General features: G+C 31.8%; 53 protein-coding genes and 1 other RNA gene (2 of these 54 running past the window's edge). 24 read left to right on the top strand and 30 right to left on the bottom strand.

Annotated features, from left to right (window positions below; translation table 11 throughout):
• The 6 genes from ACE193_RS23520 to ACE193_RS23495 form a co-directional block, all read right to left on the bottom strand.
• Positions 1–526, bottom strand: partial view of a transposase gene (locus ACE193_RS23520; RefSeq protein WP_375560627.1) — the 5' portion only. 311 nt of this gene lie to the left of the window's left edge; the window shows 526 of its 837 coding nt (coding positions 1–526); it begins with the start codon at positions 524–526; its stop codon lies beyond the left edge, outside the window.
• A 147-nt stretch (positions 527–673) separates the two neighbouring features.
• Positions 674–1,393: a hypothetical protein gene (locus tag ACE193_RS23515; protein ID WP_375560626.1), complete on the bottom strand. Its 720-nt coding sequence runs from the start codon at positions 1,391–1,393 to the stop codon at positions 674–676.
• Positions 1,394–1,409: 16 nt separating this feature from the next.
• Positions 1,410–2,303 (bottom strand): hypothetical protein, encoded by an 894-nt coding sequence (locus ACE193_RS23510; RefSeq protein ID WP_375560625.1) that lies wholly within the window; start codon positions 2,301–2,303, stop codon positions 1,410–1,412.
• 15 nt (positions 2,304–2,318) lie between these two features.
• Complete coding sequence (gene rfbD / locus ACE193_RS23505; protein ID WP_375560624.1) at positions 2,319–3,191, bottom strand: dTDP-4-dehydrorhamnose reductase; 873 nt, start codon at positions 3,189–3,191, stop codon at positions 2,319–2,321.
• Positions 3,192–3,276: 85 nt separating this feature from the next.
• Positions 3,277–4,827, bottom strand: a complete 1,551-nt coding sequence (gene purH, locus ACE193_RS23500; RefSeq protein ID WP_375560623.1) for a bifunctional phosphoribosylaminoimidazolecarboxamide formyltransferase/IMP cyclohydrolase — start codon at positions 4,825–4,827, stop codon at positions 3,277–3,279.
• Between the two features lie 194 nt (positions 4,828–5,021).
• Positions 5,022–5,447, bottom strand: a complete 426-nt coding sequence (locus tag ACE193_RS23495) for a 6-pyruvoyl tetrahydropterin synthase family protein (protein WP_375560622.1) — start codon at positions 5,445–5,447, stop codon at positions 5,022–5,024.
• A 299-nt stretch (positions 5,448–5,746) separates the two neighbouring features.
• Here ACE193_RS23495 and ACE193_RS23490 point away from each other — a divergent pair, with 299 nt between their 5' ends.
• A complete protein-coding gene (locus ACE193_RS23490) occupies positions 5,747–5,914 on the top strand; it encodes a hypothetical protein (protein WP_375560621.1) in 168 nt (55 codons plus the stop codon).
• Here ACE193_RS23490 and ACE193_RS23485 read toward each other — a convergent pair.
• A complete protein-coding gene (locus tag ACE193_RS23485; RefSeq protein ID WP_375560620.1) occupies positions 5,901–6,713 on the bottom strand; it encodes an IS5 family transposase in 813 nt (270 codons plus the stop codon). The genes ACE193_RS23490 and ACE193_RS23485 overlap by 14 nt on opposite strands.
• Before the next feature lie 80 nt (positions 6,714–6,793).
• On the opposite strand from ACE193_RS23485, the gene ACE193_RS23480 reads away from it, so the two are divergent.
• Positions 6,794–7,321 (top strand): Uma2 family endonuclease, encoded by a 528-nt coding sequence (locus tag ACE193_RS23480; protein ID WP_375560619.1) that lies wholly within the window; start codon positions 6,794–6,796, stop codon positions 7,319–7,321.
• Between the two features lie 131 nt (positions 7,322–7,452).
• Here the strand turns inward: ACE193_RS23480 and ACE193_RS23475 are convergent, their stop codons facing one another.
• The 5 genes from ACE193_RS23475 to ACE193_RS23455 form a co-directional block, all read right to left on the bottom strand.
• The gene (locus ACE193_RS23475; RefSeq protein WP_375558619.1) at positions 7,453–7,893 is read right to left on the bottom strand and encodes a transposase family protein; all 441 of its coding nucleotides are present in this window, start codon (positions 7,891–7,893) and stop codon (positions 7,453–7,455) included.
• The gene (locus ACE193_RS23470) at positions 7,847–8,389 is read right to left on the bottom strand and encodes a transposase family protein (RefSeq protein ID WP_375558620.1); all 543 of its coding nucleotides are present in this window, start codon (positions 8,387–8,389) and stop codon (positions 7,847–7,849) included. Before ACE193_RS23470 ends, ACE193_RS23475 begins: the two co-directional genes overlap by 47 nt.
• 43 nt (positions 8,390–8,432) lie before the next feature.
• Positions 8,433–9,557, bottom strand: a complete 1,125-nt coding sequence (locus ACE193_RS23465; RefSeq protein ID WP_375560618.1) for a phage integrase SAM-like domain-containing protein — start codon at positions 9,555–9,557, stop codon at positions 8,433–8,435.
• A gap of 198 nt (positions 9,558–9,755) precedes the next feature.
• Positions 9,756–10,153, bottom strand: a transfer-messenger RNA (tmRNA) gene (gene ssrA / locus ACE193_RS23460).
• 188 nt (positions 10,154–10,341) lie between these two features.
• Entirely contained in the window at positions 10,342–10,695 is a 354-nt protein-coding gene (locus tag ACE193_RS23455; RefSeq protein WP_375560617.1) for a hypothetical protein, read from the bottom strand.
• A 185-nt stretch (positions 10,696–10,880) separates the two neighbouring features.
• Here ACE193_RS23455 and ACE193_RS23450 point away from each other — a divergent pair, with 185 nt between their 5' ends.
• Positions 10,881–12,071 carry a sensor histidine kinase gene (locus ACE193_RS23450; protein WP_375560616.1) on the top strand — a complete coding sequence of 397 codons (1,191 nt, stop codon included), beginning with the start codon at positions 10,881–10,883 and terminating at the stop codon, positions 12,069–12,071.
• Positions 12,072–12,159: 88 nt separating this feature from the next.
• On the opposite strand, the gene ACE193_RS23445 is transcribed toward ACE193_RS23450, so the two are convergent.
• From ACE193_RS23445 to ACE193_RS23430, 4 genes are all read right to left on the bottom strand, one after another.
• Positions 12,160–15,666, bottom strand: a complete 3,507-nt coding sequence (locus tag ACE193_RS23445; protein WP_375560615.1) for a GMC oxidoreductase — start codon at positions 15,664–15,666, stop codon at positions 12,160–12,162.
• Positions 15,667–16,041: 375 nt separating this feature from the next.
• Positions 16,042–16,737 (bottom strand): TetR/AcrR family transcriptional regulator, encoded by a 696-nt coding sequence (locus tag ACE193_RS23440; protein ID WP_375560614.1) that lies wholly within the window; start codon positions 16,735–16,737, stop codon positions 16,042–16,044.
• A gap of 119 nt (positions 16,738–16,856) precedes the next feature.
• Entirely contained in the window at positions 16,857–17,510 is a 654-nt protein-coding gene (gene can, locus ACE193_RS23435; RefSeq protein ID WP_375560613.1) for a carbonate dehydratase, read from the bottom strand.
• Positions 17,511–17,541: 31 nt separating this feature from the next.
• Positions 17,542–19,308, bottom strand: coding sequence for a SulP family inorganic anion transporter (locus tag ACE193_RS23430; RefSeq protein WP_375560612.1), 1,767 nt, complete (start codon positions 19,306–19,308; stop codon positions 17,542–17,544).
• Between the two features lie 313 nt (positions 19,309–19,621).
• Between ACE193_RS23430 and ACE193_RS23425 the strand changes: the two genes are divergently transcribed.
• The 3 genes from ACE193_RS23425 (at position 19,622) to ACE193_RS23415 (ending at position 23,608) form a co-directional block, all read left to right on the top strand.
• Entirely contained in the window at positions 19,622–22,177 is a 2,556-nt protein-coding gene (locus ACE193_RS23425) for a YfhO family protein (protein ID WP_375560611.1), read from the top strand.
• Positions 22,178–22,621: 444 nt separating this feature from the next.
• Entirely contained in the window at positions 22,622–23,173 is a 552-nt protein-coding gene (locus tag ACE193_RS23420; protein WP_375560610.1) for a hypothetical protein, read from the top strand.
• A 12-nt stretch (positions 23,174–23,185) separates the two neighbouring features.
• Positions 23,186–23,608 (top strand): hypothetical protein, encoded by a 423-nt coding sequence (locus ACE193_RS23415; RefSeq protein ID WP_375560609.1) that lies wholly within the window; start codon positions 23,186–23,188, stop codon positions 23,606–23,608.
• A 103-nt stretch (positions 23,609–23,711) separates the two neighbouring features.
• On the opposite strand, the gene ACE193_RS23410 is transcribed toward ACE193_RS23415, so the two are convergent.
• Positions 23,712–24,725: an IS110 family transposase gene (locus tag ACE193_RS23410; protein WP_375559131.1), complete on the bottom strand. Its 1,014-nt coding sequence runs from the start codon at positions 24,723–24,725 to the stop codon at positions 23,712–23,714.
• 548 nt (positions 24,726–25,273) lie between these two features.
• Between ACE193_RS23410 and ACE193_RS23405 the strand changes: the two genes are divergently transcribed.
• The 14 genes from ACE193_RS23405 (at position 25,274) to ACE193_RS23340 (ending at position 38,141) form a co-directional block, all read left to right on the top strand.
• Entirely contained in the window at positions 25,274–26,689 is a 1,416-nt protein-coding gene (locus ACE193_RS23405) for an amidase (RefSeq protein ID WP_375560608.1), read from the top strand.
• 226 nt (positions 26,690–26,915) lie between these two features.
• On the top strand, positions 26,916–27,113 hold the full coding sequence (locus ACE193_RS23400) for a hypothetical protein (RefSeq protein ID WP_375560607.1): 198 nt from the start codon (positions 26,916–26,918) through the stop codon (positions 27,111–27,113).
• Between the two features lie 73 nt (positions 27,114–27,186).
• On the top strand, positions 27,187–28,164 hold the full coding sequence (gene gwsG / locus ACE193_RS23395; protein WP_375560606.1) for a grasp-with-spasm system ATP-grasp peptide maturase: 978 nt from the start codon (positions 27,187–27,189) through the stop codon (positions 28,162–28,164).
• A gap of 12 nt (positions 28,165–28,176) precedes the next feature.
• Positions 28,177–28,419, top strand: a complete 243-nt coding sequence (locus ACE193_RS23390; protein WP_375560605.1) for a hypothetical protein — start codon at positions 28,177–28,179, stop codon at positions 28,417–28,419.
• 38 nt (positions 28,420–28,457) lie between these two features.
• Positions 28,458–28,697, top strand: coding sequence for a hypothetical protein (locus ACE193_RS23385; RefSeq protein WP_375560604.1), 240 nt, complete (start codon positions 28,458–28,460; stop codon positions 28,695–28,697).
• A complete protein-coding gene (gwsS, locus tag ACE193_RS23380) occupies positions 28,687–29,466 on the top strand; it encodes a grasp-with-spasm system SPASM domain peptide maturase (protein WP_375560603.1) in 780 nt (259 codons plus the stop codon). Before ACE193_RS23385 ends, gwsS begins: the two co-directional genes overlap by 11 nt.
• Positions 29,467–29,580: 114 nt before the next feature.
• A complete protein-coding gene (locus ACE193_RS23375; RefSeq protein WP_375560602.1) occupies positions 29,581–31,503 on the top strand; it encodes a GAF domain-containing protein in 1,923 nt (640 codons plus the stop codon).
• Between the two features lie 217 nt (positions 31,504–31,720).
• Positions 31,721–33,658 (top strand): LTA synthase family protein, encoded by a 1,938-nt coding sequence (locus tag ACE193_RS23370; RefSeq protein WP_375560601.1) that lies wholly within the window; start codon positions 31,721–31,723, stop codon positions 33,656–33,658.
• 144 nt (positions 33,659–33,802) lie between these two features.
• Positions 33,803–34,468 carry a uridine kinase gene (gene udk, locus ACE193_RS23365; protein WP_375560600.1) on the top strand — a complete coding sequence of 222 codons (666 nt, stop codon included), beginning with the start codon at positions 33,803–33,805 and terminating at the stop codon, positions 34,466–34,468.
• Positions 34,469–34,499: 31 nt separating this feature from the next.
• Positions 34,500–35,192 (top strand): potassium channel family protein, encoded by a 693-nt coding sequence (locus ACE193_RS23360; RefSeq protein WP_375560599.1) that lies wholly within the window; start codon positions 34,500–34,502, stop codon positions 35,190–35,192.
• Between the two features lie 118 nt (positions 35,193–35,310).
• Positions 35,311–35,847, top strand: a complete 537-nt coding sequence (locus tag ACE193_RS23355; protein WP_375560598.1) for a hypothetical protein — start codon at positions 35,311–35,313, stop codon at positions 35,845–35,847.
• 23 nt (positions 35,848–35,870) lie between these two features.
• Positions 35,871–37,100 carry a bifunctional 3,4-dihydroxy-2-butanone-4-phosphate synthase/GTP cyclohydrolase II gene (locus ACE193_RS23350; RefSeq protein WP_375560597.1) on the top strand — a complete coding sequence of 410 codons (1,230 nt, stop codon included), beginning with the start codon at positions 35,871–35,873 and terminating at the stop codon, positions 37,098–37,100.
• Between the two features lie 4 nt (positions 37,101–37,104).
• Positions 37,105–37,473, top strand: coding sequence for a hypothetical protein (locus ACE193_RS23345; RefSeq protein WP_375560596.1), 369 nt, complete (start codon positions 37,105–37,107; stop codon positions 37,471–37,473).
• A gap of 269 nt (positions 37,474–37,742) precedes the next feature.
• Positions 37,743–38,141 (top strand): hypothetical protein, encoded by a 399-nt coding sequence (locus ACE193_RS23340; protein ID WP_375560595.1) that lies wholly within the window; start codon positions 37,743–37,745, stop codon positions 38,139–38,141.
• A gap of 465 nt (positions 38,142–38,606) precedes the next feature.
• On the opposite strand, the gene ACE193_RS23335 is transcribed toward ACE193_RS23340, so the two are convergent.
• The 10 genes from ACE193_RS23335 to ACE193_RS23290 all read right to left on the bottom strand — a co-directional run bounded on the left by ACE193_RS23335 (position 38,607) and on the right by ACE193_RS23290 (position 48,818).
• Positions 38,607–39,689: a M20 family metallo-hydrolase gene (locus tag ACE193_RS23335; RefSeq protein WP_375560594.1), complete on the bottom strand. Its 1,083-nt coding sequence runs from the start codon at positions 39,687–39,689 to the stop codon at positions 38,607–38,609.
• 78 nt (positions 39,690–39,767) lie between these two features.
• Positions 39,768–40,547, bottom strand: a complete 780-nt coding sequence (gene argB, locus ACE193_RS23330) for an acetylglutamate kinase (RefSeq protein ID WP_375560593.1) — start codon at positions 40,545–40,547, stop codon at positions 39,768–39,770.
• A gap of 144 nt (positions 40,548–40,691) precedes the next feature.
• Positions 40,692–41,690, bottom strand: a complete 999-nt coding sequence (locus ACE193_RS23325) for an N-acetylornithine carbamoyltransferase (RefSeq protein WP_375560592.1) — start codon at positions 41,688–41,690, stop codon at positions 40,692–40,694.
• A gap of 61 nt (positions 41,691–41,751) precedes the next feature.
• Positions 41,752–42,882, bottom strand: a complete 1,131-nt coding sequence (locus tag ACE193_RS23320; protein ID WP_375560591.1) for an aspartate aminotransferase family protein — start codon at positions 42,880–42,882, stop codon at positions 41,752–41,754.
• A 120-nt stretch (positions 42,883–43,002) separates the two neighbouring features.
• Positions 43,003–44,070, bottom strand: coding sequence for an N-acetyl-gamma-glutamyl-phosphate reductase (gene argC / locus ACE193_RS23315; RefSeq protein ID WP_375560590.1), 1,068 nt, complete (start codon positions 44,068–44,070; stop codon positions 43,003–43,005).
• On the bottom strand, positions 44,060–45,307 hold the full coding sequence (locus ACE193_RS23310) for an argininosuccinate synthase (protein ID WP_375560589.1): 1,248 nt from the start codon (positions 45,305–45,307) through the stop codon (positions 44,060–44,062). Before ACE193_RS23310 ends, argC begins: the two co-directional genes overlap by 11 nt.
• Before the next feature lie 21 nt (positions 45,308–45,328).
• Positions 45,329–46,024, bottom strand: coding sequence for a GNAT family N-acetyltransferase (locus ACE193_RS23305; RefSeq protein WP_375560588.1), 696 nt, complete (start codon positions 46,022–46,024; stop codon positions 45,329–45,331).
• A 491-nt stretch (positions 46,025–46,515) separates the two neighbouring features.
• The gene (sucC, locus tag ACE193_RS23300; RefSeq protein ID WP_375560587.1) at positions 46,516–47,730 is read right to left on the bottom strand and encodes an ADP-forming succinate--CoA ligase subunit beta; all 1,215 of its coding nucleotides are present in this window, start codon (positions 47,728–47,730) and stop codon (positions 46,516–46,518) included.
• Positions 47,731–47,871: 141 nt separating this feature from the next.
• Positions 47,872–48,420 carry a histidine triad nucleotide-binding protein gene (locus ACE193_RS23295; protein ID WP_375560586.1) on the bottom strand — a complete coding sequence of 183 codons (549 nt, stop codon included), beginning with the start codon at positions 48,418–48,420 and terminating at the stop codon, positions 47,872–47,874.
• A 47-nt stretch (positions 48,421–48,467) separates the two neighbouring features.
• The gene (locus ACE193_RS23290; RefSeq protein ID WP_375560585.1) at positions 48,468–48,818 is read right to left on the bottom strand and encodes a 4Fe-4S binding protein; all 351 of its coding nucleotides are present in this window, start codon (positions 48,816–48,818) and stop codon (positions 48,468–48,470) included.
• Positions 48,819–49,058: 240 nt separating this feature from the next.
• On the opposite strand from ACE193_RS23290, the gene ACE193_RS23285 reads away from it, so the two are divergent.
• Positions 49,059–49,631, top strand: coding sequence for a GNAT family N-acetyltransferase (locus ACE193_RS23285; protein WP_375560584.1), 573 nt, complete (start codon positions 49,059–49,061; stop codon positions 49,629–49,631).
• A gap of 31 nt (positions 49,632–49,662) precedes the next feature.
• Here the strand turns inward: ACE193_RS23285 and ACE193_RS23280 are convergent, their stop codons facing one another.
• Both ACE193_RS23280 and ACE193_RS23275 read right to left on the bottom strand, forming a co-directional pair.
• Positions 49,663–50,082, bottom strand: coding sequence for a copper-binding protein (locus tag ACE193_RS23280; protein ID WP_375560583.1), 420 nt, complete (start codon positions 50,080–50,082; stop codon positions 49,663–49,665).
• 133 nt (positions 50,083–50,215) lie between these two features.
• Positions 50,216–51,139 carry a 5'-methylthioadenosine/adenosylhomocysteine nucleosidase gene (locus tag ACE193_RS23275; protein ID WP_375560582.1) on the bottom strand — a complete coding sequence of 308 codons (924 nt, stop codon included), beginning with the start codon at positions 51,137–51,139 and terminating at the stop codon, positions 50,216–50,218.
• Between the two features lie 334 nt (positions 51,140–51,473).
• On the opposite strand from ACE193_RS23275, the gene ACE193_RS23270 reads away from it, so the two are divergent.
• The 3 genes from ACE193_RS23270 to ACE193_RS23260 all read left to right on the top strand — a co-directional run bounded on the left by ACE193_RS23270 (position 51,474) and on the right by ACE193_RS23260 (position 57,159).
• Positions 51,474–52,211, top strand: a complete 738-nt coding sequence (locus ACE193_RS23270; RefSeq protein WP_375560581.1) for a sulfite exporter TauE/SafE family protein — start codon at positions 51,474–51,476, stop codon at positions 52,209–52,211.
• A 257-nt stretch (positions 52,212–52,468) separates the two neighbouring features.
• Positions 52,469–56,170 (top strand): Eco57I restriction-modification methylase domain-containing protein, encoded by a 3,702-nt coding sequence (locus ACE193_RS23265; RefSeq protein ID WP_375560580.1) that lies wholly within the window; start codon positions 52,469–52,471, stop codon positions 56,168–56,170.
• A gap of 476 nt (positions 56,171–56,646) precedes the next feature.
• Positions 56,647–57,159: a hypothetical protein gene (locus tag ACE193_RS23260; RefSeq protein ID WP_375560579.1), complete on the top strand. Its 513-nt coding sequence runs from the start codon at positions 56,647–56,649 to the stop codon at positions 57,157–57,159.
• Positions 57,160–57,359: 200 nt separating this feature from the next.
• Here ACE193_RS23260 and ACE193_RS23255 read toward each other — a convergent pair whose 3' ends face one another.
• A protein-coding gene (locus ACE193_RS23255) for an AEC family transporter (RefSeq protein WP_375560578.1) crosses the window boundary here: on the bottom strand, positions 57,360–57,671 show its final stretch. 636 nt of this gene lie beyond the right edge of the window; 312 of the gene's 948 nt are visible here — the last part of the coding sequence; its start codon lies off the right edge, out of view; its stop codon occupies positions 57,360–57,362.

The following is a 57,671-nucleotide window of genomic DNA, read 5'->3' as shown; positions in this document are numbered from 1 at the left end:
TAGTGTTTTCTTCCTTTTTAATAGCTTCTCTAACGGCTGTCAAATCGTGAACAGATGCAGGTGTTATTTTGATATAGACAGTCATTGGTAATGTGCCTTTTCTACGGTCTGCTAAAAGATGTAATTTAACGCCTTGATACCATACACTTTTACTTGCACAATACGATTTATCGCATATATGAGTAGCTACCTTGTTTTTTCTTTTACCAGAACAAGTTATGATAGGCATTGAATCTCCTAAAATAATACGCAATTCTTGCTGTGTGCTTGGAGGCAAACTATCAAAAATATGAATAATAAAATGCTCATAAGCTCCCGTTAAATTGTTCAGACGATTGCAAAAAGTTGGGTAGCTTGGCAAAGTAGGAAACCAAGCTAACCAATGATTTTTGATGTAGTCATAGACTTGTTTTTTTTCGTGTTTCTGTTCATAAATTTGAGCAAATAAATGCATTGTAATCAGTTCTTCATCAGTAATATTTCCTTTATTACCGTTGTTACTGAAACGTTGAATATTATATTGCAAAGTCGAGTTGTATAATTCACAGACTTTGTAGTAAAGCGAAATTAGTTTTAGTTCATGCATAAAATCTAAAACGGCTAAACTGCTTAGTCTGTTTTTTTAGTTTATAACTAATTGAAAATCAAGAAATTAAAAAAAACAAATCTATCTTTAATTTAACTCCTTATTCGCATTATAGGTTATTTTACAATAATTTTTGTCTAAAATCTTTCTTTCCTCATAAAAATACATCTCTTTTATATAAGGTATGGGTAGGACATATTCTTTTCTACCATAAGGGAGAGAAAATCCTATTGAATCTCTAGTAATATAAAACACATTGCGTGTAAATTTTTTATGAGTAGTTTTAAGCCTTGAACCAAAGTAAAATTCATGAGCTGCATAAGAAGCCATCATAAACATCATAAAACCAAAAGCATAAGGCATTATATCAAGAGGTCTCATTACTATTTGTAGAATCACTCCTATAACAAAGACACTAAAGAAGGTCAAGATAAATGGTAACTTATTAAAATAGCTCTGAAAAGGAGAGATAGTTGTGTATTTAGTAAACCAAGGACTATCTTTGACTAATGAAGGAATGCCTATGTTTTCTTGTGTGGTTGTGGGTTTATGATAGAATAAAATTTTACTTTCTACTTCCAAATGTAAAGTGTTATACATTGGAAAATCAACCAATGTTTCAGACTGCTCACAATGCTGTTTTCTCAAATACTCCCATGTATCACGTAAAAAAACAGATTTACAACTCGCACAAAAAACCACCTCATCGCCCTCCAAAATAAAATCGCCTGTAATGGGGTCTTTTCTATTTTGAGCTAGGAAATTTTGGTGTTCTTTAAAATTTGAGCTTATTTTGTGGATGTGCATTTTTTGAACAATATCTTTACTTGATAGAAATAGTTATTCTATTCTTTGTTGAATTTACAAAATCTATGGCACTTTTATAACGCTCATTACTATTTATCTTTAAATGAATGGGAATAGAAAACAGGGAACTAAACTTGTCTAAAGCATTTAAAAACTCTATATCTGTTCCTTGCTTGAAAAAATCATTTATATGAAATTTTATTTTTGCTCCGTCTATATCGTGTATTATACAATGACTTACTGAAAAAATAGTTTTAGCAAAATTAAATTCTAATGATTGAATATGATTAGCATTCAATGTAGATTCTTTCATACCATAACTACTACTAAATCCAATTCCTTTTGTAGAAAAAAAGAATACATTATTTTTAAAATTTTTGTGAATGCTTTCTAATTTTTTGCCATACTTTACATTATGCCAACCACTAGACATAAGTGCAATAAAAGAAAGTATCATTCCTCCATAAAAAGCGAATGAATTTGTTATATAAGCCATCACTCCTCCAATTACAAATAATGAAAGAGAAATTAAGTAAATAGGTGCGCCATTAAAAAAGTAATGATACTCTGAAAGTTCTCTTTTTGTGATTTTCCATTCAGGATAAAGGTTAGGAATATAACTTTGACCTTTATCATATGTATATAAATGGGTGTAAAAAAAAATATCCTCTTTACTCACTAAATCTAATATCACAGAACTCAAAGGAAAATCAATCAGAGTTTCACTCTGCTCACAATGCTGATTTCCCAAATACTCCCACGTATCACGTAAAAAAACAGATTTACAACTTGCACAAAAAACCACCTCATCGCCTTCTAAAATAGAATCTCCTGTAATAGGGTCTTTTCTATTTTGGGCTAGGAAACTTTGGTGTTCTTGTGAAGTGGGATTTATTTTGTGGATGTGCATTTAGATAACTTTGAATTACATTTTTTTCAAACAACGCTTCAAAGCATCTCTCCAATGAGGAATTTCGATATCAAAATTCTGTTTGATTTTAGATTTATCTAATACACTATACGAAGGACGCTCTGCTGGGGTTGGAAATTGTACTGAACGAATAGGCTGCAAATTGACTTTTTTGTCTTTTGTTTGTTTTGAAAATTCAAAAATAGATTGGGCAAAATCATACCAACTGGCGATACCTTCATTAGTATAATTATATGTTCCCCACAAATGAGGCTCAACAAACTTTTTACCTTCCATACTAAGGATAATTTGAAGAATTGTATCTGCCAAATCTCGTGCATAAGTTGGGCTTCCTATTTGGTCATAGACTACATTTAAAGGGTTTTTATCAGTCAGAGAAAGCATTGTTTTGATGAAATTTTTACCAAAAGAAGAATAAAGCCATGCTGTTCTCAAAATAATAGTGTGTGGATTATACAATAACGCATTTTTTTCTCCTTGCCACTTAGAAGTTCCATAAACTCCCTTTGGATTAGGTATATCATTTTCTGTATAAGGCGTGTTTTTTTTGCCATCAAAAACAAAATCTGTCGAAATATGAATCAAACGCACACCGTGTTTTTCACATGCTTTGGCAAGATTTGTTGTTCCTACCACATTGACTTCATAAGCTGCCAATTTATCATTTTCAGAGTTATCAACGGCTGTATAAGCTGCTGCATTGATACAATAATCAAAATGTTGAAGTTCGAATAATTCGTTTACTCGCTTTGAGTGTGTAATATCTAGCTTTTCAAAATCAGTAAAATGAAAATCAAAAGGGTAGGCTTTTTTTAAGGCTTGAAGTTCTTGTCCTAATTGTCCGTTTGCTCCTGTTACTAAAATCATAGGTTATATATTTTAAGTAGCAGATAGCTTCCAAGCTGTCTGATTTTTTTAAAAACAGCTTGGAAGCTGTTTGCTACATTTTTTTTTAATGTTTAAAATGTCTAGTTCCTGTCAAGACCATTGCCATTCCGTGCGTATCACACATATCAATAGAATCTTGGTCTTTTATCGAACCTCCCGGTTGAATAACTGCGCTAATTCCTTCCTGCGCTGCAATTTCCACACAATCTGGGAAAGGAAAAAAGGCATCAGAAGCCATAACAGCTCCTTTCAAATCAAAACCAAAAACTTTAGCTTTTGCAATCGCTTGTTTGAGTGCATCAACACGAGAAGTCTGTCCGACACCACTCGCCAAAAGTTGTCCTTCATTAGCCAAAATAATTGTATTTGACTTTGTGTGTTTTACCAGTTTATTTGCAAAAAGTAACGCTTCAACCTGCTCATTTGTTGGCTCTTTTTTGGTTACTGTTTTGAGGTCTTTTTTAGTTTCTTGCTTTTTGTCAGCATCTTGAGAAATTACACCATTCAAAAGCGTTTTGTAATGAACATGTGGAAAATCTACTTCGTTGCGCTTCAAAAGAATTCGGTTTTTCTTTTTAGAAAGAATATCATAAGCAGCATCTGAAAAGCTAGGAGCAATCAAAACTTCAAAAAATAAGTCATTCATTTCTTGAGCAGCTTCTGCATCAACTTCACTATTTGTAATCAAAACACCTCCAAAAGCAGAAAGTGTATCAGCAGCAAAGGCTTTTTTGTAGGCTTCGGCTACCGTTTTGGCAGTTGCCATTCCACAAGCATTTGTATGTTTGAGAATTGCGAAAGCAGGAGTTTCATTTTTACTATCTTCAAAATCATCAATCAAAGCAACAGCAGCATCAACATCTACAAGGTTGTTGTAAGATAATTCTTTACCATTAATTTGTTTGAAAAGTGCTTCTAAATCTCCATAAAAATAGCCTCTCTGATGTGGGTTTTCTCCATATCTCAAGGCTCTTCCTTCTTTAATACTTTGTTTGAAAACTAAATTCAAATCATCTCCTTGGGTAGTAACTTGATTGAGATGATTAAAAATGGCAGTATCATAATGCGAACTTGTATTAAATGCTTTTGTCGCAAATTTACGTCTTGTCTCTAGGTTGGTACTTCCGTTTTGTTCTCTCAAAATCTGGTTGAGAAGTGGATAATCTTTTTTATCAGAAATAATAACTACATCATTGTAATTTTTGGCTGCTGCACGAATAAGGGCAATTCCTCCAATATCGATTTTTTCTATAATTTCATCTTCACTTGCTCCTGATTTGACAGTTTCCTCAAAAGGATATAAATCTACAATTACTAAGTCAATTTCTGGAATTTCGTAATTTTGGGCTTCTTCTTTATCACTTTCAAGATTGCGACGGTGCAAAATTCCTCCAAAAACTTTTGGGTGAAGTGTTTTTACTCGTCCTCCAAAAATGGAAGGATAAGAAGTGAGGTCTTCAACACGAACAACAGAAATGCCTTGTTCTTCGATAAATTTTTGAGTTCCTCCTGTGGAATAAATCGTAACTCCCTGACTAGCTAGAGTTTGTAAAAGAGGTTCTAAGCCGTCTTTATAAAATACTGAAATAAGCGCAGATTTAATTTTCTTTTGCATAAGAAGTATGAAGTTTTGCTGAGTATTTTTTATCTCATTTGGATATTCTGTTTTGAATATCTTTCGTACAATATTTCTACAAAACTACATATAAATCTTAAAATTGAAAGAGAATTTTGAAGGATAAAAATTAAATTACCTAATATACTGTTAAAGGCAAGCCTTTTAACCTACTCTTGAAAAATAGGCTCTATTTATTCCTCGCCAAAATACTCTACATAATTCTTTTCAGTTTCGAAAAGTGTCAATGAATGCAAAACTGCATTTTTATCAGACATATCTATAATCTTAGGTGCAAGAATTTTCCAAAACTCCATAATCACAATTTCACAAGAAGGAATTTTGCCTTTCAAAAAATCTACTTCGATATTTAGATTTTTGTGATCGACTTTATCAATAATTTCAGTTCTTATTAGTTTGCCTAATTTCTTCAAATCCAAAACACATCCTGTATCTGGATTAATTTTGCCTTTTACTTTTACAATTAATTCAAAATTATGTCCATGAAAATACTGATTCGAACAAATTCCGAATTCTTCTTCGTTACGCTCATCGCTCCAAGCAGGATTAAATAATCGGTGTGAAGCACAAAAATGCTCTTTTCGGCACAAATAAACCATCTTTTTTATTATTTTACTTCTCTCTTAGTTGTCTATTTTATTTGAAACCACAAAATTACGCTTATTCTATCAAAATTGATAATTTTATTTGACAGTAAAACTTCTTTATGTAGGTTTATTTCTCCTTTGGCTTGATAAATTTATAGATTTGGTAGTTTGAATATTCTAGTTTTTTTATGCTTTTCTTAAAAAATAGGGTTCTTATTTTAGTTACATTGATTATTTTTTCTTGCACTCAAAACGCTATAATTTCGTATCTTTATAAAAAGAGGAAATCCATAAATCTAGAATCTATAAAAATGGGGCAACCAGAAGAAGAACTAACAGAACAAAAGCTAACTTTTGAGGAATATATAAAAATAGAACAAGAAAATAATCAAAAATATGAATATTACGATGGTTTTATTGTTGCTATGTCTGGAGGAACACTAAGAAGGCATTTACAAATAAATCTTAATTATTTTTAATAAGTATTAAAGCAAATGCAATATAGTGAAAACTCTTCCAGTTTTGTACAGTTTTTTCGTAGCGTACTAAAAGTGTTTTAAATCCGTCTAACCAAGCATTAGTACGTTCTACAACAAAGCGATCTTGATACAACTTATCGTCCATAATGTACTCACTAACAGACAGTTTGCTACCTCTAGGATTATGTTTAACATTGGGAATAACTTCATAGTCTTCACATATTTGACGGAAACCTTTACAATCAAATCCTGCATCAGCATTTAAGAAAAGTGCATTCGTCTCAATTTTAGAACGCTCTAAATCAGCAAACATCTCTCTCATATTTTTTTCAATTTTATAGCTGTCATGGTGGTTTCCTTCCATAATTTGACTCATAGCCACAGGGATTCCTTTGCTATCTGTAAAAAAAAGTGCATTACTTGTTTTAGCTTTTTTACGTTTTTGATATCCTACTTTTTCACCTCCGTTATGGACACGAGTATGGCTACCATCTACTTGCATACTAGAAAGGGCTAGTTTGGATTTATTTTTAGTTAATAGAGCTGTCCAAAGTTTTTTCCAAGCTCCTATTTTTGACCATTTATTGAAGTGGTTAAATACTGCACTAGGAGAAATATCAATGTTAAAAAACTGTTGTACAGGAAGTTCTGACCACTGAGTGCCTGTTTTTAATTTATGGATAATAGCTTTTACGTAACGCCAAAGTTCTGCTTTCAGTTTCCGACCTCGCTTAGGTACAGGAAGATAAACTACTAAGTTTGTTTCGATAAATTCTTTGGTTAGATTGGTGATTGTCATAGTCGTAGTTGTTGATAGTAAATGAAAAATAGATAATTTTATTTATAACAACACTACGGCTTTTTAATAACTATTTAGATTTGTTCACACTTATTTGTAAATGCCTTCTAAACCATGCTAGAATTGCTAAAAATATAACTTCAAAAATAGATGCAATTCTTGAAAAAGGAGGCGATAAATGCGAGATTTTTGGTAGTGATGCAAAACTAGCTATTGAAGTAAAAAACAATTATGTATATCCTGATGCTATGATAGTTTGTGGGGACGTAGAAGACTCTAAACATCAAAATCATGCGCTTACCAATCCAAAAATTATTATAGAAGTTTTATCAAAATCAACGAAAGGGTATGATAAAGATGGAAAATTTCTTTTGTATATGCTTGTTCCTAGTTTAGAATATTATGTTTTGATAGAACAAGAAGAACCAAAAATCCATATTTATCATAAAATGAAAACAGAATCAACTCAAAATGAAAAAGATGCTACAAAATCATTATGGCAAATTGAAACGCTAACAGGAATAGACAAAATGCTATCTTTTCCTACTTTAGATATATACGTTCCATTTACTGATATTTATAGAAAAGTAGCATTTGAAAATTTGTAATACAGTCATTGGCAAAGTTAGAAAAATTAAAATGGTGGTTTTTGTTTGAGGTTTGTTTTGGGGAATTTAAAAAAATAAGTGATATTACATTTACGATAAAAACAGAAAATTACTGTGTATGTTAGACTTTATTACGATAATTTTTGATAGGTTATTCTTGTCTTTACCCTTAAATTATGAATACCACACGCAATTTCCATGACTTGGTCTCTTACCTCTTCTCCCCACAATCGGATTTCATCTAAGACAATTCTAAGTCTTTTTACTCCTGCTATGCTGTGTTCTGCACGTACTCTACGACTAGACTTTTTACTATTTTCAGCCTTGTCCTGCTCCGATAATTCTTTTCCTCTAGGCTTTTTTTTGGGTTGCTCAATAAGGACACCTTTAGGTCTATGACCTTGATAACCAGTATCTTGATGAAGAATAGTTCCCTCAGGAAAGGTAATATCATCTTCTTCTAATAAACGTTTATCGTGTACTTTTCCTGTTTCTGTATCTCCTAAAAAAACTACCTCTTGATGTTTATCTGTAACTAAAGTATTTTTTATAGTGTGCTTTTTTTTTTCCACTATATACTTCTTTTTGAGCTTTGTAATCGGAGGGACGAGGAATTTCACGTTCGCTTCCATCTACCCATAACTCTAAGGCTTTACCTGCTTCTTCAACACGATCTGCAAGTTTTATTGTCCATTCCGATTCATTTCTTGCAGGCAATACATTAATTTTTCTTAAACTTTCTTTTAAAATGGGAAGAAGGCTGTTAATCCATTGATTAACTTTTCCTTGAGAAACATCAAAAGTAAGAGCTAAAGATTCCTGTAAAGGGTTGTTTTTCAAGTAGTAAAGGATAAAAAAAAGTTTCATTTCACTACCTTTTAGTTGTATTTTTGCGTGTTCTCGGAAGGTGGGCTTATTTCTAGCCTTTCCTTTGAGGTCATAATACATATAATGTTTTTCCCAAAGTGGAGAAAAAGTAGCTAATAACTCATCAAACTCTTTGATAGTCAAGCTAGTAAGAGCCATAAAAGGCTTTTCTTTTTTACGTAAGTTAGGTAAATCAATCATAAAGTAAGGATAAAATGACCACTAATATAATAAAATTTACGTTTTAAAGTCTAATAGTTACTGAGCTATGAGACAATAAACGCCCAACAACATCTTTACTTACTTTTACAACATTTATCATATAGTTAGCAAATGTTTTTCTACCTACTTTTGTAGTTAGATTTTTATTAATATGACAAGCTACTGCTATTTCTTTTAGATATAAGTTATAATTTCCATTTGATAGGACAGGTAATTTATAATTATATTTTTCTAAAATATATTTCACTTTGGGGAGTACAGGAATACCAATATAAGCCATTGTCTTATCTCTATCAAAACTAATCCATTCTTTACCATTTTGAGTAAATAAATGCTTCTTTGAGTCAAAAATTTTCATTTGATTATAGTGAAAACCTGTATAACACTGAAACAAAAATAAATCTTTGATGCGTTCTAGGCGTTCAATATCAAAAGTTTTATTTTCTATTCGCTCCAACTCATCTGTAAATAAGAAAACATTGTTTTTTTTGACTTTACGTGCTTTGATACTCAACTTTAGTAGTGGATTCTTATCAATTACCTCATTATCATATGCTTCTTCAAGTACAGTTTTTATTAACCTTACTTTCCGACCTGCAATCTCTTCTGAATTTGGCTTATCTTTTAAAAAGTTAAAATAATCTTTTGCTAGAACTTTTGTAAATTCAGTAGCAGGTAAATGAGTAATCTTGAATTGATTACAAAAGTTTTCAAAGTCAGTACGGTATCTTTTATAACCAGATTTTGTGTTACTAGACAGTTTTCTTTTGAGTTGTTCTTCTACATATTGATGAACTAAAAATACAATAGTTAGAGGAGGTTTTTCCTGCTCTAAATATATATTTGTAATAGTTGTAGCACAACAAGGCTTTTTGAGTGTACGTAATCTCAAATAAATTTCTTCTAACTCAGATTTTATAAGAAGTAAAGTATCTGTTTTGACTTTTGCGTTTTCTTCTTTATTGAGTATAGTAAAGTTGTACCCTCTTTTATTTTTCCAGTTTTCCTTTTTGTTTATAATGACACCTGTAGAGAAGGGAACACCTTTGTCATCAGCACCAAAAGAAACACGGCACGACACAGAATATCTTTCTGTTCGTAATTTGCGAATTAAAAAGCCAACATTCATAAAACGTTTTTTTTGCATACAATAGGTTACTTTGAAGTTAAAAAGATGCAAAAGTAATCTATTTTATAATGCGTGTTACCTAAAAAAAAATAGGTTTCCCAGCGATACACTCAAATTAGAAAAAAGAGTAAGATAACTGAAAAACCTATTTAAAGATTTAAAAAAAACCATATTTTGAATGATTCACTCGTGAAAAGTTCCGTTTGAACTCTTACAAAGTGGAGCTGGTGGGATTCGAACCCACGTCCAGATACGGCGTTCGTCGTGGTTTCTACATGTTTAGTTATCCTATTGATTGTCGGGAAAGAACTAGGCAATAACGTCCAAGGTTTTTCCTTATCAACTAAATTTTCGTCGCAGATGCCATTGAACTCATCATTGCTTCACTCTTACGGGGGTTGATGTCTATGTGTTTGCGTGGCAAACGGATGTTAGTGTCGGAAGAGTAAAGACACTAAGCAAAGACAATGGTTACTTAACTCCTAGAGTTAGGCAGCCATGGCGTAATTAGATTCGCCGATTGTTGTTTTGAGAAATCGATATAAGGCTAGTTTTCTCATTAGCCTACATGCTTATACACGCAAAGACTCGTCCTGTCGAAACCAGTCAGCCCCATGTGTTTTGTTTACAAATCAATTTTCGCTTTTGAAAATCAATCGGGTTGCAAATATACAATTACAACTAGAAAGAACAAAGAAAAGTTCAAAATAAAGTCAGAAGTGATATTTTAGAAGGTAGAGGTAATACAAAAATATATTACCTCCATCGTTTGCAATTTTTGGTGTTTTAACTACCCCATACACTAATCATTCTTATCAATCATACTTTTATAGAGTTTATCTTCAATATCTTTGAGTTCGTTTCGGACTTTTCCAATGACTGTTAGAAGTTGTTTTCTTTCCTTCACTTTTTCATCCCACTCTGGCATATCCAAAAAATCTTTTAGTTTTTCCTCATTAAAAAACATAGCGCACAGGTGTAAAAAAGACATTTTATTCTGAATCTTTGGATGAGCAATTACTTCTTGTGTAGAATTTCTCAATACATCATTTACTCGCATTCCCAAAAATTCAAATTCATAGTCTAATTTTTTGTCTATTTTTTTAGCCAATTTTTCACGTTTTTTCTCTAGTTTTTTTTGCTTGTTTTTTTTCATCGTATTTTTGGTTTCGAATGTGGAATAAAAAATAACAAATTAATACTGAACAATTAGGTTTTCTTTAAACTCTATTATTGCTTAATAAGTTCGTTTTTATAGTATCAAAAAATAAATAATTCCATTTTAGTTATGTATTTTTTATAAATTTGACTGCAAAAGTACTCAATTATCAGTCAAAAACTATGCTTTCTCTCAATCAATCTCCTTCTAAACTCAAATGGATTGTTATTCTATTTGCTTCTTTTATTGGTTTGGCTTCACTTTACTATACCAACGAATTGGTAGATAGTTTGGCAGAGCGTGAACAAGAACAAATTGATTTGGTAGCAAAAGCACAAGAACTAGCAGTACAAGTAGAAGATAGTTTAATGCTTAATTTTTTGGTTACAAATATCTTGCAGGGAAATCAATCTATTCCCATGATTATAGCTGATGCAGAAGGTAATCCTAGTGAATCTAGAAATGTTGAATTTAAGAAAAATGCTACACAAGAAGAAAAAGAAAAAGTCTTAAAAGAACGTTTGGTTTCGATGAAAGAATCACATCCAGCCATCGAAGTAAAAGTTTCAGAAGAGTGGAAATATTATATTTATTATGAAAACTCTACACTTCTAACACAACTCAAATACTTTCCGTATGCCCAACTTTCACTTATTACTGCTTTTTTGATTTTTGCTTATTTCTTATTTAGTTCTTCTAGGCGAGCCGAACAAAATAGAGTTTGGGTGGGTCTTGCCAAAGAAACAGCACATCAACTCGGCACACCTCTTTCTGCACTTATGGCGTGGGTAGAATATTTTAGAGCAGACCAAAGTGTTGAAGAAGATATTTTGCAAGAAATAGAAAAGGATATTGCAAGACTTACTATGATAACAGGTCGTTTTTCAAGTATTGGTTCTATACCTGATTTGAGTTCTGAAAATGTATTGGAAGTGGTAGAAGGCGTAACAGAATACCTTAAAAAACGAATTTCTACCAAAGTAAAACTCACTATTAGAGCCAACAAAAATGCAAAATTATATGCAAAAATAAACAAACCTCTTTTTGAATGGGTAATTGAAAATATTTGTAAAAATGCTGTTGATGCAATGACAGAAACAGGAGGGAAAGGAAGTATTACTTTGTTTTTTTCTTCAGATAGAAGTCAGAAACAACTCATTTTAGACATAACAGATACTGGAAAAGGAATTCCACAAAGTCAGATTAAAACCGTTTTTCGCCCTGGATTTACTACAAAAAAACGAGGTTGGGGACTAGGGCTTACTCTAGCAAGAAGAATTGTAGAACAATATCATAACGGAAAAATTAGTGTCTTGAAATCAGAAGTAGGCAAAGGAACTACCTTTAGAATTATATTATCAACAAGTGAGTGATTTAAGTTATTTTTGGTTCTCTGACAATTTTTGTTTTTTTTTATTACAAAAATTATCAGAGAGCCTTTTTTTATTTAAAATTTATATTCTAATTTTTATCCAAAAATGCCACTACATGATGCCAAACATCTCTATCAGCATTTTTTCCGATAACGCAATCTTGGTGTCCATACCCTTCTATTACGTGACGTTCGTAATGCTGCTCTGGATTTAGATTTTTGAGACGATTATAGGTTCTTTCGGTTGCTTCTGGCACAAAAACTTCATTTTTTTCTCCATGAACAAAACACATCGGAATATTCAAACGCTCTTTTGCGTGAGGTAAATAAACATCTTCTCCCTCAGCATTACGCAATTCTTTTTCTCTTGACATCAGTGTAAGCTGCTCGTAAGTAGTAAGATTCGTTACTCCAAACATTTCATGAAAAGAATCAAATGTTTTCTCATCAATATTTTCTTTTTCATACAAAGTAGAAAACATAAACGTAACTCGGTTGGCGATAGAATCATTTGTATCCGAACCCAAAACAGCAGAATAGGCTTTTACCGCTGTGTTTAAGGCTTTATCCAACCAACCTGCATTTGTATCTGTGTAAGCAGTCATCGTTTCTATTCCAAATTTTTTGAGAAGTGTCGGAACATGTGCAGCAGCTTTGAGTTTAATTTGTTCGCCTCCAATAATATCAGCAGCTACTTGAAAACAAACCATCGAACGTACACCTTTTAATCCTCCCAACATCGCCATAACTCCAGTAATTGCACCCACACAATGTGTAAAGAGTTGAATATCTTTTTCGCCTGTAATTTTCAAAATTTTATCTACACAAGCAGGAAAATCTTTCATGGCAATATCATCAGCCGTACATTGGTCTTTTGCAGACGGAAGTGCAATACTTGTACGGTATTCCATCACCCAAACATCATATCCATGGGCGCAAAGATATTCTACCATATTTGTATCTGGCGTATCAATTTCGAAAATAAGTCCAGAAACACTAAACCCATGAGCGAGCATTACCGAACCTTTATTTATACCATCTTCTAATGCTTCTCTGTCTCTTCCATCATAACGAGTAAGAAGAAGATTGACACCATCAGAAGTTTTGACTGGATAAATTTGTGGCTCAGGCGCACGTAATGGACGTTTTTTTCGTGGTGGCGCAGTAGGATTAAATAACGAATCTTTAGCCAAAACCCCTCCATAGGTATCATAAAGATTGCCTGCAAAATACTTCCCAAAACTATAAAGAGCTTTTAGTTTTTCGGTCGTTGTATCTGCATGAAGAGCTTTCATGGTTGTCATTTGCTTCACAAAATCTGTCAAATGAACATGAATTATTCCCTGTGATTTGATATATTTTTCATCTTTATCAATTATATCTTCTGTCATGCTTTCTGTGTCAGCATAAACAGTCGTATAAAGCGTAGTTGTGTCGCTCCACATATCAAAACCTTTACCGTCTCGTATGGTTTTGTAGCCTTCAAAACTATAGCTTTCTCCACTTGGATTGAATAATTTGGCTTTATACAGCATTCGTTTAGTTTCCATTTCTCCTTCATAATCTATAAAAAGCTGAAAACTTCCTTCACTAATCAAAAGTGGGTCTGCTGAAAGTGAAGGAGCTTCTACTGTTCCGACCATTCTTGATAAATGCTCTTTTTCATCCAACATTTTTTCCAAATCTTCACAAATTACAGTTAAAGTAATTTTAAATTCTTGATTTTTGGACTTTCCTAAATCATATTCTCTTTCAAACTGCTTTGGTGTTTCACATTTTGATTCTTCGACTGTTTTATGATTAATAAATCCTTTCATGGTTTCAGTAAACTGAATTCCAATAGGCATTTTTTCTTGTTCTTTCAAAATAGAAGGTTTTGAAGGCAAATTATAATTGATTTCCCAACCTTTTTCTCTTGCCATAATCTTACAAATTCGCTCTGAAAGTGCCGAAATAGTAAGAAGTGGATTTGCACCTAATGAACGAGGAACAATCGAACCATCAGCAATATAAAGATTTTCATATACTTGGTCTTCATCTGCTTTTGTACAATACACCTGTCCTTTATGGTTCACAACGCCTTCACGAGTATCTTCGCCCATAATACAACCTCCAAGAGGATGAACTGTTACGAGGTCTTGATTAAAAATTTTTGTCCATGTTGGATTTGGAACACTTGTTCCTTTGAGTGCTTTTGTAGCTTCTCCTATACGGTCGCTGGCTTTTTTGAATATTTCTTCGTGTCCTACATCTTTCCATGCAATCTGTAAGCGATTATCTTTTAAGGTCAATATTCCTGCACTTTTATCGTGCGTCATGATGAGATATACTTGTGTATTTTGGGTTGCACCTTTATAAGGACCACGAACAACACTTTCTAGTTCTCTCTTTTTCTCCTTTACTTCGCTTACAAAACCGTCTTTACTTTCATCTTTTCCTGCTAAAGTAGCCATAGTAGCCATAAATTCAGGGAAAAACTTTGCCATTGGTGAAGGAGTAGAACCTTCTTCCAAAATCATTCCCTCTTCTTTATGTTCTGTTTTTCTAAGGTCAATTACAGAAGTAATACAAGGACCAACAGGATTTTCTTTATCCAAATGTTGCCCTCTTCCGATTGCATTTATTTTTTGTTCTGTATTATATCCAAAACCCAAAACATCGCCATTTCCAGAAAAATGATGACCTAATTTATCCGAAACTTCTAATCCTTTATCCCTAGAACGAAGCATAATTTCGGTAGAACCTAATGTTCCTGCTGACAAAACTACTGTATCTGCTGTTACATACATTTCAGGGGCATCAAATTTTTCTCGTTGCGCTCCCAAAAGCTCAAAATGAACTATCCATTGTATTCCACTTTTTTCTAAATGTGAAACCGAACATTCGACAAAAATATCTGCACCAAAATTGACGGCATCGGGTAGATAATTCATCATGGTTGTGTTTTTTGCACCCACATTACAGCCCGAAACACAATCGCCACAAAGATTACAAGGCTTTTGCTCAACACCTACATGATTTTTTCCATCAATATCAAAATTGACATTAATATCTGTTTTGTAAAAAGGCTGATTCATTGCCTTTGCAGATTTTCGATGGGCTTCTAATTTGTCTAGTTTGGGAAAATTTTCTGGGTAAGGATTTGGTTTGAGCATTTGATAGGCTAAACGATAGCCTTCTTCTAAGTCACTTTCAGGGTTTTCAGATTCATCTTGTAGAATTTTTGGAAATACGTTTTCTTTGAGAACCCATTTTTCTGGACGAATAGAAACGTTTGCATTGACAAGTGAAGTACCACCCAAGCCACAGCCTTTAAACACATTTATATCATCATCTATCCAAAAATCATAAAGAGCAGATTTAGAACCCATTCTTTTATTATTCAGATTGAACTGCATATTTGAAGCAGCTTCTGTTTGTGTATCTGGAAATTCTCCTGTGAGGTATTCTTTTCCTCTTTCTAATAGACACACTTTTTTTCCTGCACGAGAAAGGCGAGAGGCAGTAATTGAACCTCCATAACCCGAACCAATCACAACCACATCATAATGAGGCAGCATTTTTTCGATAGGCTTGGATAAGCGACGATTTTTCATAGAATTTTAGTAAGATTTAGAGTGAAGTTATTTCTTTCACTAATCTACTTAAAAAAATGAAAAATACATAGAATTAAAAAATGGTAAATGGTAAATGATGAATCATAAATTGCATAAAATATTGAAAATCAACAACTTGTAACTTAAAATATTTTATCAAAAAAAGTCTTCTATCAAATTATGATAAAAGACTTACTTCTGTTTTAGGTATTTTGAAAGATAATTAATTAAACTTTATCACAGTTTGTATTTATGGTAGTTGAGACATCTTGTCTGAACAAAAAAAGCAGTATTTTATCTATTCCACAGTCTGGAAGAGTGTTATACGAAAATAAAAACTATTTTGCCCTTACTACTTTCAGTCTGTTTTCGGTATTACTTTTTTCTCTCCACCTTTAAGGCATTAAAAATTAAGTCTGTCAAAAATTCTATTAAACTCTCTTCATTATCATCTCCTTTCACTTCTGTAAGTGTTGGTAAATGTTTAGCAAAATAACTCTGTTGATGCGAACTTTCCATAATAATAGAAACAAGTGCATTCGGAAATTTATACTTTGGATTAAGTTTCAAAATCATTTCTGCTACTCTATGTGTAAGTCTTTTATAGCTTGCAAAATAACCTTCTTTGTTGTCGCTATCTACTTCTTTTGTCAAATAGGCTTTTGCAGACTCTGAAACTACAATTCTGTGTAAAGCTGTTGCGTCGATGGTTTCAAATTGATTATCTACTTCAATCGGTCTAGCAAGTGTTGAAATTGCTTTTTCAAGTGCTTTTTCAGCAGATTCTAAATTGCTAGTTTGAAAGACAAGCTGATATTCCATCCAATTCCAATACCATGAAACTAAATAGATGAGTAATTTATGTTTGTTTTCAAAATAACGATATACAGAGGCTTCTGTCGAACCAATTTCTTTTGCTAATTTTTTGAACGTAAAATTTTCTAACCCTATTGTATCGATAAGCATGATACTTTGACGCACAATTTTGCGTCCGAGTTCAGAGCTTTCTGGGTCTTTTAGATAAACTCGTTCATTTATTTTTATTTGTATTTTTGATAGTAAAGTTTTCAATTTTATTAGCTGTTAATGTAATTTTTTTTATTTGTAGAAGAGATAGAGTTGAAGTTATCTAAGAATGAATATTGTATTTTTTTGTTGATATCATTGCTATAAGCTAAGACTTTTATGATTTAGAAAATTTCACCTGTTTTTTTGCTAAACTTAAAAATAGATTCCAAACCTTCTGTAGTATTTGTTGTAATGTTCAAATCTTTCAAAATCCCATCTTTTAAGCTATATACCCAACCATGAATATATGGAAACTCTCCTTTTTCCCATTCTTCATTTAGAAAAGAAATCTTAGAGAGATTTAATACTTGTTCCATAACATTTAATTCTACATACTTGTTTGCTCGCTCTTCTTGATTTTCAATTTCATCTAGTTCTGTTTGATGCAAACGATAAACATCTTTTATATGACGAAGCCAGTTATCAATAAAGCCAAATTTTTCTTTTTGCATAGCAGAAATAACACCACCACACCCATAATGTCCACACACAATAATATGTTTTACTTTCAATACTTTGACTGCATAAAACAAAACACTTAGCATATTCATATCTGTATGAACTACCATATTCGCAATATTTCGATGGACAAAAATTGACCCTGGTACTACACCTGTAATTTCTGATGCAGGAACACGGCTATCAGCACAACCAATCCATAAATAATTGGGGTGTTGTCCTTGTGATAACTCATCAAAAAACGTAGGGTTATATGTTTGGACAGTTGAAGCCCATTTTTTATTACTTTCTAATAAATCTAAATAAGATTTTGGCATAATTTATTTGTGTTTGTTTGTATTAGAGGTTTTATTTTTTTGATTGTAATGATGATTCAGGTTCTTCAAAAAACTCATCATTAGTATTGTTCTTTTCATGTTCTTTTATAGCCTCTTCTGAACTAGTAAAAGCTACATTTTTTAGAGTAACTTGAATATTATGTTGTTCTGCTCCTTTCATAAAGTCTTTGATGGTTTCTTCAATGTCTTTATCAATAAAATTTGCTCTTGTTCCATTTACCACAACAGTTGTATGGTTAGGAATTCTAGCAAAAATATCTCTTAAAAAAGCACGATTGACAAAAGATAAATCTTTATTAAAAATAATCTCAAATTGATTCTCATCTCTTCCTACTTGTTTAATAGAAATGGCTGTTTTTACGTTGGCACGAATAACAAAGAAAAATCCTACTGCAATTCCGACCAAAATTCCGATAAGTAAATCTGAAAATACAATCACTACTGCTGTTACAATAAAAGGCACAAACTGTTCTCGTCCTTTTCGATAAATTTCTTTAACAGTAGAAGGTTTGATAAGTTTGTAACCTACTACTAGAAGAATAGCTGCCAAACTAGCAAGAGGAATATGATTGAGGTATTGACTGATAAAAATTACAGAAACAAGTAAAAGTAATCCGTGTATAATTGCAGCCATACGAGTGCGTCCTCCTGCACTAATACTTGCTGTACTTCTTACAATAACAGCCGTAATAGGAATTGCTCCAATAAGACCAGCAATAGTATTAGCAACTCCTTGAGCCAAAAGTTCACGATTGAGAGGAGAGTTTCTTTTGTAAGGCTCTAGTTTATCAACAGCCTCAACTGTAAGAAGTGATGCTATACTTGCCACAATACCAATAGTAAAAGCCAACACCCAAATATCCCAGTCTTTAATGTGAGTTAGCCAAAGTGAAAAGTCAGGAAAAGTAAGTTGTTGCCAAAAGCTAGAAATAGAAAGAGATATAAACTCTACTGTTGAGGCATTAGATTCCGTTTGAAGATTTTTTAGGCTTTCTGTAATTGGAAGATTTACCAAATGAGAGGAAGCTAAAGGCGAAAAAATAGAAGAGGAAAGATTAAGGTAAATATAAAGTTCATTAATAAGCGTTCCCACCAAAACTGCCATTAAAGCAGCAGGAAGAAAAGAAAGTTTTTTCAAAAATGGAATTCTGTCCCAAACAATCAGAAAGAATAAACTTCCAATACTTATTATAATAGCATTTAGATTTTTAGGTGCTTTTTTTAGTGCAGCCAAAATCATTGTAATAGCATTTTGGTCTGTTCCCCAAATCCAAAATTCGTCTTCACTAAACGCCTCTACATCATACCCAAATGCATGAGGAAGCTGTTTCAGAATCAAAATCATTCCAATTCCTGCCAGCATTCCTTTCAAAACTGAAGAAGGTAAAAAATAAGCTATTGTTCCTGCTTGCATAAAAAAAAGCAAAAGCTGAACAAGTCCACCCAAAAAAACAGCTAACAAAAAAAGTTCAAAACTACCTGTATCTGCAATTCCTAAGACCACAATCGCAGTCAGACCAGCAGCAGGTCCACTCACGCCCATTGCCGAACGGCTAATCAGAGGAACAACCAAACCACCCAAAATACCAGCTAAGACACCAGAAAAAGGAGGAGCATCTGAAGCAACAGCAATCCCCAAACACAATGGGAGTGCCACCAAAAAAACAACCAAACCAGCAGGAATATCATATTTAAAATTTCCAAAAAGTGTTGGTTCTGAATAAGGTGTTTTTCTAGGATTTACATTTTTATTAATATTAGGAAATGAGGTAGGCATTTTTATTGGTAAGAGTAATTGAGCAGAACTTTCTTTTATGTTTAGTAGTTAGAAATACTTTAAAAAATTGATGTTTTACTTTTTGAGGAAATAAAGAAAGGTGTGTTTTTGATAGTAATACTTTCTTTTAAACAAACATACAAAAATTCACTCTAATTTGAAACTTATATTTTTGGTGTCTGACAATTTTTCACTTTAATAAGAATAATTTCTTTGGTTTTGTAACACTAGGTTAGCCTAGACACTAAAAAAAATATCCTATATTTGTAGCACTAAAAAAACTACAACAGAATCATTATATAGTTTATATTTCATGAAAAACTTTTCTTTTGCTCGTCTTCTACCTCATCTGATTGCTATTGCAGCTTTCTATTTACTTACTTTTGTTTATTTTGCTCCTGAATTATTAGATGACAAATCACTTCGACAAAGTGATATGATGCAATATAAAGGAATGGTACAAGAAAGCTCTAAATACCTGCAAACTCACGACGAACCTTCTATGTGGAATGGGCGCATGTTTTCAGGAATGCCTGCTTACATGACTTATCCCATTTTTCCGTATGGTGCATTGCCTATTTTTGAGGCTATTTTGCGTGGAGGTTTTGCCGAGCAGACAGGAGCGCATCTTTTGTTTTTGGCTATGTTTTGTACCTATATTATGCTTTTGTGTTTTGGTACTAAACCTATTTGGAGTGCTGTCGGAGGGGCAGTTTTTGCTTTTACGACCTACAATTTGATTCTAATTGAAGTTGGACATGTTACCAAACTTTGGGCGATTGCTTATGCTGCACTTATTTTAGGAGGAATGAAACTCACATTTGATAAAAAATATTGGTTAGGTTTTGCCCTGACTGCTTTAGGAATGGCGTTAGAAGTCAAAGCAAGTCATTATCAAATTACGTATTATTTAGGCTTTATTTGTTTGATTTTTGGAATAAATGAACTTATTTTCTCTGCAAAGAATAATCAAATTCCTGTTTTTGTGAGGCAAGCAGCTTTTTTAGTGGTCGCTTTTGTTTTGGGAATAGGCGTAAATGCTGGAAAGATTCTAACTACGATGGAATATAGCTCTTATTCCACTCGTGGAGGAACAGAACTAACTGTTGATAAAACAAATGAAGCTAGTCAGTTACAACAAAGTAATGAAGGACTTAGTAAGTCGTATGCTTTTGAGTGGAGTCAAGGAATTGGAGAAACATTTACTTTGCTTGTTCCTTACTTATATGGAGGTTCTTCCAATGAAATGTTAGACAAAGATTCTCAAACATATAATGCACTAAAGCAATCAGGACAGTATTCAGAAAGACAACTAGAAGAACTCTCACTACCATTTTATCATGGAAGTCAAAGATTTACTCTTGCTCCTATTTATGCAGGAGCTGTTTTGTGTTTCTTATTTGTTTGGGGATTAGTAGTACTTGACAACCGTAAAAAATGGTGGGTTTTGGCAGCAGCAATTTTTATGATGATGTTGGCGTGGGGAGAAAATTTTGCATCACTAAACTATTTCTTATTTGATTATGTACCAGGATTTAATAAATTTCGTTCGGTTTCGATGGCTCTTGCCTTGACGATTTTATTAATGACTGTTTTAGCCTTTGAAACATTGAGCCAAAAATTAGAAAATTATTTTAATTCTGATAAAAAAGATATAAAAGGAAATCCAATAAAATCAATAGAAACAGAAACTAAAGAAAAAATATTCCTCAAAAATCTCTTCATTGCAACAGGAATTACAGCAGGAACAGTAATTTTGATTTTACTTTTTTCTGGAAATATGGATTTGAGTGCAAAATCAGATTCTCAACTCGGACAACTTGCCGATTTGGTTCGTCAAGACCGTTTATCGATGATTCGTTCTAGTGCTTTTCGTTCTTTATTTTTAATCATTTTGGTAGTTGGAGCTATTTATTTATACATTAAAAAGACAATTCCTGCGATGGCTGCCTTTGCTATTATTGCTCTTTTGGCTGTTGGAGATGTATTTTTGATAGGAAAAAACTATTTACCTGCTTCAAAATTTGAAAAAGGGGTTACTCAAGCTACTATTAGTCCTGCGCCAGTTGATACAGAAATCCTTAAAGACAAAGATTTGGGGTATAGAGTGATGTCGCTTCAAAATTTCCAACAAGAAACACATACTTCTTATTTTCATCGTTCTATCGGAGGTTATTTTGCAGCCAAAATGCAACGTTATCAAGATTTATTAGAACGACCTTTAGGACAAGAACAAGGCTTTATTATGTCTTCACTTCAATCCCAAAAACGACCAGATTTTGCTCAGACACAGGTTTTGAATATGCTCAACACTCGTTATATTACGTATGGAATGCAAAAAGAACAAATGCTTTTCAATCCGAATACGTATGGAAATGCTTGGTTTGTTTCTAAGGTAAATCAAGTAAATAGCCCAGATGAAGAAATGGCTGCTTTGATGAGCGCAAGTACAGCAAAAGCAATTAATTTAAAAGAAACAGCTATTTTAGATAAGTCTAAATTTACGATTACAAAAACAGATTTTCAAAAAGATAGCACAGCAACTATAAAACTGACAAAATACGATTCGAAAGTATTAGAATATGAAAGCAATAACTCAAATGATGGTTTTGCTGTATTCTCAGAAATCTATTATCCAAAAGGCTGGACTGCTACTATTGATGGAAAAGAGGCTAATATTGTTGCTGTAAATTATGTTCTTCGTGGCTTAGAAATTCCAAAAGGAAAGCATAAAATTGTCTTTACTTTTGATTCTGATTCGTACAAAACAGGTGCATTGATTACTCAAATTTCTTCTTGGCTTGTTTTACTTGTCGTTTTGGTAAGTTTGGGAATGGGAATTAGAAATAAAGTAAAAAATATGAAGTAAAATTTAAGAAGTAAATGAAGTACAAATTACATTCTTAATAAGTATGGTAAAAAATTTTCAAATAAGACTTTACCATTGTTATATTTGTTATTTTAAGTTGTATTTTTTTGACTTTGACGTTACACCCTTAGATTTGTGTAAATAGATTTTTGTGTTACTTTAGAAATACAAATACACGGCAAGATACCAAATACATATTGCTCACTCGTTTGGAAACGATCCATTGTGGTTTACAAGCGACAGCAGGGGCTGACATGTCTTGATATTTTTTATATCTTTGGCAATTATTTTACAATAACTAAGTAACTGAGCAAAATAAAACATATCTAAAAAAGAATTAGAAAATGGAAATTTAAACTGTCAAGACACCTTTGAGGTGTCAGACAGATTTTGTTAACCTATAAATAATTTTGCCCAGTTACTTATATTAAATTACAAACTATTATGAATCATTTGAAGAGAGTATTAGGCAATTATCATTTATTGTTATTTGCTCTTATTGTGTTGCCTCTAGCTTCTTGTAAAGAAAGTGATGATACAAGCATACCAACAAATTCTGTTATTGAAGCTTTTAGAGCAGATACGGGCATAGATGCGATTTGGGTATCTGATACCTCATTATTAAATACAGTCAAAGGATGGCAAGGTTCTGGCGATTATCCTGGTGTTGATGAATGGGCAACAGCTACTATTCCTGCTGGTTTGGACTTATATGGTGGTCTTCCAGGGCAATCTGAATACTATACGATTGCTCAAACATTGATTGATTCGGATACTTTGAAAGCTCCTTACTGGGAAAGTTTGCAGGTAAAGGCACACCCTACTTTTGGCTATCGTCCAGATGTAGGTATTTTTGATCTCAATGCAACAACGACTGTAGCCATTGCTCGTACCCTTGCCAATCCACAATATGGTACTGGTGGTGCTTGGCAGATTTATGTAGAAAACTATACGACTGATCTTGCAGTTCTGGATACAATTAGTTTACAGGAATAAATTCAACTATAAATGTTTGATATAAAGACAGGGCATCTTTTAATTGATAATGAACACAGAATCACTCCTCAAACGAGTTTATCAACCATTGAAAAATGGCAACTCGGTACTTCCCAAAAGACTCAGCAGATGGGTAATAACTGGAATTGGATAGAGATTAAAAATCTCAAAATCGATAAACTATACTTTAATATATCTTTCCTCTTCCGTGATAAAAAATTAGACGGTTTTACGTTTATTTTTCAAGACAAACCTTATGATAGAAACCCAAGTTGGGATTCATGGAACAAGAAAGTTGAGGAAACAAACCTAGTTCGTTTTAATGACTGGTTGGATGAACAATTTGGTAAAGAACGAGAATTAGAATGGGGAAAAATTGAAGCATTTTATGATTCAAAATCAGCAGGAAGTTCTATTAAACTGAAGTATATTTGAATTATTCCCCTGCTCCCTCACAAGAAACAAAATGGCTCTCGCTCGCATCTTGCGATTGAGTAGCTATGTATTCGGCATCCTGAAAACTATGGTAAAACCAAGTCTAACCTTTAGAAAAATTGTTAAAATTTATTCCATTTCTATCGTATAAAACTTTGTTTTTTACACAAGCGAAAATGCGTTGAATAATTTTATTTCGCAAGGCATTAATGACACTCATTTTATTCTTACCTTCTGCTACTTTTCTTAAATAATAAGCTCTTAATTCTCCTTCCACTTGTAAAGCTGATAAAGCACACATATGTAGAGCCGTTTTAAGTTGCTTATTAGCCATTTTTGAAACTCTAGCTTTTCCTTTGAATTTTCCAGAAGAATTTTCAAAGGGAACAACACCACAATAACAAGCTAATTGTTTAGCTGTATCAAACTTAGTAAATCCATCAGTAGCTACTAATAACTGAATAGCAGTTACTTTTCCTACTCCTGTCACGGAAGTAGCTAATTGATAGAGTTCTTTAAGATGTGGGTCGTTTTTTATAATTTGGTTCATTTCTTCTTCAAGCTCTTTTATCCTTTGTGTCAAATGCTCTAAAGTAGCTTTAGAGTTTTCTTCAAGCAGTTTTTGAGTAGAAGATTTACTAAATTGACTTTGTTCATTGACATACGTTTCTAACTCTTGTTTATGATTGACTAGCGTTTTACGTAGTTTTTGAAGTGTTTTTAAGTCTTCTAGCTGTTCACTGGGTGGACAATATAGATTTGCTTTGTCTTGAAAACGAAACGCATAAGTAGCAATACGCCCAGCATCAACTTTATCATTTTTACCTCTATTAGCTCCTCCAGAACGCTTTACTTGAAGAGCATTTTCTACCCAAATAGAACACTTAAAATCACTAAAAGCAACCAAAAGCCAGTTAATGTAAACACCTGTATGTTCCATACAAAACAAACTTTCTTTAATTTCATGCTTGTCTTGAAAAGAAGAAAGGTAAGAAGTTATACTTTCTAAATTATTCACAATATGTTTGTATTTGATGGGTTTGCCTTCTTGAAAAAGAGCTATATCTAAATGGTTTTTACTCACATCAATACCTATAAAATTTTGGTAAGTTGGCATAAAAAAGTTAATTTAGGGTGACTAATTTAAAGTGATTCATCGTATTCAATCAGACTTAAAACCTTATCTAATGAGTTTATTTTTAGGTCAATAAAAATACTCCGAAAACTATTTGAGTTTGAGATTGAATAAAAGCAGATAGAGGCTGATTCAGGATATAGATTTCAAAATCTTGCCGTGGATATAGGTTCTCTATCTGCTAGATGAATTCTTAAATACAAGATAAGAAATTACATCTATTTTATCTACTACAAACCTAAAGGCCGTGTATTTGTATTTGAAATTCAAATATACTAGCGTATTTGTGTATTTACTTGACTACATAAATCTGAAGATTTATATAACTGATAGGTCTTATTTATAAACTTCCTGCAACGACTTTCTTTCAATAGTACAACAAAAAACTCAAATAAATCTTATTTGAGTTTTTTTTTTGTATAAATCATAATTAATAAAGACTAAAAATTTGTAAAACCATAAGATTTTAATACATTTATCATGTACAAAACACAACAAAATCCTATTTTCAAGACTCCTAATTAACAATTATGAAGACACAAACTATCACAGAATTATCTGTTATTGATATTTTAAAAGGCATAAAAAAAAATGATTTTAAAATTTCTGAAGTTGTAGAAGCTCATATTTCTAAAATTGAAGAAGTAAACCCTGCTTTAAATGCAATGGCTGTTCCATTATACGAACAAGCAAGAGAAAAAGCAAAAGAGTTAGATAATAAAAGCAACAATAAAGAAAAAGATAAAAAACAACCTCTTTTAGGATTACCAGTGACAATAAAAGACCATGTACAAGTAAAAGGAGGAGTTTCTACATTTGGTCTTAAAGGTTTAGCAGGAAATATCAATCAAACCAATTCTACTATTGTTCAGCGTTTGGAAGATGCAGGTGCTATTGTGTTAGGGTGTAGTAATATGGCAGAATTTGGAGGAGCTTATGAAACGGATAATTTAATTTATGGAAGAACAAATAATCCTTATGACATAAATCGTACTTCTGGTGGAAGTAGTGGAGGAGAGTCTGCTTTAATTGCTGCTCAAGGCTCGCCATTAGGAATTGGAACGGATGCAGGAGGAAGTATTCGTGTGCCTGCTCATTATACAGGAATTGTGGGAATAAAACCTACTCGTGGACGTGTTCCTTTGACTGGAATTTTGCCTGAAACCAATGGAATGATTAGCTTTTTAGCTTATACTTCTCCAATGGCTCGTTATGTCGATGATGTGGAATTTGTTTATCATCAGCTTATTGGAAGTGATGGACAAGACCCACGTTCTATCACATATCCATTAGAATCAAGCAAAAAAATAGACATTAAAAAACTTAAAGTAGCTTATTATACAGGTTTTGAAGGAATTGTAGAAATTGATTCAGATACCTCAACAACTATAAATAATGTAGTTGATTCACTCAAAAAAGATACTCAGTCAGTAGAAGAAATCAATCCTATTTTTTTAGAAAAAGCATTTTCTACTTGGTTTACACTTTTTGCTGGAGGAGGAGGAAGTATGCCTACAAAATTTGCCTTAGAACAGTTTTTTAATACAACAGAATACGGAATTGTTTTACAAAAACTCTTTGCTGAGATGGATAAACCTGAGAATATAGTTTCTTTGACTGATTTTCAAATGTTTTTGATGCAATGGGATATTATTACAAAACAACTTCTCGGAGTTTTTCAAACTGCTGATGTTATTATTTCGCCTGTTACGATTAGCGCAGCACCTTTACACGGAACTACTTATGATTCTATAAGTGATTTTGTTTATACTCAACTTCATAATCTTTCGGGTTTGCCTACTTTGGTTGTTCGTTGTGGTACTTCAAAAGATGGTTTGCCTATTGGTGTTCAGATTACAGCAAATATGTTTCGTGAAGATATTTGTTTTGCTGTTGGAAAGCACTTAGAAGAAATTTTTGGGGGATACAAAGCTCCTCAAATATAATTATCTAGTTTTTATTATCTGACCCAAAAAAACCTTTCTAAAAAATTAGAAAGGTTTTTTTGTGCATTTTGATATAACTCATTAACGTTTATCAATCAAAACGTTACGCTTATAAATCATACTTCATTAATGTCAATAACTCTTGTTATACTTGCCATGTGTTAAGTAACACAGAAATTCACAAACGTGAGTTTTTTTAATCTAATCCCTTAATTTTTTAATTATTATGAAAAAAGTAAAATTATCAGACCTCAAAAACTTAAATGCTACAAAATTGGAAGCATCTCAAATGGAAACTTTTGTTGGTGGAAGAAAAAATGGTGATACAATGCCTTACACTACTTACTGGGATGCAAATATGGAAACTCAAGTAAAACTTGATTTAGGAGTAGAAGAAGCTCCACCACTTGATAGCAAAGAATAATTGCGATTAAACTGTCTTGAAATCAACAAAATATAAATATTTATATTTTGTTGATTTTTATATATAAAAAAATATGATTTTATTATTAAGTGCTAGTTATGATTTCAATATAGATTTTGTAGTTGAGTGGTTGGAACACTATCAATATCCATACCTTCGAATTAATGCAGACCAACTTCTAACTCAACAAGTTTATTTATCAATACAAACAAATGAACTTATCATTGATACAAACAAAATTTTATTAGATGAGATTAAGGTTGTTTGGTTGAATAAATTTGCAGGATTTTCTCATTCAAGTTTTTATTTAGATACTAAAGATAGTATCAAAAGTAATATTTTGAATCAACTTGCGTATGAATTTCGTACTCTGACACAAACATTAATTTCTTTTCTGAAAGATAAAAAATGGCTTATTCCTCCTCATGTTTGGACTGTACACAAATTAGATATACTTCGTACAGCACATTCTTTTCAAATAAAAACACCAGATTCTTATATTGTTTCTACAAAGACGGATTTGTATAAATTGATGGAGTTGCATACAAGTTTGATTTCTAAATCAATTTATGAAATGGAATTTTTTAGAGAAGAAGACGGAACATACTCTATGTTTACTACTTTGATAGACAAAAAAGAGATTGATACTTTTCCAGATGAGAATTTTTATCCATCACTTGTACAAAAAAATATTGAGAAGTTATACGAAATTCGCTCTTATTATTTAGATGGAGCATTTTATTCAGTAGCTATTTTTTCTCAAAATAGTCAGCATACTAAAGTTGATTCACGAAAAATTAGTTTCTCACAACAAAGTCCAAGAAGTGTTCCCTACCAACTTCCAAAAGAATTAGAGGATAAAATGGATAGAATGCTCAAGCATATTGGTTTGAATAGTTGTTCTTTAGATTTTATACGCTCCAAAGAAGACAAAGAATATTATTTTTTAGAGGTCAATCCAACAGGACAATATAGTATTGTGGCAGATTCTTGTGGCTATGATTTAAATCAAAAAATAGCTCAAAAATTAATAGAAATGGACAAAAATTAAATTGCACAAAAAATGAAATATTATCAAAAAATAGATAAACAACAAATTAAACTAATTTCTCTAAACTGTCTTTTAGCTGAAAAAGAACAACAACCAGAAACAAAAAAAATAAATCCAAAAAAAACTACTAAAGTAAAACTAGCAGTTTCTTCAAAGTATAAAACCGAAAATTTTTATACAAAACCTTATCACAAACATATTTCAAGCTGTATAAATAATATTCCCATTAATACAGACTTATCCCCCAATTTCTAAAATTAACAAAACCGAGTGCGAAATTTCTTCTTGTAACTATGATAAAAATTAATAATCAACTTTATTTTTTACTTTTTGCTTGTTGTGTGCCTGTTAGAGGAGCTAGTCGTAGCACAATTTGTGATTTACAACGAAATTCTTTTTTATTTATTCCTAATGAATTGTGTGATATTTTTCTATCTGAAAATCAATTAGATGTATCTTCTTTAGATGAAGAAGAAAAAGAAAACATACTAGATTGTATAAATTATCTAAAAGAAAAAGAATATGGTTTTTGATACCGATGCGCCAGATAGATTTATTCCAATAGATTTCGCTTCTGAAATTACTATTAATCCTGTCAAAAATGCAATTATAGATGTAGATGAAAATTCTACTCATGATTTTGAAGATATAAGCAAGCGATTGAGTGAATTATTTTGTAGTGCAATAGAAATTCGTTTTTTTAAAAGTATAGAGATAGAAGAAATATATCAAATCTTAGGAAGCTTTGAAACCTCAACAATGCGTACTATTAATCTGAGTATTAAATATAACAAAAACTGGACTATCGAAAATATACTTATTTTGCGTAGTCAAAATAGAAGGTTAAACCAAATTATTCTACACCATTCTCCTTTTGAGAAATCAGAACAGCAATCCACAATTTCTATTTTATATACTAAACAAAAAATTACTGACCAAACACATTGTGGATTAATTAAACCTCATTACTTTATGTCTAATCTAAGTTTTTTTAAAGAATCATTACAAGTAAATAACTGCTTAGATAGAAAAATAGGAATAGATACAAAAGGAAATATAAAAAACTGCCCTTCGATGGAAAAGTCTTTTGGACATATCTCACAAATAGATTTTAAGAATTTAATTAATAGTAACTCATTTAGAAAAGTGTGGAGTATCACAAAAGATGAAATTGATATATGTAAAGAGTGTGAGTTTCGTTATATATGTATGGATTGTAGAGCTTATAAATCAGAAAAAAATCAATACTCCAAACCTACAAAATGTAATTATAACCCATACACTACACAATGGGAGGAATAAAAAATACTTCATCATTCCATTAAATTTTAGCATTTTTAGGCACTTTGAATAACTAATTGTATATTGTAGTATATTTTTGGGAAAATTTATTTTTTTTGTGATTTAATTATACAGATGCAAAAACGTTTTTCACTCAACACACTTACAGGAACACTTCAATTTTCGTATGTTTTAGTTACTATTATGCTAGGACTTACACTTTTAGTTGTTATATGGAGAGGAAATTCTCTTTTTAGAGAGCATGAAGGTTTGTATAAAATGAGAAGTATGAAATTTCATGCCAGCGAACTCAGAAATTCGCTCAATCATTCTTTTATGCTTTTACAGTTATATGCACAATATGACACTGATCCACATGCAGAGGAGATCTATTATCAAACTGCTCTTGATATTTTTGATGAGAAAGTAGCAGGAAATTTTGATTCTGTTCAAACACTTTCGAAAGGAGAAATAGAAGCTGTGTTGGAAATAAAACCAATCATGAATCAGCTCAAGACAAAATATAGTCATTTAAGAAAATTTTCAGAGAAAGGTGATCCTCTCAAAAATTATCTTCGAATAGACATGACAGGTTTAGTTATGCGACTCAATATAAGTATAGATAAGTTTATTATAGATGAGAAGAATGAAGAAATTAAGGCTAGAGAGGAATTAAATAATAAAATTAGATCAGATAATTACTTTGTAATTCCTCCTCTTTTTCTTTTCGTTATTATTACAACATATTATTTAGGTAGAAGAGCATTAAGAAAAGTATTGGAAGGACTCAAACTAATGTATCAATATACACAAGCTCTTTCACAAGGTAAAATCCCAGATTCAGTTATTATATTACCAAATGAATTTGGTGCTACACTTAGTCATATCCGTCAGCTTTCAAAAGGATTAGAAGACGTAAAGGACTTTGCTCAAGAAGTAGGAAAACGAAATTTTGAAAAAAATATTGATAGTTTTCCAGCAGACTCTCAGCTTGGAGAGGCACTACATAAAATGAAAATTAGTTTAGAGCAAGTCGCCAAAACAGAACAAGAAAGAAACTGGCAAAATCAAGGTGTAGTCGAAATGGGGCAGGTAATCAGAAGACATACCGAAGATATGCAAGTCCTTTGTGATGAATTACTTTCTAATTTAGTAAAATATATAAATGCCCAACAAGGAGCAATATTCCTTCCATCCAACCAAGAAAAAACGCTTATTTTGCGCTCAGCGTATGCTTATGGAAGAAAAAAATATGTACAGAAAGAAGTCAGAAGTGATGAAGGAATTTTGGGAGAAGTTTTTCAAGATGCCGAACGAATTTTCATGACAGATATTCCAAATGATTATACTCAAATTAGTGCAGGTTTGGGAGATGCCAAGCCAAATTGTGTATTAGTTGTTCCGTTAGAAGCACAAGAAAAAGTGCTAGGAGTATTAGAAATAGCTTCTTTTGAAATATTGACAGAAGTAGAAATTAGATTAGTTGAACGTACTGCTGAAGTATTAGCAGCTTCAATTTCAAGTGTTGCCAATGCTGAAAAAATGAAAAATTTACTAGAAAAAAGTAAGTATTCTGCACAGCAAATGAGCGCACAAGAGGAAGAACTTCGCCAAAATACAGAAGAGCTAATGGCAACTAGAGAGGAGCTAGAAAGACAACTTGTCGAGCTAAAAGTTCAAGTGGATGAAAAAGACCATATCTTTGAAAATAGTAATCAAGCCTTTGCTTTTGTAGATGCTTCAGGGCGTGTTTTAAGACTGAATTATTCATTTACACAGCTTTTAGAGTTTAGTAAAGAAGAACTACTGGGAAATCCAATAAGTAAATTTGTTCCTGATTTACGTGGTCTGAATAAACATGCCAAAAGAGATAGTGAAAAAGTAATGTATCATGTCTATAAAGCCACAACAAGAGCTAAAAAAGAAATTTCTGTCTTGGCAAATGTTACTCGTTTGGAAATTAATAAAGAAATTATTTTTATGATTGGTCTAGCACATATTCCATCCGAAAATGAACTCAAACAAGATGTAAAAGTCAAAGCAAATAATTTGAATTAAGTTAAATTTACTTTTAATAAAACATATTCTAAAACTTGATTATCTCCTAATCAAGTTTTTTTTGCTTGATACTCTTTTATATTAAAAGTAAGTTAATCCATTAAATCTCAATGTTAATTAACGATTCTTATCGTAACCATTTTGTAATAATCTGTTTATGGTTTCGTATTTTTGTAAAAAATTACTCCTACTTATTTGTTATTATTAGAATTTGGTTATGTTTAAGAATTATCGTCTTTCTTTTTGGTTACGTCTTTGGGTATTTTGGTTGCTTTATTTTGCTCTTCATCGCACTGTTTTTTTCATCTATAATCATTCTATTTTTGGTGAATATCTATTTTCAGAGCAATTACAGGCTTTTTGGGAGGCTATTCATTTAGATTTTTCTACGGCTGGGTATTTAATTGCTATCCCAACTCTCTTTTTGATTGGATATATTTTTTCTATTAAGTTTATTCATAGGTTTAATTATTTATTGATTACGCTGATAGGAATAATTAGTGTTACTGATACATTACTTTATCACGAATGGGGCTATAAACTCAATGCCTATGCACTTTCATTTTTGTTTTATCCTACTCAAATGATGGCATCTATCACTACTTCACAACTTCTTCTTGCTATTGTTTTGGAAATTAGTCTTATAGGTTTTGGTATTTTCATTTATAAACAGATTTCAAAATTTGGAGTATATAATCCAAAAGAATTTGAAAAATTTAATTTTACACAGAATAATAATAAAATATTTTATACAGTAGGTTATGGACTGGTTAGTCTTTTGGTAGCAGCACTTACATTTTTGGCAATTCGTGGAGGTGTTGGACTTGCTCCTATCAATCAAAGTGCAGCTTATTATTCGGTTCATGCTCCCCTCAATCATTTGGCAACTAATACATCGTGGAATTTATTATTTAATATCCTCAAAACAAATAAAGCGAGTAAACAAGCAGGTATTACGTTTTTTGATAACGAAACTCTTCAAAAAAATCTACACGAAATTTATAAAGCAAACCCAAAAGAACAAGAAAAAATTCTTCGTTACACCCGTCCGAATGTAGTTGTGGTAATTATGGAAAGTTATACGGCTGATGTCATCGAAACACTAGGAGGTGAAAAAGGAATTGCATCTCATTTTTCTAAAATGACTCAAGAAGGTTTATTATTTACGAATATTTATTCTACTGCTGACCGAACTGATAAAGGAGTTGTAGGTATTTTGAGTGGATACCCAGCCCAAATGAATTCATCTATTATTAAAGAACCTCAAAAATTCGAAAAATTACCTACATTACCCTCTTTGTTTAAAGAAAAAGGCTATTCTACTTCTGTTTATTATGGAGGAGAAGCTGAGTACGCAAACTTTAAAGCCTATTGGCATCATGCAGGATTTGATGAAATAATTGACCAAAATCAATTTGAAGAAAAAGATAAAAACTCAAAATGGGGTGCACATGACCATATCGTTTTTGAAAAAGTAATCCAAGATTTGAACACTCAAAAAGCTCCTTTTTTTACAACAGTACTTACTTTGAGCTGTCATGAGCCTTTCGAAACACCTATCCAAACACCGTATGACGAAGCTGCCAAAACAGAAACCAACAAGGATAACAAAGAAGCTAATTTATTCAGAAAAGCTGCTTATTATGCTGATTGGAGTATTAATAAATTTATGGAAGAAGCTAAAAAACAATCTTGGTACGACCAAACTCTATTCATTTTTGTAGCAGACCATGGGCATCGTTTGCCAAGACTATATAAAGATACCCATCAAACTGAAAAATATAGAATTCCGTTGCTTTTTTATGGAAATGCAATTTCAAAAGAGTTTTTAGAGAAAAATAATAATAAAATAAGTCAAATAGGCTCTCAAACTGATATTGCAAAAACCCTTTTAGGACAAGTAGAAATCGATAACTCTAGTTTTAAATGGGGAAAAGATTTATTAAATCCTTCTTCCAAAGAATTTGCGTTCTATTGTTATAATGAAGGAATGACTTGGATTACTCCTAATGGTTCATTGCGTTATACTGAAATGACAAAAGATACACAAGTAAAAACCAATTCGGAGGAAATTCAAAAAGATACTCTTTTAAATGAACTACCTTTTTCAAAAAGTTATTTACAGGCTCTCTTAGAAGATTATGCAGCTAAATAAGGTCAGAAGTTGGAGTTAAGAAGTAAAAAGTAAATGTAATAAGGTATTTTCTGTGTCTGAATATCCACTTCTAATTCTCTAATTTCAAAAATAAATTATAATATCCTTTCTCAAATGTTTTAAAAATCCGTACCTTTGCAGACTATGAAGAAACCGTATTTAGTTGGCATTACAGGTGGAAGTGGTTCTGGGAAAACTTACTTTTTGAGCCGTTTGATGAAAAGTCTTAATCCTAATGATGTATGCTTAATTTCGCAAGATAATTATTATCGCCCTAGAGAAGAGCAACCGATAGATGAAAACGGAGTGTCTAATTTTGACACCCCCCAGTCTATTGACCATCAACAATTTAGCAAAGATATTGCAGCTCTTTGTGAAGGAAAAACTGTCTATAAAGAAGAATATACATTCAATAATCCAAACATAGTACCCAAACAATTAGTGTTCGAACCCAAACCGATTATTATTGTAGAAGGGCTTTTTGTATTTTATCATCAAGATATTTCTGATTTATTGAATTTAAAGTTGTTTGTAGAAGCAACTGACCCAGTAAAGATAAAAAGAAGAATCATGAGAGATAACAAAGAACGTGGCTATGATTTAGAAGATGTTCTTTATAGATACGTAATGCACGTTTCGCCTGCTTATGAACGTTATGTTCGTCCCTACAAAGAAAATACAGATATTATTGTTCCTAACAATCATACATGTGATATTGCACTTGAAGTAGTAATTAATCATCTCAAAAAGAAATTATACACTCCTTCAAACACAAAATCTACTATCAAAACAAAATCATTAGAGAAATAATAAGTACATAATTTATTAAATTATACATCAAATGGCAGATAAATTTGCAGTTATCGGACTTGGACATTTTGGCTATGCAGTAGCACGAAATTTGGCAGCAAGAGGTGCAGAAGTACTTGCCATTGATAGAGATATTGAAAGAGTAGAATCAATAAAAGACGATGTTGCTTATGCTGTGGCACTTGATGCAACAGATATAAAAGCTCTTAGTTCTCAAAATGTCGCTGATATGGATGCTGTTTTGGTAGCCATTGGAGAAAATATTGAAGGTCTTTTACTTACAACAGTTCAGCTTTTGGAATTGAAAGTAAAACGAATTATTGCTCGTGCTATGGCAGACCAACAGCGTTTGATTTTGGAAAAATTAGGTGTAAAAGAAATTCTTTCTCCTGAAGATGAAGTCGGAAAACTTGTTGCAGAAAAATTATTAAATCCAAATATGAAGGCATTTTTGCCTTTGCCTGATAATTTTTCGATTGTAGAAATACAAGCTCCTAGAAGAATTGTAAACAAAAAGGTTGGACAAGTTCGTTTTACAGATAACTATGCTTTAGATTTAATTACTATAAAGCGAGTTTATGAAGAATATCATGATGGACGAAAATTCTTTGCCGAACATTTGATTAATCGCCCAACAAATGACATCGCCATAGAACAATCTGATGTTTTGATTGTTTTAGGTAAATCAAATGACGTTGAGAAATTTGTAGAACTAAACAGATAATCAGTTATTAGTAAATAGTCATCAGTTACCAGTTAATTTCAAATATAATTTCATTGTTTGTTTTTATCTCTAACTTCATAAACCTGTCGTTCAAAATTTAATTATCGTAATTTATTCCATGAAATTATTTATTCCCTTCTTTACTCTTCTTATTTTACTTCAAAGTTGTGATGCCTTTACAGATAAACGAGCTGTTTCTGCAAAAGAATTTTATGAGATGAAAGACAACGTAACGATTACAAAAGTAACAGAAGGACAAATCTTAGAAAATGCAACTCCAAAAGCACAGCAGATTTACAAGAAAATAAAAGCTAAAAAAGAACAGGCAATCAATGCCTTAGAAGAAAATCAGAACCAAGAAAATCTATATCAGATTTTAGAATTAGATAGCACAGAAATAGATATTATAGAAATAATAGACTACTACAAAGATATTTCAAAAATAGAATACGAAAAAGAAAAACAAATCTTTGAAGCCTATCAAAATATTACAGATACGACACTTTATCAAGAAAATTTACAACTTCTTCACGGAAAAGAAAAAATACTTTATAACTATCCAAATTTTAACTCGGATGAGAATAAATTTGATGGAATATGGAGTATTGTCCTAAGTCAAAAAGCAATTATTCGTTCTTTCAAAAAGAAAAAATAACCTTACTATAAACAAAACCTGCTATGAAAACTAACAATTCAGATATAAAACTAGATACTATCGAAGAAGCCATCGCTGACCTAAAGGCTGGCAAATTTGTAATCGTGGTAGATGATGAGGATAGAGAAAATGAAGGCGATTTTATTTGTGCTGCCGAATGTATCACACCCGAAATGGTCAATTTTGTATTAAAAGAAGCTCGTGGAGTTCTTTGTATGGCACTTACACAGGAGCGTTGTGATGAGCTTGGAATTAATTTGATGGTTGGTAAAAATACAGACCCAAAACAAACGGCTTTCACTGTAACAGTTGATTTATTAGGACATGGATGTACGACAGGTGTTTCGGCAAGAGACCGAGCTGCAACTATAAAAGCTATTGCAAATCCAGCTATGAAACCTGAAGATTTTAGCAGACCAGGGCATATCAATCCACTTAAAGCAAGAGAAGGAGGTGTTTTGCGTCGTGCAGGGCATACAGAAGCTACTGTTGATTTGGCAAAACTAGCAGGTTTTCAGCCGATTGGTGTTTTGATTGAAGTGATGGATGATGATGGCTCAATGGCTAGATTGCCAAAACTTAGAGAAGTAGCTGATAAGTTTGATTTGAAACTCATCACTATCAAAGATTTAATTGAATATCGTCTTGCAAATGATTCTCTTATAGATAAAGAAGTTGATGTAAAAATGCCTACAAAATGGGGAGATTTTCAGCTTCATGCTTATACTCAAAAAGATACTGGAGATACGCATTTGGCACTTGTAAAAGGAGAATGGGAAAAAGATGAACCTGTTTTGGTGCGTGTTCACTCTTCCTGTGTAACGGGTGATATTTTGGGTTCTCTGCGTTGTGATTGTGGCGACCAACTCCAACAAGCCATGAAATTTGTAGAACAGGAAGGAAAAGGGGTTGTTTTGTATATGAATCAAGAAGGAAGAGGAATCGGACTAATAAACAAACTCAAAGCCTATAAATTGCAAGAACAAGGTTATGACACCGTAGAGGCAAATGAAAAACTAGGATTCAAAATGGACGCTAGAGATTATGGAGTAGGAGCGCAAATTTTGAGAGATTTGGGAGTAAGTAAAATAAAACTCATCTCAAATAATCCTAAAAAACGTGTTGGTCTTATTGGTTATGGCTTAGAAATAGTCGAAAATGTAGCCATTGAAATAAAAGCAAATCCTCACAATGAAAAATATCTTACTACAAAAAGAGATAAATTAGGACATGAGATTTTGAAAGGAAAGTAATAATATGGCAACTTCCACATCTAAAATGAAATTTAAGAATATATCTATTCCAATATTTCTTATTGTTCATTTCTTACTTGTTTTTTCGTGGATAATTTTAGATTTTATTGTCTTTGTTCCAGACATTCATCGTTTGATATTTTTGATTTTTATAGAAGTTTTATTTGTAGTTATTTACTTAAAAACTGTAATAGGAAATTTGATAGAGAAAATTGTAATGATGGTCATGAGTATGATATTACTTGTTTTCTCTTATTTCTATTATGATTCTATCCTTATGTACACTACATTATTTAATGATTCAGAAGTAACTTATGATGAGTGTTTGGAAATAATAAAAATCACAGACAATTATCCTCCAGAAAAAATATGATATAGATTATAGAGGTGCTAGTATAACTATAAAACACGAAGAATATGAAGCTGATATCATTTTAGATAGAGATAAAAAAAAGGCTTTTTATGAAAATGAATGTAGCTGTTTGAAAGTTAAAATATCTTCATCTCCTTTAGGCTTTTATTATGTCAATTTTTCAGAGGATTACAGTATAGAGCCTTGTAAAAACAAAAAATCAATACAATCCATAATTCAATAATAAATCTCTTAAAAATGAATTTTGAAGCGAAATAACTTGAAAGTTAATGAATAATATAAATTATTATTATTTTATACCTGTTCTGATAAATTTTATTTTATCATTAATTATTTATGGAGAAGTTGTTACTGGCAGATATGCCATCTTTGGCATTTTTCATTATATAATGTTATTTCTTATCCATGGTGTATATCTCATGTTTGGAAGTAGCATACATGAAATTGAATATCTTCAGAAAAATCAAGTAACAAAGTATTGGATAGTTTTCAATCTACCTATGTTAATTTTGGTCGTTACGATTGATATACTTTTGTATCTATATGGAGATTTGAATGGAAAAGTAAACGACAATGATATAAAACTTTTTATTTTAAATAATACTATGCTGATATTTTGGGTACTATCTTCAATTCTATTTAGATATAAAAGTAACTATTTCAAATAACAAACTCATAATCAAAAAAAATACAAGTCCTAAAAACCACTCGCACAATTTTTTTAAATCTATTTGGTTCTCTGACAATTTTTGCACTTTTTTCTAATTATGATATATTTGAATGTTATTCATTTTGTCATATCTAGTGATTTTTATTTGTAGGGAAAAGGCACGCCTTTTCATAAAATAGCCGTTTATAGTTTAATTTGGGCTATAAAATTTCCTACTGGGTAGGAAAAGACGTGTCTTTTCCCTACAATTCTCAAAATATCAAATGATAGACGAAAACGAGTAGGTGCAAAAATTGTCAAAGAAACAAATAAATTAGAATAGTGTATTCTTTGTATATAAAAAAATTCTTTTTGTTTAAATTGATTACATTTTTTTCTAATAAATCAGACTATTTTTTGAACTTCAATAGCTAAAAATACAACTTGTAAAAGTGTGTGTTCAAACTCTACAAGTTAAGTAAGTCTAAATAATTTTTGACAAAAGTTTAATATAAATTTCAATGGCTTCATTTATTTCATCAAGATAAATAAATTCGTCAGCACTATGCGAACGTAGAGAATCTCCTGCACCCATTTTCAAAGATGGACAAGACAAAACAGCTTGGTCGGAAAGTGTTGGCGAACCGTAAGTAGTTCTACCTAAATCAATTCCTGCTTGTACAATCGGATGAGAAATATCAATGCCAGAAGAATTAAGATTGAACGACCTTGCGACTAAATTACTTTTTGTCTGTTTATTCAATAATTCCAAAATTTCTCTATTTGTATAAAGTTCATTGAAACGAACATCCACCACAAAATGACACGACGCAGGTACGACATTGTGCTGCTCTCCTGCATTGATTTGAGTTACACTTATTTTTACTTTTCCTAAGAGAGGCGATATTTTAGGAAATTCATAGTTTTTTAAATAAAAAATATCTTCTAAGGCTTCATAAATGGCATTTTTTGTATTTTCGTGTGCTGCGTGTCCTGCAATTCCTTGAGCATATCCGTCAATAACTAATAATCCTTTTTCAGCGATTGCGAGTTGCATGTGTGTAGGTTCGCCAACAATAGCAAAGTCAATTTTTGGCAATTCTTTTAAAAGTCCACATAAGCCATTTTGTCCAGAACTTTCTTCCTCGCCTGTCGCTGCAATGAGCAAATTATAGTTTAGATTTGGCTCTTTATAAAAATGAACAAAAGTAGCTAACAAAGAAACCAAAGAACCACCAGCATCATTACTTCCCAAACCAAATAATTTCCCATCTTCAATAGTCGGTTCAAACGGATTTCTTGTATAGCCTTTGTTTGGTTTTACAGTATCGTGGTGCGAATTGAGTAAAATAGTAGGTTTATTTGTGTCAAAATGTAGATTGGTTGCCCAAATATTGTTATTACTTCGTTTAAAATCAATTCCATAAGTTTCCAAATAATTAGAAATTAAAATGGCTGTTTCGTCTTCTTCACTAGAAAATGATTGTGTAGAAATTAGATTTTGAAGTAATTGTATGGCTTTTTCTTGAAGATTTTTTATTTTAGCTTTAGGTGTTGAATTTTTCATTTTTTAAGTCAAATTATAAGTATTTCAGACTTCCCAGTCTGAATAAATTTAGTTTTTTCTAACAGACTGGGAAGTCTATTATACATGAATTTCAGTATGTGGCAAATCTGTGTTTTTGATAAAATCAATATTGCTAATAATTACTTTCTGAACACCTTTTTGAAGTGCATCAAAACAGTTATCTAACTTTGGAATCATTCCTTGATAAATAATTTCTTGCTTTTTCAGTTCTTCATATTCTTGGAGTTTCAGCGTAGAAATAATTGAATTTTCGTCTTCTGTATCTCTTAAAACTCCTTTTTTCTCAAAACAATAAATCAAAGTTGTTTCATAATTTTGACTCAATGCAACAGCAAGACTTGAAGCAATCGTATCAGCATTGGTATTTAATAAAGTGCCTTTTTTATCGTGAGTAATGGCAGAAAAAACAGGAATTGTCTTTTTTTGAAGTAAAAAATCAATTATTTCTGTATTTATTTCTTCAATATCTCCAACAAAACCATAATCAATATTCTTTACAGGACGTTTTTTTGCCAAAATTGTATTTGCATCTGCTCCTGATAAACCCAAAGCATTACAATTTTTACTTTGAAGAGTAGCTACGATTTTTTTATTGATAAGTCCTGCATAGACCATAGTAACGACTTCCAACTCTTCTTTTGAAGTGATGCGTCTTCCTTCTACCAATTTCGAAACAATTCCTAATTTTTGACTGATTTGTGTAGCTATTTTTCCACCTCCATGAATCAGAATTTTTGGTACAGAAAGACAAGCAAAGTTTTCTAAAAAAGTATCTAATTCGTTTGGATTGTCGATACAATTTCCTCCTATTTTGATGATGTAAAGTTGCTTTTTCATTTCAAATACTGATTAGCGAGTGATTTTTATGATTACTATGATAATTACAGGATGAATACAATAGGAAAATAAATTACTACTTTGAAATGGTTAACTATCTGATATTCAGAAATTCTAATTCGTAATCCGTAACTTTTAATTCTTTTAATACGGAATAGTATAACCAAATTTCTCTTCTAAAATATGAAATAACACCGTTTGAGCAGCATAAACTCTATTGTGTGCTTGTTCCAAAACAACAGAATTTTCACTATCAATCACTTCATCAGTAACAATAACATTTCTACGAACAGGCAGACAGTGCATAAATTTGGCGTTATTGGTCAGTTTCATTTTTGCTTCATCAACTATCCAATGTTCTAAATTTTGTCCTATTTTGCCATAGTTTCCATTTTCATCAGAAAAAGAAGACCAATTTTTTGCATAAATAAAATCAGCATCTTTAAAAGCTTCTTCTTGATTATTTGTAACAGAAACTCCTTTTGCAAAATCTTCACTAAGCTCAAAACCTTTCGGACACGCAATAACCAATTCTGAATCTGTATTTTTTACCCAATCTACAAACGAATTTGGAACAGCTTGTGGCAATGCTTTTGGGTGAGGAGTCCATGACAAAACTACTTTTGGTTTTTTGATACCATTTGATTTCTCTCTAAATTCTTCAATCGTCAGAACATCAGCAAAAGATTGTAAAGGGTGAGTTGTTGCACTTTCTAAAGAAATGACAGGAACGAGTGCGTGTTTTATAAATTTTTGAAGAGTTTTTTCCTCATAATCGCTTTTTTTATCTGTCAAAGAAGCAAAAGTACGAACACCGATAATGTCACAATATTGCGAAATTACACCTGCTGCTTCTTTTATATGTTCTTGTGAATTTTGATTCATGACTGTTCCATCTTCCATTTCAATCGTCCAACCATCTTGCTGAACATTCATAATCATGACATTCATTCCCAAATTCATGGCTGCTTTTTGAGTACTCAAACGAGTTCGCAAACTTGGATTAAAGAAAAGTAAACCTAGTGTTTTTCCTTTTCCAAAATCACTATGAGAAAGAGGATTTTTTTTAAAATTTTGGGCTGTTTTTACCCATTCTTGCAAATCTGGAACGTCTGCAAAAGAAGTAAAATTTAGATTTTTCATTGTTATTAATTGTATTTTCATAACTGGTTCAAGCGTCGACGCTTGAACCAGTTATAAGAAATTAAGATAAAATTTTATGCAAAGCCTTTATAAAAGGCTCAAATTCAGAATGTGAAATAGAAAGTGGTGGCAAGACACGTAAAACATTTGGATTAGAAGACGAACCTGTAAAAATATGATATTCATAAAGTAACTTTTGGCGCAACTCTTTGATAGGAAATGGCATTTCAATTCCTAACATCAAACCTCTTCCCTTTACTTTTTGGACAGAAGGAACTTTTGCTAAATCTTCCATTACCTTTTTACTAACTTTATTTACATTTTCTAGTAAATTCTCACTTTCCAAAACTTCCAAAACTGCCATACTTGCAGCACAAGCCAAATGATTTCCACCAAAAGTAGTTCCCAACATGCCATAATGTGCTTCAATAGTTGGGTTTATCAAAACTCCACCAATAGGAAAACCATTGCCCATTCCTTTTGCCATCGTAATCAAGTCAGGTTGAATATTTGCCCACTGATGAGTAAAAAACTTCCCACTTCTGCCAAAACCACTCTGAATTTCATCAAGAATTAGCAAAGAATTGTGTTTTTTACACTCATCTTGCAAAAATTGAAGATAGCTTTCTGTTGCCATATCCAAACCTCCAACACCTTGTATTCCTTCCAAAATAACAGCACAAACATCTTTTTGAGAAAGAGCTTCTACTACTTGTTTTTCATTATTTAATTCTATCCATTTTACTTCAAAATTATTCTCATTAAGAGGAGCAGACAGTTTAGAGTTATCAGTAACATTTAAAGCTGCTGCCGTTCTTCCATGAAAACTATTTTTGAAAGCAATTACTTTTTTCTTTTTAGTATGAAAAGAAGCTAATTTTAGTGCATTTTCAGTAGCTTCTGCGCCACTATTACATAAAAAAAGTTTGTAATCTGAATAAGCACTTTGCTGAGTCAATCTTTTAGCTAATTCATTTTGAGTTGGAATATCTATCGAATTGGAATAAAAACCGATTTGAGAAAGCTGGTCAGAAATGCGTTTGACATAATGAGGGTGAGAATGACCGATAGAAATAACGCCATGACCACCGTACAAATCAAGGTATTTTTCGCCATCATCAGTAAAAATGAAAACTCCTTTTGCCGAAGTTGGAGAAAGGGTATATTTTGGATAAACGTCGAATAAATTCATGAGTTTTTAGAAAAAATGTTTTGTATTTCTCGTTCAAGCATTTGCTTGGACGCTCTTTTTTGCAAGCATATGCTTGCGAAATTGTAAGCACAAGATAGAATCTTGCGCTAGAATATAGAATTAGAAATAATTAGCTTTAAAAGTAAGTCCAGTTTCTTGTGGAAAATCAAATTGTAAGTTCATATTTTCAATCGCTTGTCCTGCTGCACCTTTCAGAAGATTATCAATACAAGAAGTAATAAGAATTTTATTGTCAATCTTTTGAATATGCAAAAGACAATAATTTGTATTTACAACTTGCTTTAAATCAATTGGTTTGTTGCTGATTTTGACAAAAGGAGCATCTTTATAGAAATCTTGATAGATAGAAATTATTTCTTTTTCGGACGTATTTTTATCTGAATTTTCATTTTCCAAAGTAACATACATACTTGCAAAAATTCCTCTTGTGAAATTTCCTCTTAGTGGAATAAAATTGATTTCTCCTTCAAAATTTTGAGATATATCTTTCAAACTTTGCTCAATTTCCCCCAAATGTTGATGAGAAAAAGGTTTGTAAATAGAAACATTCTCATTTCTCCAACTAAAATGAGTAGTTTCTAAAAGTGATTGTCCTGCGCCTGTTGAGCCTGTCAGCGCATGAACATGCCATTCTTTTATAGTTGGAAAATGTTTTGTTAAAGGCAAAACTCCTAATTGAATCGCTGTTGCAAAACATCCAGGATTAGCGATATAGTTACTTTCTTTTATTTTTTGAGAATAAATTTCAGGCAAACCATAGACAAATTCTAATTCTTTTGCCTCATTTTTTTCCAAATCTTTTTCTTCGTCTTTTATAGTTTTTACTTTAAGAATTTTGTCTTTATTCAATCTAAAATCATTACTCAAATCTATAATTTTGGTCGTTTCAGAAAACTGATTTTCTAACAAAAAACGAGTAGAATTTCCGTGTCCCAAACACAAAAAGACAATATCAATTTGAGGATTTACTTTTTGAGAGAAAACTAAATCAGAGTGAAATAAATCTGTATGAATTTCGCTGATTTTTTTGTCAGAATGAGAATGACTATATATAAAATCAATTTCTGTATGTGGATGATTGATAAGACAACGCAAAAGTTCGCCAGCTACATAACCACTTCCTCCAACGATTCCAACACTGATTTTTTTGGTTATATTATTTTTCATTTTCTTGTTGTTTTTGCTGTGCTTTATTTTGAGCTTTGGTTTGAACCTTATTTTGCACCTGAGTAAAAATTTGAAGTGAATTTCCTAGAATTTTTGTAAATCCTTTTACATCATCTCCAGACCAATTTTTATTCATTTCTCCATACTCTCCAAAATCCGATTTCATTAAGTCAAAGTCTGACTCAATTCCTTCAATTACAAAACGATAAGGAGCTAACTCAACAAATACTTTTCCTGTAACATTCTTTTGAGAATCTTCTAAAAATGTTTCGATATTTCTCATCACAGGTTCAAAATATTGCGATTCGTGGATAAACATTCCGTACCAATTACTTAGCTGTTCTTTCCAATACATTTGCCATTTTGAAAGTGTGTGTTTTTCTAAAGTATGATGCCCTTTTATGATAATACTTGCTGCTGCTGCCTCAAAACCAACTCTTCCTTTTATTCCAATAATTGTATCTCCTACGTGTGTATCTCTTCCGATTGCATATTTATTTGCTATATCTTCTAGCATTTGAATGACTTTTACAGGGTTCATTTTTTCATTATTGATACCACAAAGTTCTCCCTTTTCAAAATCCAACGTAACTGTTTCGCCTCCATTTTCTACGAGCTGACTTGGATAGGCTTCTTCAGGCAAAGATTTGTGAGAAGTCAAAGTTTCTGCACCTCCTACACTTGTTCCCCAAAGTCCTTTATTGATAGAATATTTTGCTTTTTCCCAATCTAATTCAACGCCCTGCGATTTTAAGTAAGCCACTTCTTGTTCTCTTGAAAGTTTTTGCTCTCTAATTGGTGTCAAAATTTCTATTTGAGGTGCAATTAATTGAAAAACTAAATCAAAACGTACTTGGTCGTTTCCTGCACCTGTGCTTCCGTGTGCAATATAATCGGCTTTTATTTTTTTTGCATAGTTTGCTAATGCAATAGATTGATAGGTTCTTTCTGCACTGACTGACAAAGGATAAGTATTGTTTCGAAGTACATTTCCAAAGATTAAATATTTAATAATTTTGTCGTAATATTCGTCGGTTACCTCTAAAGTTGTATGATGAACAGAACCTAAATCGATAGCTTTCTTTTCGATAGCTTGAAGCTCTTCTTCTGAAAAACCTCCAGTATTGACGATTGCTGTATGTACTTCAAGATTTTTTTCGTGAATTAAATATTTGATACAATAAGAAGTATCTAAACCCCCACTAAAAGCAAGAAGAACTGTATTTTTACTAGACATATTTTTATAAATTTTTGAAAGTTATTTTGATTTATTTTCTTTGTAAATAACGTCTTTAAATCTTGGGAAGATATTGACTTTACGTTTTAGGCGAATGCTGCGAAGTTTGAGAAAACGAACAAAGTTGCTCCATTTTTTTTGTTTGTCTTCAGGTTTAGAAGGTACTGTATGCGTTTTCAAATCGCACATCATCCCTGTACAAAGGCATAGTTTTTTATCATTTCGCTGCAAAACATCATAATTGACACAACCTTGACAGCCTTTCCAAAATGCCTCATCTTGAGTGAGTTCGGAAAAAGTAACAGGTTTGTAGCCCAAATCAGAATTGATTTTCATGACAGCAAGGCTCGTCGTAATTCCGAAAAGTTTAGAGTTAGGATATTTTTTCTTCGAAAGCTCAAAAGTTGCTTGTTTTATAGATTTTGCTAATCCTGTTTTGCGATAATCTGGATGAACAATCAAACCCGAATTAACAACATATTTTTGGTCTTGCCACGTTTCGATATAACAGAAACCGACTACTTTTTTGTCTGTTCCTTCCCTTGTCTGATTTTCTAAGGCAATAATTGCCTTTCCTTCTTGCATTTTTTGTTGAATATAAACAGGGTCTCGTTTGGCAATTCCTGTACCTCGTGCTTTTGCAGCCTCCTCAATCATTTGACATAACGAAACGGCATACTTCTGATGAGTTTCATCAGCAATTACTATTGATACCATAATAAAATAGAGAAAATAAAGAATAATAATATGCAAAAAAGCCAACTGCAACATTGGATAACGCAAAACATATTCTTTTTTGAATAAACTTAATTGAAATAAAAAGAGATTAGTAGTAGAAAACTAATGAGTTTTTGTGAGTTTTATGAAGTCGATACTACGACTGGCGAAGAGGGACAAAATACGTAATTCTGTCAAAACTATATAGACGCACCAAGGCGAAAACGTCGTGAACGTTTTACGCTAGTAGAGCTGATTGAGATTTGCTCTTGTGAGGGATAATATGTGCAATAGTTTTTGTTCATTGAATCACAATGATACACGTTTTTTTTTATAAAAACAAAATTTTGTTTATTTAGCTTTCTTTTTCTTAATAAGATTTAACAAAAAAATTCTCTTTCATTTTCTTAAAATAAAGAAAACAAAAGAGAATTTTTATTTTGTAGTTGTTGGTGTTGCTATCGCTAAAACACCAACAACGGCATTTTTATTTAACTAGCTAAAACTTCTTTTACTCTATCAGCAGCTTCTTTCAAAACAATAGCTGAAATTACATTTAAGCCAGATTCTTTGATAATTTTTGCACCTTCTTCTGCGTTTGTTCCTTGCAAACGAACGATAATAGGCACATCAATTTTTCCAATATTTTTATAGGCTTCTACTACTCCGTTTGCAACTCTGTCACAACGAACAATTCCACCAAAAATATTAATCAAGATAGCTTTTACATTTGGATCTTTTAAGATGATACGGAAACCTTTTTCTACTGTTTCGGCAGAAGCTCCACCTCCAACATCTAAGAAATTTGCAGGCTCACCACCAGCAAGTTTAATCATATCCATTGTAGCCATTGCAAGACCAGCACCATTTACCATACAACCTACGTTTCCGTCAAGTTTTACGTAATTTAAGCCAAATTTACTTGCTTCTACTTCTAATGGAGATTCTTCAGACTCATCTCTAAGTTCTGCCAATTCTTTATGACGATAAAACGCATTATCATCAAGATTAATTTTTGAATCTACTGCCAAGACTCTGTTATCAGAAGTTTTGAAAGCAGGATTAATTTCTACTTGAGAAGCATCAATTCCGATATAAGCAGCATACAAAGACTTGATAAACTTAGTCATTTCTTTGAGTGCTTTTCCTTCTAAACCTAAAGCAAAAGCTACTTTTTGAGCTTGGAAAGATTGCAAACCGAGTTTTGGATCGATCCATTCTTTGATAATTTTTTCTGGGTGGCTTTCAGCTACTTCTTCAATATCCACTCCTCCCTCTTGACTTGCCATAATCACATTACAGTTTTTGTCTCTGTCTAAAAGAACAGCTACATAAAACTCTTTGATTTCTGATTCGCCTTTGTAATAAACGTCTTGCGCTAACAATACTTTGTTTACTTTTTTACCTTCTTCGCCTGTTTGGTGAGTTACAAGTACATTTCCTAAAAGTTGTTTTGCTTTTTCAGCAGCATCTTCTGGAGATTTTCCTAGCATTACGCCATTATAATCTGTACCTACTACTTTTCCTTTTCCACGTCCACCTGCGTGAATTTGAGCTTTTACTACAATCCAATCTGTTCCTGTTTGTTCTCTAAGTTGTTTAGAGGCATCAGCAGCTTTGGCAGCAGAATCAATTACAATTCCTTCTTGAATTGCAACACCGTATTTTTTGAGTAGTTCTTTACCTTGATACTCGTGAATGTTCATATAAAAAATGAGGGTAAAATGAAAAACTAGTTTAATTTTGATTAAAATTACAATGAAAAGAGTAGAATTACAAACCAATTTAGAATAAAATTAAAAGTATGACGTTTGGCTTGAATAAGTAAATAAAAATTACTTATGTTTTTACTTTTCTTTATCTATCATTGCTCCTACGTTTTGCCCTCCTAATAAATGCAGATGCAAGTGAAAAACAGACTGTCCTGCATCTTTATTTGTATTCATTGCCACTCTATATCCTGTTTCTGCAATTCCTTGTTCTTTAGCTAACTGCTTGGCAACCAAAAATAATTTTCCAATAATAATAGCATCTTCTTCTGTAAGGTCATTTATAGTATGAATTTCTTTTTTAGGTACAATCAAAATATGAACTTTTGCTTGAAGTTTTAAAGGTAAAAAAGCAATAACAGTATCATCTTCATATAAAATAGTTGCAGGAAGTTCTCTATTAATGATTTTTGTAAAAACAGACTCTTCTTTTATCTTTTTTGCTTTTTTTTCTTGATAATTTTTATATTCTTGAGAAATAGAATCTGACAGGGTAGCTTGTCCAAAAGTAATAGATGAACTAGAGATAAAAATCAGAATTAAAAATAAAATGTTTTTCATAGATTGATAATGTTTGGTAATATTAAAGCTGTTTAGAAATAGATAAAACCATTTTTTGGATGCCATAGAACAAGAAAATAGGAGAAATAACGCATCTTTTTTTATAAATTAAATTATTGTTTTTCGTGTAGCCACGCTTTTTTCAATAATAACTCTTGTTCTGTTTCTTCAAAGTTTTCATCCAAAACACAACAATCAACAGGACAAACAAAGGCACATTGAGGTTCGTCATGAAAACCATTACATTCTGTACATTTATCAGCTATTATATAGTAAATAAAATCATCCAAAGGAGGAAATTCTGTGTGTGCGTCTAAAACTCTTCCATCTTCGGTTTCTATTTTTTCTAAACTTGTTCCTTCTGCAAAAGACCAGTTTTGAGAACCCTCATAAATCGCATTATTTGGGCATTCTATCTGACAAGCTCCACAATTTATACACGCATCTGTTATTCGTAATGCCATTTTATTTTTTTTAGTATTTTTGTAAGGCAAACGCACGAAATTTTATTTTTTAAGAATTGGTTCAAGCGAGGACGATTGAACCAGTTTTTGTCTAATTCAATCGTCCTCGCTTGAATTTTAAAACTAAAAAAATAGGTCAAAAAGAGTGTAAAATCACACATTTTATTTTCGTGCGTTTGCCCTAGTATTTTTGGAATCACAAATTTAATCAAAATAGAATTCACTAAAAAACAACCTACTTTGAATAACAAATATATTTTTAAATCACAACGATTAGGTTTCAGAAACTGGCAAGATTCTGATACAGAAAAACTTTTTGCTTTAAACTCTGATGAAGAAGTCATGGAGTTTTTTCCTTATTTGCCTTCTTTAGAACAAACAAAATTATTGATAGAAAAAATGACGAATCAATTTGAAAAACATGGTTTCTGTTATTTTGCTGTTGATGAATTAGAAACAGAAGAGTTTATTGGTTTTATCGGAATAGCAGAACAAAATTTTGAAGCTGATTTTACGCCTTGTGTAGATATTGGTTGGCGATTAGCTAAAAAATACTGGTACAAAGGCTATGCAAGTGAAGGCGCAAAACGTTGTTTAGAATTTGCCTTTAATGACTTAGATGAAAATAAAAAACTAGAATCTATAAAAGCAGTAGCACCAAAAATAAATCTAAAATCTAGGAAAGTCATGGAGAAAATTGGAATGAAATACGTAAAAGATTTCAGACACCCAGCTTTAGAAAATGATCCAGAATTAGAAATTTGTGTGCTTTATGAGATAAATAGAGGGGATTTTCAAAATCTAAACCTATAAGATTTTCAAAAACCTTATAGGTTTGATTGAATTACTTCATTAAAGTAAGTTCTGTTTCTGCTGGAAGTTTAGCTACATTTCTCATTGTGTAGCCTTCATCAGTTTTGACCATCTCAAAAGAAACTTTATCATCTTTTGCTATTTCGCTTAGGTAAGCAGCATTTGATTTCAAAGCCATTTTCATAGCTCCCATTACCTCAGGAATTTCTTCATGACTAACCATTACCATCGTATTTCCTTCTGCATCAGCTTCTGGAATTTCGACAATCATACCACGCACTTGATATACTGTTTCTTGTGGAGTTTCATCAACTACTACAACTTCCTCAGTTGGAGTTTCTTCTAAAAGTTCCATGTCTTCTACTGCAACTTCTTCAGTAGCTTCTGTTTTTTTAGTTTGACAAGCAAACATAAATGTAGCTGCAAGAGCTAAAAGGGCAATCTTTTTCATAAAAATAAGTTTTAAATACTGAGTATAGGTAAACGGTAAAATTTCAAACCTGCATTTTAATACTAATTTGATTGCTCAAGTTAATCAAGTTTGAAAGCACAATTTAATCAAAATATACTTATTTTTACTGATTTTATTTTTCTGTTTCCTTTTTATTTACTTGCTTCTTTTCTTCTTCCTCTAACAGAAAAATCAGTTCACTAACCAAATGAGCAGCATTAAAAGAGGCTACCTTCAAAAACTTTTTGTATAATTTGGCTGCATTTTCATCGGCTGTATCACTAATACTTCTGATGACTACAAACGGAACTCCCTGTTGATAACAAATTTGAGCAACTGCTCCTCCTTCCATCTCAACTGCTTTTGCTTTAAATTCTTTTTCCAATCTGTTTTTGAATTGTGTTGAGGCTACAAAAACATCTCCTGTTACGATTGTACCTGTATTTACAGTTGGTTTGCGTTTGGCATCATAGGTTCTGATAAATTTTATTCTTGCTTTTTCTCCTGCTTCTTGTGTCTTGGCAATCAAAAGAGAATCACATGGAAAGTACAATGGATTTGAAGTTTCATCATAATCAAAAGTCTGCCACACAGTTATTCCTTCTGTTGTTAATTGTCCAAAATCGTGTTGTGCTGCTCTATCTCCCACTACAATATCACCTGGTAAGAGTAAAGAATCAATTCCTCCTGCAATTCCTGTAAAAATTACTTCTGATGGATTGAAATGTTCTAATAAAAGAGCTGCTGTCATGGCAGAATTTACTTTACCAATTCCAGACTTAACAACCACAACATCACGAGTACGCATTTTGCCAACCGTAAAAGTAATTCCCATAATTACTGTATCTCGTTTTGGATGAACTTTTAGCTTAAATAACTCTACTTCTACTTGCATGGCTCCAATAACTGCCGTAAAAGGTTTACGATTTGGGTTTTTGAGTTTTTGTTTTTGGCGAGCAGAAAGTTCATTTTTTTTACTCTCTTCTACCTTTCCTTCAATATCCGAAGCCGTTTGCGCCACTGAGACAAAAGAAATTATACTAAAAAAACTACACAAAATTATAAAAGCTATTTTAGAAAATGACAATAGAGATACCAACTTATTCATACAATTAATTAGGGTCAATTTTATAAAAAATACAAAAGATGCTACAAAGTAAGCAACTTTTTTAGAAAAATACTTAAAAACACAACTACAAACAAAAACCTAGCAAATCTAAAGATTATTTGTAGAGTACTAGACATGAATATAAAATCTATCGGTAAAGACACCAAAAATAACGTTATTTTGATTCTTTATAAATTTAAAAAATTTGATATAAACAAAGTAAGTATAAAATTAGAAAAGCTATCTTTGATAAAGGTTTTTTTACTCTTTAATTTCAAAAAAAATGAAAATTGATGTCAATATAGTTTTTTTACTTCTTGCACTTTTAGCTGAAATTATTGGAACGATTGGAGGTTTTGGTTCATCTGTATTTTTTGTTCCGATTGGCAATTTTTATTTTGATTTTCATTCTGTACTTGGTCTGACGGCTGTTTTTCATCTTTCTAGCAATATCAGTAAGATTTTTTTGTTTAGAAAAGGATTAGACAAATTTTTGATTTTGTATATTGGTGTGCCTTCTGTTATTTTTGTAGTTGTGGGTGGAATTCTTTCCAAATATATTAGTACACTCTATTTAGAAATTGTATTGGGTATTTTTTTGGTAGCATTAAGCGCACTTTTTCTTATCAAAAAAAATATGGTCATTACACCCAACAAACAAAATTCTGTAATCGGTGGCATTCTTTCTGGCTTTTCGGCTGGTTTTTTGGGAACAGGTGGCGCAATTAGAGGACTTACAATGGCTGCCTTCAATTTAGAAAAAAGCATTTTTATTGCTACGTCTGCTTTTATTGATTTTTTGATAGATTTTTCAAGAACTATTGTCTATTATCAAAATGGATATATCAATCCAGACCATCTTATTTATATTCCATTTCTGTTTGTTATTGGATTAGTTGGGACATATATAGGAAAGAAAATTCTTGAAAAAATCCCTCAAGAACAATTCAAAACCATTTCTTTAGCTCTCATTCTTCTTATCGGAATTATTACTATTCTAAAAGTATTCTTTTGGAATTGATTATTTGTGGTTTTTGTCGTTGGTGAGACATCAACAACGGCAAGAAAAAAACAAACCGTATTTGTAGGTTAAAGGCTTGCCTTTGACTGTATTTTGTTTTTTTTGAAATGAAAAATGACTGTATAACAAGTCAAAGGCAAGCCTTTGACCTACTTTTCAAAAAAAATAATTTCATAAATCAAGAAAATAATTTTTCTATTTCTTTTTTTATATACAAAATGTATCTTTGGTAAAAATATTTATAGATTGCATTTTTTATGAAATTCGAAAAACAAACACCTGCTCAATCGCTCAATCAAGCCTACAGAAAAGAACACGTCGAAATAAAGGAATTCGAAGCGTTCAGAATAGCTTTAGAAAAATTGCTTGACGAGATGGAAAAACAGCGAGAAGAAAATACAAAAGTCTTGATGTCAGACTTTTTGAAAGATGCCTATTATAAAAATCTTCACGCCATCAATCCAGCCGTTGATGTAGATACCGTTATTCATCATCAAGACACGCAAAAAAGCCCTGTCGGAGTGATGATAGAAAACAAAAAACCGAATAGTAGTGAGTTTGTAAGCTCCGAAAATCTCAATAAAAAATCGTTTCAACAGCTTATTTTTTATTACCTGAAAGAGCGAATAGAAAACAAAAATACAGAAGTAAAAAGGCTGATTATTACTGATGTTTATCAGTGGTTTGTGTTTGATGAAACGCAGTTTGATAAAGTATTTTATCAGAATAAAGGATTGGTCAAAAAATATAATGATACTAAAAGAGATAAAAAAAGCACCAAACATTTTTACGAAGAAATTGCACAGCATTTTATCGCAAATTCTGAACAAGAAATTACCTACACCCATTTTGATTTAAGAGATTATCAAAAGGAACTAGAAAACTTCAAAATCAATCTTGATAAAAAAGGTAAAGAACAAGACGAAACCGACCAAAAAGCACAAAAAGAAGAGAAAAAACTCATTCATCTCTACAAAATTTTGTCGCCTGTTCATTTGCTCAAAAAGCCGTTTGCTAATGATTCTAACTCACTCAATAAAGATTTTTATAATGAACTTTTGCATATTTTAGGACTAGAAGAAGTAAAGGAACAGAACAAAAAAGTAATCAAGCGAAAAAATGAAAAGCAGCGTGAAATGGGTTCTTTTTTGGAAAATGCACTCTCAAAACTAGAAAGAAAGCGACCAGAACGCATCGACAATTATAAAAGTTATGGAGATAACGACACCGAAAGACTAGAAAATATCGCCCTAGAACTCTGCATTACGTGGACAAATCGTATTCTTTTTCTAAAACTTTTGGAAGCGCAATTATTACAATATCACAAAACAGAAAAAAAGGAAATTCGTCAGAAATATAAATTTTTGAACAGTCAAACGATTAAAGATTTTGTTACTTTAGATGATTTGTTTTTTGGTGTTTTGGCAAAAAGACCTAAAGATAGAAGAGAATTTTTGAAAGATTTTAGTCATATTCCGTACCTTAATAGTTCGCTTTTTGAGGAAACACTTTTGGAAAATGATGTCGTAAATGCAAGTAATCTTTCCGATGATGCAGAACTCACTTTGTATTTCAAAACCATTTTAAAAGATGGCAACGGAGTTCGCAGGACTGGAAAAGAAACGCCTTTGAGTTATTTATTTCAGTTTTTAGATGCTTATAATTTTAGTTCGGAAGGAACGGAGGAAATACGAAAAGACAAGAAAACGCTAATTAATGCCTCTGTTTTGGGACTTATTTTTGAAAAAATAAACGGCTACAAAGATGGTTCATTTTATACTCCGAGTTTTATTACGATGTATATGTGTCGCCAAACGCTGCGTCGTTCGGTGGTGCAGAAGTTTTCGGAAGAGTATAAAATGGAATTTGAGAGTTTTGAGGATTTACAAGAATTTTTGCAACCTCAATATAAATCGACTGACAAACTCAAAAACAATAAAATCTTTGATTCGCTCAAAATTTGCGACCCTGCTGTGGGTTCTGGACACTTTTTGGTTTCTGCACTCAACGAACTGATTACCATAAAATCTGAATTAGGAATTTTGGCTGATGAAAATGGAAAAGGTTTGCCTGTTGAGATGCGTATAGAAAATGATGAACTTTTCGCCTTCGAAACCGAAACTGATTTTTTTGAGTATCAAATTGGAAATAAACAAAGTCAGACCATACAAAAAACGCTTTTTCACGAAAAACAAAAACTGATAGAAAACTGTCTTTTTGGTGTTGATATTAATCCAAATTCTGTCAAAATATGTCGTTTGCGTCTTTGGATTGAGCTTTTGAAAAATGCCTATTATACTGGGGAAAGTAATTTTGAAGAACTAGAAACGCTGCCAAATATTGATATTAATATCAAAACTGGAAACTCTTTGATAAGTCGGTTTGATTTGGATGCTGATATTAGCAAGGCTCTCAAAAAAAGCAAATGGACGATAGATTCGTACCGTGTGGCTGTTCAGACGTATAGAAATGCGACGAGCAAAGAACAGAAATACGAAATGGAAAAGCTCATCGAAACCATAAAAACAGATTTTAGAAGCGAGGTAAGCAAAAAAGACCCAAAAGTGTTGGCACTTTCCAAAAAAACGGCTGAACTACAAACTTTGCTCACTCAAACTTCCGTTTTCGAACTCTCAAAAACAGAACAAAAAGCAAAAGACAAAAAAATAGACAAGCTACAAAAAGAAGTTCTGAAACTAAACACAGAAATTGAAGATATAAAAAGCAATAAAATCTATCAAAATGCTTTCGAATGGCGTTTTGAGTTTCCAGAAGTATTGGATAAAAATGGAAATTTTATTGGGTTTGATGTGGTCATTGGGAATCCTCCTTATGGAAATATTTTTTCTAAATCTGAAAAAGAATGGATTAAAACAGCTTATAATTATTCAGATTATCAATTAGATATTTATATGACTTTTTGTGAGAGATGCAATCAAATCATTTCACAAAAGGGTAGTTTTTCTTTTATTGTTCCTAATACTTGGTTATTTAGTTTGAAAACACCAAATATTCGAAAGCTACTTTATTCAGAATTAAAATTATCAAATATTAGAGCATTTCAAAAACCTGTGTTTGAAGAAGCTGTTGTTGATACTGCAATTATTTATGGCTCTAAATCAAATATTGAATCAGATGTAATAGAAGTTGAAATAATAGGAGAAGAGGAAGAAATCATATTTAACAGTTTTGATAGAAACTCATTATCTGATAATTATAGTAACCCATTAAACATTTATGCTTCGAAAAAAGCTTTGCACATTGCAAAAAAAATATCTGTACACTCTAATTTAGATGAAGTTGCAAATATTACGTTAGGTACAAAACCTTTTCAAAAAGGTAAGGGAAAACCTAAGCAAACTGCAAGTATAGTAAAAAATAAACCATTTGTAAAAACGTCTCAAATTGATAACACATTTGTTCCTTTACTCAGAGGAAGTTTAATAAATAGATATATAACCTTATGGAAAGAGAATTACTACATAAGTTTTGGAGATTGGTTAGCAGAACCTAGATATTCTGCTAATTATGATGCAGAGAAAAAAATAGTAATAAGACAAACTGGAAGCAGTTTAATTGCCACTTTAGATTATAACCAATTTATAGTCAGAAATAACTTATACACCATAATTTCTAAAAATGATAATTATTCTGAAGAGTTTTTATTAGGATTAATAAATAGCACTTTCTCGAACTGGTTTTATCAAAACATAATTAATAATGAAGTAGGAGAAGCATTAGCAGAAGTAAAAAGAGGGCATTTATCTAATATTCCCATTCCAAAAAATCCAGATTCAAAAAACGAAACCCAAATAGAAGAAAAAGTAACTCAAATCCTGTCTCTAAAAAAAGTAAATCCATCAGCCGACACGAGTGCGCTAGAAAGTGAGATTGATGTTTTGGTGTATGGGTTGTATGGACTTAGTGAGGAAGAGATTGCGATTATTGAGGAGCAGTAGGCAGTTCTAAACCCTAAGGGTCTTCGAAGACCCTTAGGGTTTTGGAATAATCGTTTTTTATCCTCAACGACGGCTTTAGTCTCGTTGACGGTTGGGAAATAAAATTGTATAATGAACCGTCGTTGAGGCGTTGCCGTCAACGAGGATTGAATAAAACTTTGTTTATAGTTTAACAGCAGAGTTGCATCAACTATTGAGAGCCTTCTGAAAGGACTGTCAAAGTTTTGAAAATGACTGGTAAATGGAAATGCTTTTTTTGTGAAAATTAGACTGTATTTGTAGGGCAAAGGCTTGCCTTTGACTTTTGTAAGATGGTAATTTCCTAATTCCCAAAAACACAATGAAAACACAAATACAGTCAAAGGCGAGCCTTTAACCTACTGATTTCAAAATTAGGTAACACTTAAAATCAAACGAAATAGAAAAAAAATGTATCTTGAATAAAATCTAAAATTTTACATTTTATTCTATTGCTTATGAATAACGAAGAAAAAGTCACTCCAGATTCTCATTTGATTTACTTGACCAAACTTACGCCTACACAACTAGCCGAGCAATTAAGAAATAACATTTCAGATGCAACCAAAACTGAAACATTTAGAGAAGCTCTCAAAAGTGGATTTTATTTTACAGGAACAGTTTCAGAAAATTCATTTCATCTAAAAACAAAAGATAAACACGAGTATAAATTAAAAGGAAAGTTTTTTGAAGAAGCTGATTACACAAAAGTAGAAGTCATTTTCGAATACGATAATTTTATATCTAAAAAATGGCGCAAAATACTTTTGATTATAACAGGAGTTTTGTTTTTTGGCATCGGAGCTAGGATTTTTTTTACTCAAAGTAATGAATTATGGATTGTTTTAGGTCTTTTGGGTTTAGTTTTTTTCGCTCTTCTTTTTCCTAATCACAGGGAGAAACTCGTTATTTCTTCCTACAAAGAAAAGTTAGGTAAAATTTTGGGTGCTTGTGAGTTTATGGAAAAATGATTTTTTTTACAAAAATAAAAAAACAGGGTTAAAATCCTACCGATTACCCACATATTTTTTAAACGTGAAAACAGTAAAATATAGCGTGTTTGTAGGTTAAAGGCTTGCCTTTGACTGTATTTGTATTTTTTATTACCTAAACTACCTAACCCTATCAAAGGCAAGCCTTTGCCCTACGAATTTTATTGATAAATAATTTTCTAAATCAAAAATAAATACCAAAAATAAACCGTCGCAATCGAAACAGGAATACCAATCGCCAACAAAAACCCTCCTAATTTTGGATTGAGTTTATATTCTTGTGCCAGCAAAACACCTGTTACCATTGGTGCCATAGCAGCTTCCAAAACTCCGACTTCGAAAGGCATATTTTTTTCTGTAAAAACAAGTAAATACAAAAAGTAAATCGCTAAAGGAGCTAAAAAAAGTTTGAATAAAAGACCAAAAAAGAACGGATTGAGGAGTTTGAAGTTCTCTTTTGAAAACTCTATTTGCAATCCGACCGAAAAAAG

This window comes from Bernardetia aquimarina (assembly GCF_042180575.1).
Lineage (GTDB): Bacteria > Bacteroidota > Bacteroidia > Cytophagales > Bernardetiaceae > Bernardetia.
This window is presented reverse-complemented; position numbering and strand designations above follow the sequence as displayed.

What these genes read in the sequence shown, in the direction of transcription:
- ACE193_RS23515 (WP_375560626.1), bottom strand. Translation starts at nt 1,393, where the DNA reads ATGCACATCCACAAAATAAGCTCAAATTTTAAAGAACACCAAAATTTC.
- ACE193_RS23510 (WP_375560625.1), bottom strand. Translation starts at nt 2,303, where the DNA reads ATGCACATCCACAAAATAAATCCCACTTCACAAGAACACCAAAGTTTC.
- rfbD (WP_375560624.1), bottom strand. Translation starts at nt 3,191, where the DNA reads ATGATTTTAGTAACAGGAGCAAACGGACAATTAGGACAAGAACTTCAA.
- purH (WP_375560623.1), bottom strand. Translation starts at nt 4,827, where the DNA reads ATGCAAAAGAAAATTAAATCTGCGCTTATTTCAGTATTTTATAAAGAC.
- ACE193_RS23495 (WP_375560622.1), bottom strand. Translation starts at nt 5,447, where the DNA reads ATGGTTTATTTGTGCCGAAAAGAGCATTTTTGTGCTTCACACCGATTA.
- ACE193_RS23490 (WP_375560621.1), top strand. Translation starts at nt 5,747, where the DNA reads ATGGGGCAACCAGAAGAAGAACTAACAGAACAAAAGCTAACTTTTGAG.
- ACE193_RS23485 (WP_375560620.1), bottom strand. Translation starts at nt 6,713, where the DNA reads ATGACAATCACCAATCTAACCAAAGAATTTATCGAAACAAACTTAGTA.
- ACE193_RS23470 (WP_375558620.1), bottom strand. Translation starts at nt 8,389, where the DNA reads ATGATTGATTTACCTAACTTACGTAAAAAAGAAAAGCCTTTTATGGCT.
- ACE193_RS23465 (WP_375560618.1), bottom strand. Translation starts at nt 9,557, where the DNA reads ATGCAAAAAAAACGTTTTATGAATGTTGGCTTTTTAATTCGCAAATTA.
- ACE193_RS23455 (WP_375560617.1), bottom strand. Translation starts at nt 10,695, where the DNA reads ATGAAAAAAAACAAGCAAAAAAAACTAGAGAAAAAACGTGAAAAATTG.
- ACE193_RS23450 (WP_375560616.1), top strand. Translation starts at nt 10,881, where the DNA reads ATGCTTTCTCTCAATCAATCTCCTTCTAAACTCAAATGGATTGTTATT.
- ACE193_RS23445 (WP_375560615.1), bottom strand. Translation starts at nt 15,666, where the DNA reads ATGAAAAATCGTCGCTTATCCAAGCCTATCGAAAAAATGCTGCCTCAT.
- can (WP_375560613.1), bottom strand. Translation starts at nt 17,510, where the DNA reads ATGCCAAAATCTTATTTAGATTTATTAGAAAGTAATAAAAAATGGGCT.
- ACE193_RS23430 (WP_375560612.1), bottom strand. Translation starts at nt 19,308, where the DNA reads ATGCCTACCTCATTTCCTAATATTAATAAAAATGTAAATCCTAGAAAA.
- ACE193_RS23425 (WP_375560611.1), top strand. Translation starts at nt 19,622, where the DNA reads ATGAAAAACTTTTCTTTTGCTCGTCTTCTACCTCATCTGATTGCTATT.
- ACE193_RS23420 (WP_375560610.1), top strand. Translation starts at nt 22,622, where the DNA reads ATGAATCATTTGAAGAGAGTATTAGGCAATTATCATTTATTGTTATTT.
- ACE193_RS23415 (WP_375560609.1), top strand. Translation starts at nt 23,186, where the DNA reads ATGTTTGATATAAAGACAGGGCATCTTTTAATTGATAATGAACACAGA.
- ACE193_RS23410 (WP_375559131.1), bottom strand. Translation starts at nt 24,725, where the DNA reads ATGCCAACTTACCAAAATTTTATAGGTATTGATGTGAGTAAAAACCAT.
- ACE193_RS23405 (WP_375560608.1), top strand. Translation starts at nt 25,274, where the DNA reads ATGAAGACACAAACTATCACAGAATTATCTGTTATTGATATTTTAAAA.
- ACE193_RS23400 (WP_375560607.1), top strand. Translation starts at nt 26,916, where the DNA reads ATGAAAAAAGTAAAATTATCAGACCTCAAAAACTTAAATGCTACAAAA.
- gwsG (WP_375560606.1), top strand. Translation starts at nt 27,187, where the DNA reads ATGATTTTATTATTAAGTGCTAGTTATGATTTCAATATAGATTTTGTA.
- ACE193_RS23390 (WP_375560605.1), top strand. Translation starts at nt 28,177, where the DNA reads ATGAAATATTATCAAAAAATAGATAAACAACAAATTAAACTAATTTCT.
- ACE193_RS23385 (WP_375560604.1), top strand. Translation starts at nt 28,458, where the DNA reads ATGATAAAAATTAATAATCAACTTTATTTTTTACTTTTTGCTTGTTGT.
- gwsS (WP_375560603.1), top strand. Translation starts at nt 28,687, where the DNA reads ATGGTTTTTGATACCGATGCGCCAGATAGATTTATTCCAATAGATTTC.
- ACE193_RS23375 (WP_375560602.1), top strand. Translation starts at nt 29,581, where the DNA reads ATGCAAAAACGTTTTTCACTCAACACACTTACAGGAACACTTCAATTT.
- ACE193_RS23370 (WP_375560601.1), top strand. Translation starts at nt 31,721, where the DNA reads ATGTTTAAGAATTATCGTCTTTCTTTTTGGTTACGTCTTTGGGTATTT.
- udk (WP_375560600.1), top strand. Translation starts at nt 33,803, where the DNA reads ATGAAGAAACCGTATTTAGTTGGCATTACAGGTGGAAGTGGTTCTGGG.
- ACE193_RS23360 (WP_375560599.1), top strand. Translation starts at nt 34,500, where the DNA reads ATGGCAGATAAATTTGCAGTTATCGGACTTGGACATTTTGGCTATGCA.
- ACE193_RS23355 (WP_375560598.1), top strand. Translation starts at nt 35,311, where the DNA reads ATGAAATTATTTATTCCCTTCTTTACTCTTCTTATTTTACTTCAAAGT.
- ACE193_RS23350 (WP_375560597.1), top strand. Translation starts at nt 35,871, where the DNA reads ATGAAAACTAACAATTCAGATATAAAACTAGATACTATCGAAGAAGCC.
- ACE193_RS23345 (WP_375560596.1), top strand. Translation starts at nt 37,105, where the DNA reads ATGGCAACTTCCACATCTAAAATGAAATTTAAGAATATATCTATTCCA.
- ACE193_RS23340 (WP_375560595.1), top strand. Translation starts at nt 37,743, where the DNA reads ATGAATAATATAAATTATTATTATTTTATACCTGTTCTGATAAATTTT.
- ACE193_RS23335 (WP_375560594.1), bottom strand. Translation starts at nt 39,689, where the DNA reads ATGAAAAATTCAACACCTAAAGCTAAAATAAAAAATCTTCAAGAAAAA.
- argB (WP_375560593.1), bottom strand. Translation starts at nt 40,547, where the DNA reads ATGAAAAAGCAACTTTACATCATCAAAATAGGAGGAAATTGTATCGAC.
- ACE193_RS23325 (WP_375560592.1), bottom strand. Translation starts at nt 41,690, where the DNA reads ATGAAAAATCTAAATTTTACTTCTTTTGCAGACGTTCCAGATTTGCAA.
- ACE193_RS23320 (WP_375560591.1), bottom strand. Translation starts at nt 42,882, where the DNA reads ATGAATTTATTCGACGTTTATCCAAAATATACCCTTTCTCCAACTTCG.
- argC (WP_375560590.1), bottom strand. Translation starts at nt 44,070, where the DNA reads ATGAAAAATAATATAACCAAAAAAATCAGTGTTGGAATCGTTGGAGGA.
- ACE193_RS23310 (WP_375560589.1), bottom strand. Translation starts at nt 45,307, where the DNA reads ATGTCTAGTAAAAATACAGTTCTTCTTGCTTTTAGTGGGGGTTTAGAT.
- ACE193_RS23305 (WP_375560588.1), bottom strand. Translation starts at nt 46,024, where the DNA reads ATGGTATCAATAGTAATTGCTGATGAAACTCATCAGAAGTATGCCGTT.
- sucC (WP_375560587.1), bottom strand. Translation starts at nt 47,730, where the DNA reads ATGAACATTCACGAGTATCAAGGTAAAGAACTACTCAAAAAATACGGT.
- ACE193_RS23295 (WP_375560586.1), bottom strand. Translation starts at nt 48,420, where the DNA reads ATGGCATCCAAAAAATGGTTTTATCTATTTCTAAACAGCTTTAATATT.
- ACE193_RS23290 (WP_375560585.1), bottom strand. Translation starts at nt 48,818, where the DNA reads ATGGCATTACGAATAACAGATGCGTGTATAAATTGTGGAGCTTGTCAG.
- ACE193_RS23280 (WP_375560583.1), bottom strand. Translation starts at nt 50,082, where the DNA reads ATGAAAAAGATTGCCCTTTTAGCTCTTGCAGCTACATTTATGTTTGCT.
- ACE193_RS23270 (WP_375560581.1), top strand. Translation starts at nt 51,474, where the DNA reads ATGAAAATTGATGTCAATATAGTTTTTTTACTTCTTGCACTTTTAGCT.
- ACE193_RS23265 (WP_375560580.1), top strand. Translation starts at nt 52,469, where the DNA reads ATGAAATTCGAAAAACAAACACCTGCTCAATCGCTCAATCAAGCCTAC.
- ACE193_RS23260 (WP_375560579.1), top strand. Translation starts at nt 56,647, where the DNA reads ATGAATAACGAAGAAAAAGTCACTCCAGATTCTCATTTGATTTACTTG.